The organism is Nonomuraea roseola, from assembly GCF_039535395.1.
GTDB classification, from domain to species: Bacteria; Actinomycetota; Actinomycetes; order Streptosporangiales; family Streptosporangiaceae; genus Nonomuraea; species Nonomuraea roseola.
The window spans coordinates 4024742-4081686 of record NZ_BAAAXC010000015.1 but is presented as its reverse complement, the minus strand read 5'-3'; the positions used below and the strand labels follow the sequence as shown (position 1 = coordinate 4081686).

Here is a 56945-nt window from a genome sequence, read left to right as displayed (position 1 = left end):
GTCGACGGGCTCGGCGACGTGGTGCGGGCGTTGGGCGAGTGGCAGTACGACGGAGCGCCCGTGCAGTTGCATCCGGGGGATGTGGGGTGGTTCTGGCGGTTCGGTGCGGAGCGGACGGCGGAGGCTACCCGGACCTGGAGTCGGGCGGGGGAGGTTCTGGCGGTCGGGCTGCTGGATGGTGCGGAGTTGCTGCGGTTGGCGTTCGCGCCGGAGGCGTTGCGGGACGAGGAGTTGGCGCAACAGGTGGTCGAGGACGTGTCGACACCTGAGCGTGGCGTGCTGCTCGAGGGCAAGGCGTACGTCGAGTCGCCGATGGGTGCGCTCGTCCAGGACCTGCTGTTCAAGGACGGCTGGGAGAGCGACGAGCCGTGGACACCACTTCGGCGCGACCTCGGCGCGCCCGTGCCGGATCCCGGCGTACGCGTCGAGGTGATCGGGCCGGAACAGGCGCACGAGTGGGCGGCGGTCCTGCGGGCGTCGTTCGACGGGTCCACGTTCACCGACGAGCTCTGGCACGCGATGGCGGCAGGTGTGCCGTACGTCGACGCACGGTGCCTGCTCGCTCGCAACGAGCAGGGCGAGGCGGTGGCGGCCGTGACGGTGTGGTCGGCGGGTGAAGGCAAGCCCGGGCTGATCGAGCCGATGGGCGTGCACCGGGCACACCGCCGTCACGGTTACGGCAAAGCGATCACAGTCGCCGCGGCGCGCGCGCTCCAGGAGCTGGGTTCGTCCAGCGTGGACGTGGTCACGCCGAGCTCCAACGTCGGCGCCGTCGCCACCTACCAGTCGGCCGGCCTCGAGCAGTTGCCCGAGAGACGGGACCTGTACCGCAGCGCTTCCTGAGGCTTTTCGGCGTGCGGTCGGGGTGTGGCCAGTGATCGCGGGGCCGGTCTCGGCGAGGCAACCGTCGATCATCGGCCAGCGCCTCCCGTTCGATCCTCTCCTCGCGCAGGTGCTCGAGCAGTTCCTCCCGGACCCGCTCAGGCCGCTGTCCAGGCTCGCAAAACCACTCTCGCCCCCGACCGCGCGTGTAGGTGGGTTCCGAAACCCCCGAAACCTCCGGCTGCCTGAGCCCACTCCTTGCCTCCGGCTTCTCGGCTGTCGTGGCGGGCGGTGCATGTGCTATTCAAGATCCGTCATCGTGGTGCTCAGGTGGTTTTGAGGTGGCGATGGAAGTCGGGTTCAACGAGTTGTACGCGGCCTGCCAGCCGATCGTCTACGGGGACATGGCGCGGGGACGGCAGGCGTTGACGGCGCTGCTGCCGGAGGCGTGGCGGCGGGGGCCGCGCTGGGGGCTCGCGATGATCCACGCGATGCTCGCCGACCTCCACGGCAGGCTCGGCGACGTGCCGGGCGGGATAGAGCACTTCCGAGCCGCGGTCGACCTGGGCTGGAACGACTGCCTGTCCATCTGGTCCGATCCCGGCTTCGCCAGCCTGGCCCGCAGCCCGCACTTCGCCGATATCTACGGTCGCGTGTGGATCTCGCCCGCCGATCTGGAGGAACTGGGGTGGCTGCGCGCCGAGGCCACCGCGATCTCCCAGGAGCTCAGCTGGATCGCCGCCGAGAACGTCGGCCGCCCGGACCACGGCACCACCGACGTCTTCCACTGCCCCTTGCCCACCCGCACCCCCGACGGCGCGGGCGTGCTCGGCGCCCGCATGTCCCTGGCCATCCTCCAGCGCGTCGGCCTCGACCTCGTCGCCTCCTCGGACATCAGCCGTATCAGTGGCCTGATAGCCTCCGACGCCATCGGCGGGCCCTCCTACAGCCCATGGGAGGTCTGGCGCTCCGCGGGCCTCGCCGATTCCCGCGCCGCCGCCCGCCGCGCCTCCGCCCAGGCCCGCGCCTTCCGGCCCACCCAGGGCCTGTCCACCGTGCCGGTCCCCGCCAGCACCCTCCCCCGAAGCAGCAGGTGAACCACGGCCGACGATCACCTCGCGGGTGATCTTGGGTAGCCGACCTCTTCTCCCAGGTCAAGAGAAATGATCTTGAGCGCGCATCCAGGGCATGAGAAACGGCCGGGTGCTGGTGCACCCGGCCGTTCTATCGAAGGTCAGACCGTGAGATCCTCCGCCGGCGGCAGGATCTCAGGACCTATCCCTGGGAGAGGAGCGCCCGGCGGAGCCGGTCGTTGGCTCGCTGGACGTCGCGCCGAGCGCGCTGTACGCGCCTCAGGCGGGACACCATGCGATACTCCTCCGCCTCCCGATGGAAGGTTTGTATTCGGTCGTTAACCAGTTCTTGGTGCATAAACGGCATCTCGAAGCTCCTACCAGTGCTGAAGTTCATGTGCTTGCTCGTCTTTCTGTCCGTGCGGTGGGTGTGAGAGTCAGGCAGCGACCGGGTGCTTGCGGGGACGCCCGCGAGGCCTCTTACGGGGAACGACGGTCCCCCTGAGGATCAGTTCGCCGCCCCAGACGCCCCACGGCTCCTCGCGCTCGAGCGCGCGGGCCAGGCAGGCCTTCTGGATCGGGCAGCCACCACAGAGCGTCTTGGCGAACTCGACGTCCTCGGGCGACTCGGCGAACCACAGGTCGGGATCGGTACGACAGGGGATTTCGGCTTCGTCGATCAGGTCCATGATCGTCTTGGCCCCCATCTGCTTCTCCTTCTGGTTGATCTTGTTCTTGATACCTCGTGGGTGTCTGGGGGATCACGGACAAACAAGAAGGCCGCGGATCCTGTCTGCGGATCCGCGGCCTGGAGGCTGATTGTGCCGGTCAGGTTATGACCGGTTCATCCCTCCAGGGTTGCGGACCGCGCAGTCCACCCTTGGTGATCTGCTGGGTCGGCACGTCGACGCCCGCGCCATAGACGGGGGCGCCCTGGGCAGCGGCTGCGCCGAAGCCTGCGTGCAAGCCGACGCGAGTGCGCGAGGCGAGCAGGCTGCGGGCAGACTTCTCCTGCCGAAGCTTGGCCGGCCCATCGACGAGCCTGACCGAGTTACGGCATGCGGAAGCGAGCCACTGCGTGGCCGACATTTCCGTCAGGTTCCTCACTGGGCTCACCTCCATCCTGAGATCGTCGGACAGGACCGTCCGACTTGCTTGACCATGACCCTAAACCGGGAAGCCGGGAAGGGGCAACATATTTTCTACCTGCAGTTTTACGACTTCGCCACGCGGATCATGCACTCCTGAACCACGGACACCGCCAGCTCACCCGACGGGGTGAACATCTGCCCGCGGGCCAGACCGCGCGCGCCCCCCGACCAGGGCGACTCCTGAGCATAGAGCAACCAGTCGTCGGCCCTGAAGGGGCGGTGGAACCACATGGCGTGGTCGAGCGAGGCTCCGGTGACGTTCGAGGCGCCCCATGCGAGTCCGTGGGCGAGCAGCACGGTGTCGACGAGGGTGTAGTCAGAGGCGTAGGCGGCCAGCACGACGTGGAGGAGACGGTCGTCGGGCAGCTCGGCGTCGTAGCGGAACCAGACGTTGTTCTCGGCCGTGCGCAGCGACGGGTCCTTGTAGGCCTCCCACGTCAGAGGGGAGACGTAACGGGCGTCGACCGGACGGGGGCGCGAGAGCCAGTCCTTCCAGTCGGAGTCGTCGCCCACCAGCTCGAGCATCCGTGACTGGAAGGTCGGCAGCGTCTCGGGGGCCGCCACCTGCGGCATGACCGCGGCCTGGTGGTGGACGCCCTCCTCGAAGATGTGGAAGGAGGCCGACATCGTGAATATCGCCTTGCCGTGCTGCACGGCGACCACCCTGCGGGTGGTGAAGGAGCGTCCGTCCCTGAGCCGCTCGACGTTGTAGACGATCGGGATGGTCGGGTCTCCTGGGCGGATGAAGTAGGCGTGCAGGGAGTGCACGTCACGTCCCTCTGGGACGGTACGGCCCGCGGCGACGAGCGCCTGGGCGGCGACCTGGCCGCCGAAGACCCGTTGGATGCGCTCTTCGGGGCTGCGCCCGCGGAAGATGTCGAGCTCGATCTGCTCCAGGTCGAGCAGGTCGAGCAGCTCCTTGAGCGCTTCGTTCACGGCGGGGTCCCCTTCTACGGCGAAAGCCATCCAAACCTAGTGTGACGGGCCCCGTGCCCGAACCATCACCGGGGCGGCGCTTCCGCCTTCTGGCGTGCGGATTGTGGTGACGGGCGTTGCCGGCACGGCCGAGACGCGAGATATCGAGGGCGAGCGCGAACACGGGGGCGGGTGGACCCGGGTGGTGGGCCCTTGGCTCAGTGGCTGGCGCTCGCGTGGGTGGCGGGCCGGTGAGTGGGGTGATCGGGGCGGAGGGAATGGGTTGTCGGTGGTGCGGTGGCGTGACGGCGGGGACCGGAGTCCCGCTGGGCGGGCGCCTTCGGTGGGCGGGAACCGGTGACTGCGGAGGCGCCAGACCGGCTTGCCGTACAGGAGAGAGAGGAGGCCCGCCGGACGGGAGAGAGAACGCCTGCCGGACGGGAGAGAGAAGGTTGGCCGGACGGGAGGAGGCTTGCCGGACAAGGGAGAAGACCGCGCGCCGGCAAGGAGACGGGAGGAGGGTGTCAGGTGGCGCGGCAGAGGGCGAGGACGGCGGAGCCGTAGCGGTCGAGTTTGACCTTGCCGATGCCCGCGATCGACAGCAGCTCCTGCTCGCTCTGCGGCGCGCGCTCCGCGATCGCCTGCAGCGTGACGTCCGTGAACACCACGTAAGGCGGCACCTTCGCCTCCTTCGCCGTGGCGGCCCTCCAGACCTTCAGCGCCTCCAGCAGCGCCTCGTCGTAGTCGGCAGGGCAGGTCGAGCAGCGGCCCAGCTTCTGCTCCGCCGCCGCGGCCAGCGTCTTACCGCACACCCTGCAGTGGACGGGGGTCGCGACGGGCCTGCGGGAGGACGCGCTCTGCGCCGAGGGCGAGGCGATCGACCTGGCCGGGCGTCCCGTGAGGCCGTCGAGGAAGCGGGAGGGGCGGCGGCCCTTGCGTCCGCCGGGCGCGCGCGCCAGCGCCCACGAGAGGCCGAGGTGCTCCCTCGCGCGGGTGATGCCGACGTAGAGCAGGCGACGCTCCTCCTCGACCTGCTCGGGCGTCTCGGCGTAGATGATCGGCATCATGCCGTCGGTGAGTCCGACGAGGAAGACGGCGTCCCACTCCAGGCCCTTGGCGGCGTGGAGCGAGGCGAGCGTGACGCCCTCGACAGGAGGGGCGTGCTGCTCACTGGCGCGGCGCTCCAGCTCCGCCACGAACGCGGGCAGGTCGGCGCCCTCGATCGCCATGTCCTCGGCGAGGTCGCCCAGCGCCTTGAGCGACTCCCACGTCTCGCGGGCCTTGCCGCCGCCCGGAGGGACGGGGGTGAGGCCGATACCGCCGAGGACGTTGTGAACCTCCTGCGCCAGCGGTTCGCCCGAGGCGGAGCGGGCCGCGCCGCGCAGCAGGACGACCGCGCGCCGCACCTCCGGGCGCTCGAAGAAGCGGTCGGCGCCGCGCACCAGGTAGGGGATCTCGGCCTTGGCGAGGGCCTCCTCGTAGGCCTCGGACTGGGCGTTGACCCTGAACAGGACGGCGATCTCGCGAGGGGCGACGCCCTTGTCCATCAGCTTCCTGATCGCGCGGGCGACCCCCGCGGCCTCGGCCGGCTCGTCGTCGTACTCAGCGAAGACGGGCGCGGGGCCCTCGGGGCGCTGGGCGAGGAGTTCGAGGCGGTGCGGGCTCCTGCCCTTGGCGATGACGAGGTTGGCCAGGCTGACGACCTCGGGGGTGGAGCGGTAGTCGCGGACCAGCTTGATCACCGAGGCGTTCGGGTACTCGACGGAGAAGCCGGTGAGGTAGCGGGGAGTGGCACCGGTGAAGGAGTAGATCGTCTGGTTGGGGTCGCCGACCACGCACAGGTCGTCGCGCCCCCCGAGCCAGGTGTCGAGCAGCAGCTTCTGCAGCGGGTTGACGTCCTGGTACTCGTCCACGACGAAGTAGCGGTACTGCTGGCGGATCTGCGTGGCCACGTCGGGGTGCTCGGTCATCACGGCGGCGGTCAGCTCGAGGATCGTCTCGAAGTCGACCAGGTGACGCTCGCGGCGCAGCTGCTCGTAGGCCTCGTAGAGGCGGGCGACCTCCTCGGCGGGCACGGGCGGCGCGCGGTGGGCCTTGGCGGCGGCGGCGATGTAGTCCTCGTGACCGATCTGGGTGACCTTGGCCCACTCGATCTCGGCGGCGATGTCGCGCAGCTCGGACCTGTCGGGGTTCTTCCTGATCAGGCGGCACGCCTCGATCAGCAGCGGCAGCTTCGACTCGATCACCGAGGGCGCCGATCCGCCGATCACCTTGGGCCAGAAGTAGGTCAGCTGGCGCAGGGCGGCGGCGTGGAAGGTACGCGCCTGCACGCCGGGTGTGCCGAGCTGACGCAGCCGCTGCCGCAGCTCTCCCGCCGCGCGTGTGGTGAAGGTCACGGCGAGCACGCCCTGGGCGTCGACCACGCCCGTGCGGACGGCGTGGGCGATGCGATGGGTGATCGCTCTGGTCTTGCCCGTGCCCGCGCCCGCCAGCACGCAGACCGGGCCGCGCACGGCCTCGGCCACCGCGCGCTGCTCCGGGTCGAGCCCGTCCAGAACGTCATCGCCTGTCATCACATCAACATCCTCGCAGCAGGTGGCGGGGGGCAGGTCCATTCTGGCAACATGCCGCCGACACCTGTTTCATCATCGCCGAGATGCGAAAAGTAGGTCATTCCCCCACAATGGGGCCCGACCGAAACATGGGGGGAAAGGAAGGCCCGTGCGAGCTGCGGTAATTGCGGGTGTTCTCGCTGCCGTCTCGTTAGTTCCGGGTACGGCGCTCGCGTCCAAGGACCCGGCACCCTCCTACGGCGACGCGCTGGGCAACACCGCGATGGAGACCATCTCCTACGGCCCCAGTCGCAGCCAGGCCATGGACGTCTGGTGGACGCCCGACTACAGCAAGCACCCCGCCGTCTTCCTCATCCACGGCGGCTGGTGGTCCAGCGGCGACAAGAAGTACATGACCGAGGTCACCAAAAGCTACGTCGAGCTCGGCTACACGGTCTTCAACCTCAACTACCGCCTGTCAGGCGAGGCGGCCTGGCCCGCGCAGCGCACCGACGCCTTCGACGCCATCGCCACCGCCCGCAGGCACGCCGACCGCTGGAACTTCGACCCCACCAACTACGTCGTCGTCGGCTTCTCGGCGGGCGGCCACATCGCCGCCGCCGTCGGCACGTACGGCGACGGCGCGCTGCCGGGGCTCAAGGGCGTCGTGGGCGTCTCGCCCGTGATCTCACCGCTGCGCGCCTACACCGACGGGGCGGCCTCCACCGACCCCAACCGCGTCAAGCTGCGCGACGCCGCGATCAAGCTGGCGGGCGGGTGCGAGCCCAAGGGCAAGTGCTCGCGCGTGTGGGCGAGCATGGAGGTGCCGTGGCACGCCAGCAAGAGGGACGCGCCGATGCTGACGGTGCACTCCGACGACGAGTTCGTACCCGTCACGCAGAGCCTGCTGCTGAAGGACATGCTGGGTCAGGTCGGGGTGAAGATGACGGTCTTCACCGAGCCCGGCATCTCGCACAGCGCGCCGCTGTATCGCCAGCTCGGGGTGGCCGATCGGGTGCAGAGCTGGATCCAGGAGCAGCTCTCCTGACGACGGGATTACCGGAGCGGGGCCGGTTGTTGCACCAACCGGCCCTCCTCTGAACCCGGAAGGATTCCCCTATGGCGCTCACTGTCTACTCCACCACCTGGTGCGGCCCCTGCAAGCGGCTCAAGAGCCAGCTCACTCGCGAGGGCATCTCCTACGACGAGGTCGACATCGAGCGGAACCCCGCGGCCGCGGAGTTCGTGATGAGCGTCAACAACGGCAACCAGACCGTGCCCACGGTGCTCTTCCCCGACGGCACCGCGGTGACCAACCCTTCTGTGCGTGAGGTCAAGGCCCGCCTCGCCGCCGGCGTGTGAGCCGACGGGCGTGTGAGCCGACGGCGTCGGGACCCCTCCCTCCGGAGGGGTCCTTTCTCACTGCCGGGTGAGCGGCGTGGGATAGCCCCGCACCGGGGTGGGCAGCCGCCAGGGCTCGTGCACGAGCCCGCCGGGTAGCCCCGCCAGCTCGGGAACGTACCGGCGGACGTACTCGCCGTCCGGGTCGAAGCGTCTGGCCTGCCGCAGCGGGTTGAACGACCTGTTGGGCCTGGTGTCGTTGCCCGTGCCTGCGATCCACTGCCAGTTGCCGCTGTTGTTGGCCACGTCGCCGTCGAGCAGCAGCTCGAAGAAGTGGGCGGCGCCCACGCGCCAGTCCACGCGCAGCTGCCTGACCAGGTAGGACGCCGTGATCATCCGGGCCCTGTTGTGCATCCAGCCCTCGGCCAGGAGCTGGCGCATGCCCGCGTCGACGATCGGCACCCCCGTCATGCCCTCGCGCCACGCCTGCGCGGCGTCCTCGTCCTCGCGCCAGGTGATCTCCCTCGGCCGGTAGTCGCGCCGGTTGAGTGCGGGGAAGGCGAAGGCGACCTGGTAGTGGAAGTCGCGCCAGCACAGCTGCCTGACGTAGTCGTCGTTGCCGCAGCCCGCCAGCTCCAGCGGCGACAGGCAGCCGAACCGCAGGTAGGGGCTGAGCCTGGAGGTACGGTCGCCCGCCAGGTCGTCGTGGCCTTCGGCGTAGCCGTCCAGGCAGAGCCGCATCCAGCCGCTCATCCGCTCCCTCGCCGCGCTCTCTCCACCCCGCGTGCCGTACGGCTCGTGCGGCGGGATGACGCCCGGGTCCAGGCCGCGCGGGGTGGGGACGACGGGTGGGGGCTCCTCCATCTGGCGGCGGGGCGCGAAGGACCACGCTCGCCAGTAGGGCGTGAACACGCGGTAGTGGTCGCCGCCTCCGGCGGGACGCAGCAGGTCGGGCGGGATGACCGTCAGGCCGGGGAAGCGGCGGAACTCGATCCGCTCGGCTCCGAAGCGCTCCTGGCGCCTCCTGGCCAGCGAGCTGACGTCGGCGCTGGCGTAGACGGCCGTCGCGGAGGTCTCGGAGGCCAGGCGCATGGTCTCCTCGACCACGTCGCCCCGCCGGACCAGCAGGTCGCCGCCGCGGGCCCGGAGAGAGGCGCGCAGGTCCTCCAGGCAGTCGAGCAGGAAGGGCCCGCGCCGCCCCGCGGGCACCGCGGGGTCGAGCACGAACAGCGGCAGCACCTGGCGGGCCCGCGCGCAGGCGGCCGCGAGGGCCGGGTGGTCGTGGACGCGAAGGTCCCTGGTGAAGAGCACGATGACGGTGTCCATCACCTGCATATTCGCGACCCGGGCCGCCTGCGGTTGCGGCGACGCGCGGTCGATGGGAAAACCGTTCGGCGGGTCTACCAGTCGCCGGTGAGGTGGTCGCCGTACCAGGTCTCGATCAGGCGGCGGGCGATGGAGACGGGCGGCGGCAGCCGTACCTCGCCGCTGCGGAGAGCGGCCAGCAGCTCGGCGCGGGTGAACCAGCGGGCCTCGGCGATCTCCTCGGGATCACGGGTGATCTCGGTCGAGGTGGCCTCGGCGAAGAAGCCGAGCATGAGGCTGCGCGGAAAGGGCCACGGCTGGCTGCCGAGGTAGCGGGGGTTGATGACGTTCACGCCCACCTCCTCGGCCACCTCGCGGATCACGGCGTGCTCCAGCGACTCCCCCGGCTCCACGAACCCGGCCAGGATCGACAGCCGCCCCTCGGGCCACTGAGGGCCTCTGGCGAGCAGGCAGCGGTCGCGCTCGTCGCGCACCAGCATGATGACCGCGGGGTCCACCCTCGGGAAGTGCTGGCTGTTGTCCTCGGGGCAGACGCGAATGTGGCCACCGGCCTCGACCTTCGTACGGCTGCCGCAGCGCGGGCAGTATTCGTGCGTGGTGTGCCAGGCCTCCAGTGCGACGGCGTAGACCAGCAGGCCCGCGTCGCGGTCTCCCAGGAGCGCTCCAACTTCGCGCAGTCCTGCGGGGAACGGCTCGCCCTCGGGGGTGTCGCGCAGGCCGAGCGGCGCGACGACCCTGCCGTTGACGTCGGCGTCGGCGAAGCCGGGAAGGGGCGCGGCGACCGCGAAGTAGGCGACGTCGTCCTCGACGCCGAGCAGGAAGCGCTCGCCCTCGGGGGCGTCGGCCGTGGTGGAGAGGACCGCGTCGACCTGTTCGCCTGTGCGCCTGACCAGCGTGCGCCCCTGGTGGACGAGCAGGACTCTGCTGGAGGGGTTCGCCCATGCGCGGGCCAGCCATCCGGAGTCGCCTCGCAGCAGGGCCGATCTGTCGATCGTTCCTCGCGCGAGGAGCAGGGGCCCCAGGAGTTGCTCTTCCGCCGTCGTCTCCACGCGCACTTTCCTCCCCGAAACAGGATGTCATCCTATGACGCTCCCTTACCCCTAACGAGACACAGGGGCCCCTGGTGAGTGATCACCAGGGGCCCCTGCGGTCAGGAGGCGAAGATCACGAGGTTGTCGCGATAGCTTCGCCGCTTCTGGTCGTAGGTGCCCGCGCAGGTGATGAGCCGGAGCTCGGGGCGGCCGGTCGAGCCGTACACCTGCTTGTGGGGGATGCGGGACTTGGGGTAGCCGGCGAGCCTGCGCACCTGGAAGGTGACCGTGCTGCCGTCCTTCCTGTCCACGTGGATCCTCGCGCCGGGCTTCAGGCCGCGCAGGCCGTGGAAGACGGCGGGGCCGGTGCGGGAGTCGACGTGACCGGCGATCACGGCCGCGCCGCGCTCGCCTGGCTCGGGTCCCGCGACGTTCCATCCGGTGAGGTCGTAGCGCTTGGGGGCGATGAGCTTGCCCGAGCGGTCCAGCTCGAGACCGATGATCTTGGTGGTCAGGCCGATCGAGGGGATGCGCAGCCTGACAGGGTCCGCGGCCTGCGTGGTGTTCCGCTGTGCCGACGTGCCACCGGCTCCGGTGTCGACCCCGCCGCTGGGGTGGTCGTCATCGTCGTCGTCCTGAAGGGCGCCCTCGCCGGTCTCGACGCCGCCCCGAGGGACGCGGTCGTCGTCACCGCGAGAGCCGCGGTCACCCCTGTCGTCGCGGTCGTCGTCCCTGTCGTCCCGGTCGTCGTCGTCCCAGTCGTCGTCCCCGTCGTCGTCCCCGTCGTCGTCGGCGGCCGTGACGGCGGTGGGGGCGGCGCCGGGAACGGCCTGGGCGGGAGCGGCGTTCAGTGCCGCTCCCCCGGCGCCGAGCCCGCACGTCACAGTGATGGCGAGGAGGATCCGCCTGAGGTCCATGTCCAACTCCTGGTGTCCTGTTCCGCGTCTCCTGCGCGGCTGACTCCAGCTTCCGAACCCCCGGTGGCCCCTCCATGAGCCGGCCGTTAGAGCGCTCTCATCCCGCCCGCAGGCGGTACCCCGCACCGCGCAGCGTCTCGATGTGCTCGGCGCCGATCTTGCGACGGAGGTAGCGGACGTAGACGTCGACGACGTTGGAACCGGGGTCGAAGTCGAACCCCCACACGTGGCTGAGCAGCTGCTGCCGGGTCAGCACCTGGTCGGGGTGGCGGAAGAAGACCTCCGCGAGGGCGAACTCCTTGGCCGACAGCTCCACGGGCTCCCCCGCGACGTAGGCCCTGCGGCTGCGCAGGTCGAGGGAGAGCTGTCCCGCCCTCAGCACGGTCACCTCGGGCACCCTGTCGGCGCGCAGCCGCAGCCGCACCCTGGCCAGCAGTTCCTCGAAAGCGAAGGGCTTGCGGATGTAGTCGTCGGCGCCGCCCTCCAGCCCCGCCACGGTGTCGGCGACGCTGTCGCGGGCGGTCAGGATGATGACGGGCAGCGAGACCCTGGCCTCGCGAAGGCGTCGCAGCACGGTGAACCCGTCGCTGAGCGGCAGCCCGATGTCGAGCACCATCAGGTCGAAGGAGCCGCTGCGGGCGTGGTCGTAGGCGCTCTCGCCGTCGGCCACCACCGTCGTGACGAACCCGTGGACCCGCAGGCCCTTCTCCAGGAACGCGGCGATGCGGTGCTCGTCCTCGGCGATCAGGATGCGGTTCATGCGGGCGCCTCCCGGAAGGGGAGTTCGATCAGGAAACGGGAGCCGTCCTCGGCCCATGCGCGGCCGCCGTGTGCCTCGGCGATGGAGCGGACGATCGCGAGGCCGAGCCCGGCCCCCTCGTGGGAGCGGCTGCCCGCGCGGACGAACCGCTGGAAGATCCGCTCCCTGTCCTCAGGCCGCACGCCCGGTCCTCCGTCGCGCACCCAGAGCCTGATCGCGCCGTCCACGACCGCCGAGCCCGAGGCGACCAGGTCGCCTTCCCCTGTGTGCCGTACGGCGTTGGCGGCCAGCTGCATGAGCGCCTGCGTCAGCCGCTGGCGGTCGGCGACGACGCGCGCGTCGGCGACCTCCTCCACCCGCCACGCGCGCTCGCCGAGCGCCCTGGCCTTGGCGATCACGCTGACGGTCAGGTCGGCTATCTCGACCTCCCCGAGGGCGAGGAATCCGGGCTGCTCCGCCTTGGCCAGGGTGAGCAGGTCGTCGACGATCCTGTTCATGCGGGCCAGCTCGTCGGTGACCAGGGCGAGGGTCTCCGCCCTGTCGTCGGGGTCGTCGCCCATGAGGTCGAGGTGGCCGCGGATGACGGTGATCGGGGTGCGCAGCTCGTGCCCCGCGTCGTCGACGAACTCCCGCTGGACGGCGAAGGCCCGTTCGAGGCGGTCGAGCATGTGGTTGAAGGTCCGGGCGAGGGCGGCCACGTCGTCGTTGCCCGTCACGTCGAGCCGCCTCGTGAGGTCGGAGGAGTCGCCGATGCGCTCGGCGGCCTGCCGTACCAGCCTGACGGGGGCGAGCACCCGGCCTGCGACCACCCAGCCGGCGGCGCCCGCGATCGCGAGGGCGGCCAGCGAGGCCGCGCCGAGCACGCCGACGGCGTCGGCCACCTCCTCGCGGTGGCGGTCGTAGAAGATGGCGGCGACGAAGTGTCCGCGCGAACGGTCGCCTTCGACGCGGACGGGGATGACGGCGTAGCGGACGGTGCCCGCCGAGGTCTCCGCCCAGTCGACGGTCGGTTCGGTGGCCGCGGCGAGCCGTCCGACCAGCTTGTCGTCGGTGTCGATGATCGGGCGGACCAGGCCGGTGCGCAGGTCGGCGCGGCCGTCGACGATGGTGAAGAACGTCTCCCACCTGTCGGGGACGCTGACCTCCAGGTACCTGGTGAGCAGGGCGGCGACGTCGCGCTCGGGGCGGCCCTTGACGTACTGGCGCAGCTTGTCGGCCTCGTTGTCGAGCTCGGCGTGGACCCTGTCGTCCACCCTGGCCTGGAGCACCGTCCAGACCGAGAAGAGGGAGACCCCCAGGGCCAGGCCGACCACCACCAGCATCCAGCCCACGATGCGGGCTCGTGCGCTCATTCCACCTGCTCAGTCGTCGTCATCGTCTTCATTGTCGTCGTCCCCGCCTCTGCTCGGAGGAGGTGGTTTGACGGGTTCCGCGCGCTCTGTCCGCGTCATCACCGGGGACGAGGCGGGCGAGGGTGTCGGACTGGCCGAGGGTGTCGGTGTGGAGCGCGGGGTGACCACGATCGCGTCGCCCAGGTCGGGCTCGGCGTTGCTGACGGCGCCGACCACGAGGGCGGCCAGCACGGCGAGGGCGAGCGCGACGAGGGCCAGGGCGAGCGAGGTCTTACGGCTCATGGCCGCCAGCCTGACGGTCGGCAGGGAGCCCACGATGAGGGGAAGATGAGAAGACTCTCATTCAGGGTGATTACGCTGTCCGTGCCGCATGATGATCTCTACCACGCTAGGATCTGCCGAGTTAGGTTAGCCTTACCTGATCCGGGGGTGTCACGCGTTGCGGCTCTACCTGACCGCTGCCAAGCCGACCGACTCGGTGACCGACGGTTTCCTGCCCGCTGCCCGGGCGCTGGGCTGTGAGGTCACCATCCTGAGCGACCGGCCCGAGCAGCACCCCGACGCCATCGGGTGCGACGTGTGGGATCCGCGCGCGGTCATCGACACGATCGCCCACCACCAGAGGCCCGACGCGATCTTCTCCAACTCCGACCACCTGCAGGTCGAGACCGCGCTGGCGGCGGAGTACTTCGGGCTGCCCGGCAAGGACTGGCGGGCCTGCCTCGCGGCCAAGAACAAGTCCCTGACCCGCAGGAGGCTGGCGGAGGCGGGCGTCGAGCGGGTCTGGTCGGTACGGCTGGCCCCCGGCGACCCCGTGCCCGCCGACGTGCCGTACCCGGTGGTGGTCAAGCCGCGCGAAGGGGTGGCCAGCGAGAACGTGACGCTGGTCGAGCGCGACCTGGAGCGGGCGGTCGCGGGGATGCGCGACCTGCCGCTCGTCGTGGAGGAGTACCTGGAGGGCCCGCTGCGCACCATGGAGACGCTTGGCGACGGCGAGACGACACGCGTGCTCGGCGGTTTCGCGACCACGCTCGGGCCGCTGCCGCACTTCGTGGAGGAGCGCCTCGACTGGGCGCCGAGCGCGGACGAGCACGTCCTGCGCGCACTGGAGGCGCTGGGTGTGGGGTTCGGCGCCTGCCACACCGAGTACGTGGTCACGGACAAGGGGCCGAGGATCATCGAGGTGAACTACCGGGCGATCGGCGATCACTGCGACTTCCTGCTCGCCGACATCCTGGGAGTGCCGCTGTTCGAGTGGATCCTCAGGGTCCACATGGGCGAGCCCGTGCCCGAGCCACCCGCCACGTCGGGGCACGGGTGCGCGGTGAGCGTCGTCGCCGACCGCTCAGGCGTGATCACCGAGGCGCCGCCCCAGGTCGAGGGCGACGGGTTGTGGCACAGGCCGCTCAGGAAGGTGGGTGACAGGGTGGAGCTGACTCACACCAACCGCGACTATCTCGGCGTGATCAGAGCCGTCGGGCCCTCAGCCGAGGGCGTCCGGCGGGCCGTGACCGCCTTCCAGGCGCGGCATCCGTGGGTGATCGCATGAGGCCGCGCGAGCCGTACCTCGCCAAGAGGGTCCTCGACGCGCTGCTGAGGGAGGACTACGGAGACCTGTCCAAGCGGGTGACCAGGAGCAAGGAGGGCGTGGCCCTGCTGCTGGCCGACGGCAGGCGGGTACGGCTGGCACCGGGCCAGCTCTTCCAGGACTTCGTGGTGGCCGAGGGCGAGCTGCTCGGCCTGGAGCAGGCGCTCAACACCCTGCAGGAGATCGCCGACCCCGAGGACTCCGACGGCGTGGCCGCCTTCTTCGACGAGTGCGTCGAGGCGCTGCACGCCCTCGAACTGCTCGACGAGCACAGGCCGCTGATCAGGGGCCGCGAGCTGGCCGACTACGAGTCGCTGGCCGCCCTCGTCGACCATCCGATCTATCCCACGGCCAGGGCCCGCGCCGGGCTGTCGGACGAGGAGCTGCTCGCCTACGCGCCCGAGTTCGCGCCCTCCTTCGACCTGCGGTGGGTCCGTGTCCCCGCCGAGCGGGTGCGGGGGGCGGCCACGCACTGGGGGCCCGAGGGTCTCTTCCCCGTGCATCCGCTGACGCTGCCGCAGCTCGAAGGGGTCCAGGTCGAGCAGGGGCCGCGGCTGACGGTCAGGCCGACGCTCTCGATGCGCACGGTGCAGCTCGACGCGCGCACCCAGCTGAAGCTGCCGCTGCCCACCAGCACGCTCGGGCGCCGCAACCGCCGCTCGATCAAACCCGCCACGCTCGCCGACGGCGCCGCCGCCGAGCTGCTGCTGCGCAGGCTGGCCGACCCCGACATCCTGCTCGCCGACGAGCAGACCTACGCGCACGCCGGGGACGAGTACCTCGGCTGGATGCTGCGCCGCCTGCCCGAGGGACGGATCATCCCCGTCGCGGCGCTGAGCGTCCCCGAGGTGCGGGCCGAGCTGGGCGACGTGGAGGGCCTGGTCACCCGCTACCTGCGGACGCTGCTGCGCTGGAACGTGCGGCTGTTCGTCAGGTACGGCGTGGCGCTGGAGGCCCACCAGCAGAACCTCGCGCTCGTCCTGACCGGACGCGACCAGCTGAAGCTCCTGGTCAAGGACAACGACGGCCTGCTGGCCTCGCCCGCCAGGCTGGCCGCCGCGGGGATCGAGCCGCCCGCCTTCGCCGACGAGCGGATGCTGACCGACGACCCGCACGCCCTGGCCGACGTGTTCGTCACGATCACCCTCCACCTGGCCGCCGCCTCGATCGCCTTCGGCGCGCTGCCCGCCGAGCGCGCCGCCGCGCTGGTGCGCTCCTGCCTGGAGGCGGCGCTGGACGAGCACGGTGACGACCCGATGGCCAGACTGCTGCGCGCCCGCACGCTGGAGGCCGCCAGGCTGACCGGCAAGTCGATGATCACCGCGGGGACGCTCGTGGCCAAGGAGCGGTCGGGCGCGCGTGACATCAACAAGTTCTACGGCACCAGCGGCCCCAACTACCTGAGGGTCCCTTACCTAACGGGAAACCTGCTCGTTGGCCTGCCACCCCACTGTCGTGCCGGGTCAGGACCGTAGTGGCAGTCCACTTGGCACCTTTCCCATTAGTCCCTGCTGAGGAGCGCTTGATGCGAAGCCTTGTCCTCGATCCGCCCGCCGCGATCGCCGAGGAGGCCACCCTTTCCGCCCTGCTGCGCTGCTGCGTGCGGGAGGTGGCGGGGCCTCGGGGGCACGTGTGGCCCGCCTCGCCGTACCTGCTGCTGACGGTGGCGGACACGCTCATCAGGGCGCGCACGGGCGGCGGTGCGGCGCTGAGGTTCGAGGGGCAGGTCGAGCGCCTGGAGTTCGGCGCGTGGGTGCCGCTGACCGCCGACGAGCTGGTACGGCTGGCAGAGGCCGAGCTCGACGGGGACAACCCGGAGTTCGCCGGTCAGGTGGCGGCCAGCAGGCAGGCGCTGGCGGCCATCCTGCGGGCGCGGGCCTCGGCCACGCCGCCCAACGACCCGTGGCTGGCCTCGGAGCAGGCGCTCGTCCTCGGCCATCCCTTCCACCCCTCGCCCAAGGCGCGCGGCGGCGAGCAGTGGCTGCGTTACGCGCCCGAGGCGCACGCCACCTTCCCCCTGCGGCTGCTCGGCGTGCGGCGGGACGTGCTGGCTCAGGAGGGGGACGCCTCGGCGCTCGACCTGGCGGGCGTCGCGCCGCAGGGGTACGCGCTGCTGCCCGCCCACCCGTGGCAGCTCGACCTGCTGCGCCCCCACCTCGACGACCGGCTGATCGACCTGGGTGAGGGGCCCGTCGTCTGGCCGACCTCGTCGGTCAGGACGGTCTACGACCCCTCGAGCGGCAGCTGCCTGAAGTTCAGCCTGGACGTGCGCATCACCAACTGCGTCCGCAAGAACGCGTGGTACGAGCTGGCAGGCGCGGTCGCGCTGACCGAGCGGCTGGCGCCGGTCTTCGAGGCGGTCTCGGCGAGGTTCCCCGGCACCCGGTGGCTGCCCGAGCCCGGCTACCGCTCGGCGGCGCTCGACACCAGGCTCCTCGAGGGGCTGGGCGTCATCGTGCGGGCGAGCCCGTGGTCGGTGTGCTCGCCTGGTCTCACGCCCGTGCTGGCGGGGGCGCTGGCCTGCGCGGCCACCCCCGCCGACCCCGTCTCGTGGTGGGCCGCGTACGTGCGGGCCGTCGCGCTGCCGGTGCTCGACGCCTACCTCACCCACGGCGTCGTCCTGGAACCCCACCTGCAGAACGTGCTCATCTGCCTCGACTCGGCCGGGCGGCCCGTCGAGGCGATCTTCCGCGACCTCGAGGGCACCAAGCTGGTCGGCCACGACCTGTCGGAGCTGCACCCCAGGGTCGCCGAGGCGCTCACCTACGACGCCTCGCGCGGCTGGGCCAGGGTGGTCTACTGCCTGATGGTCAACCACCTCACCGAGATCGCCGCCACGCTCGCGCTGTCGGACGCCGCGCTGCGCGAGCTCTGGACGGTGGCCAGGGAGATCTTCGAGGAGTACGGCGCGGCGACCGGCCGGCCGCTGCCGCTGTCGGACCTGCTGGCGGGAGCTCCGCTGCCGGCCAAGGCCAACCTGAGCGTCCGATGGGCCCGCGGCGCCGACAGGAGCGCGGGCTACGTGCCGATCGCCAACCCGTTCGCATGATCGCCGAGATCGCCCCCCGCCTGGAGGCTCCCGCCTTCGTCTACGACCTGGCGGCGCTGGACGCGCACGCCGCCGCCGTACGCGCGGCGCTGCCTGGCGTCGAGCTCTACTACGCGGTGAAGGCCAACCCCGACCCCGAGCTCCTGCGGGTGCTCGCGGCCCACGTGGACGGCTTCGAGGTGTCGTCGGCGGGCGAGCACGCGCACGTCCGCGCGGTCCTGCCGGGGGCGCGACTGGCCGTGGGAGGGCCGGGCAAGACGGACGCCGAGCTGTGCCTGCCCGCGCACCGTCTGCACGTCGAGTCCCCCCACGAACTGCGGCGCCTGCTCGCTCTGCGGTCGCGGGCCGACGTGCTCCTGCGGCTGAACCTCCCGCTGGAGACCGCGGGCGCCGCCCTGACCATGAGCGGCCCCTTCGGCATGGACGCCCATGGCCTGGCCGAGTGCCTGCCACTGTTCACCGAGCGGGTACGGCTGCGCGGCGTGCACGCCCACCTGGCCAGCGGACTGGAGGCGCCCGCGCTGCTCGACCTCGCCTCCGTGCTCCTCGCCCAGCACGACGAGGAGGTCAACGTCGGCGGCGGCATGGCCGTCTCCTACGCCTCTCCTGAGCGCCGCTTCGACTGGAGCGCCTACGGCAGGGGGCTGACCGCGCTACGCCGTCCTGGCCAGGTGGTCCGCATCGAGCCGGGCCGCGCGCTGACCGTCTACTGCGGCTTCTACGTGACCAGGGTGATCGACGTACGGCGGGTGCACGGCGCGGCCTTCGCGATCGTCCACGGCGGCACCCACCACCTGCGCACGCCCGCCACCAAGGGTCACTCGCAACCGTTCACCGTGCTGCCGACGGGGTCGGGCCCCGGCGTCGAGGACACCCCCGTGACGATCGTGGGCCAGCTCTGCACGCCCAAGGACGTGCTGGCCGGCGAGGTCAGGACCTCGATCAGGGTGGGCGACACCATCGTGTTCGCCATGGCGGGCGCCTACGCGTGGAACATCTCCCACCACGACTTCCTCATGCACCCGAAGCCCGGTTTCCACTACCTGACCTAGGAATCGACTCGATCAACGCGACCAGCCCCTCCTCGTCGAGCAGGTCGACGGGCCTGACGGTCTGGTTGAACCGCACGTAGTGGAAGGCGGCGCCGACCCGCTCCAGCGGCACCCCCGCCAGGTGCGACCAGGCCAGCCGGTAGGCGGCCAGCTGGACGGCCGCGCCTCTGGCGGCCTTGCCGGTGGGCGGACGCCCCGTCTTCCAGTCGACCACCTCGTAGGAGCCGTCCTCACGCTCGAAGACGGCGTCCATCCTGCCCCGCACGAGCCGGTCGGCGATCATCGTCTCGAACGGGACCTCGAGGTCGAGCGGCTCGCGCCCCGACCACTCGCTCTCGTCGAAGCGCTCCTGGAGCTCGGCGAGGCGGGCGTCGAGCTCCTCGGGCTCGTCGAAGGCGCCTGGCAGCTCGAAGTCGTCGATGAGCCGCTGCTGGCCCCACCGCGACTCCAGCCACTTGTGGAAGGAGGTGCCGCGCCGGGCGAGCGGCGCGGGCTGGGTGGGGACGGGCCTGCGGATCCTGCGGGCCAGCGCGCCCGGGTCGGTCGCCAGCGTGACCAGGGACGAGACGGTCAGCTTGGTGGGCAGCTCGACCGTGGTCCTCGACCTGCCGCGGCCGGTGGCGCGCTCGCGCAGCAGCAGGTCGGTGTCGCGCTCCCATGCGCGCAGCCGCTCCTCGTCGCTCTCGCTGAGCGGCTCGTCCTCTCCCGCGCTCTCCGCCCCCGTCAGGGCCGCCTCCACCAGGCGGGCGCCGTCCTCGATCCCCTGCTGGCGGACGCCTCCAGGGGTGAGGGGCCACCGCGCCTCGGCCGGCTCGGCGAGCAGCGGGTTGGTGGCGCCCTCGTCAGGTTCGGCGGCCCACACCGCGGCCGTGCCGCACGTGTCGCGGATCTCCAGCAGGAAGTCGGAGGGGTCGAGCGGCTTGGAGGCGGTGCCCCAGCGGTAGCCGGAGGCGATGAGGTGGTAGTGGGCGCGGGTGACGGCGACGTAGGCCAGGCGGCGCTCCTCCGTCAGGTCGCGCTCGCGGCAGCGCTCGTCGAAGTCGGCCAGCTCGTCCTTGGTGAGCCCGGTCAGGCGGGGCAGGTCGGCGGCGTCGCCGCGCAGCGCGTAGGGCAGCTTGCGCGGGTTGTCGGTCCATCGGCTGTTGGTCACGGGCGTGGCGGGGAAGATGCTGCCCTTGGTGATGCCGTTCCTGCTCAGCAGCTGCGACAGCCCCGGCACGACGACGATCGGCCACTCCAGGCCCTTGGAGGCGTGCACGGTCATCAGTTTCACGCTGTTGCTCTCGCCGACCCTGCCCGCCTCGAGGCCGAACTCCTCGCTCTCGGCCGCCTCCAGGTAGGCCAGGAAGGCGCCGAGCGTCGGGTCCTCCGAGTCGCCGGCGAAGCGGGAGGCGGCGTCGAGGAAGGCGTCGAGGTCGGCGCGGGCCGCCACCGCGCCCGCCGTACCCGATCTGGCCGCCACCTCGATGTCGAGGCCCATACGACGCTCGGCCTCGCTGATCAGGTCGGGCAGCGGCTGGTGCGTGTGGGCGCGCAGGTGGCGCAGCTCCTGGGCGAGCGCGACCATCCTGGTCCTGGCCAGCGGGGAGAAGGCGTCGAGCCACTCCTCCCTGTCCGGCAGCTCGTCCAGGGCGTCCACGAGGCTGCCGCGCTCCTCCGCCAGGTCGGAGACGGCCTGGTCCAGCGGGTCGGAGGAACGCTCCGCGCCCTCGCGCAGCTCGCGGTTGAGCTCCCTGGCGAACTCCCCCAGCTGCCGCAGGTCGGCGGGGCCGATCCGCCAGCGCGGCCCGGCCAGCAGCCTGGCGAGGGCGTCGCCCGCGCCGGCGTCGTAGAGCACCCTGAGCGTGGCCACGAGGTCGCTGACCTCCGGCACGGTCAGCAGGCCGCCCAGACCCACCACCTCGACCGGGATGTCGCGCTCTTCGAGCGCTCTGCGCAGCGCGGGGAACTGCGACCGCTTGCGCGCGAGCACCGCGACATCCTGCGGCTGGACGGCGAGCGTCTTCTTGCGCTCACCTTCGCCCCACGGCATGCCGTCAGGAGCCAGCTCTTGTCCGAGGGCCCGCTTGACCTGGTCGGCGACCCACCTGGCCTCGTCCTCGGCGGTCTCGTGGAAGGCGCAGGTGATGCGGCCCCTGTCGACGCGGTTGGCCCCAGGCACGAGGACGGGCACCTCGCGGGCCTCCATGCGCAGCGGGAGCTGGATGCGCGCGGCCACATCGAGGACGCGGTCGCCGTTGCGGAAGCTGACGCTGAGCTGCCTGACGGGGGCCTGGTCGCCCTTCGCGGTGCGGAAGTCGGTGACGAAGCGCCGCAGGTTGCCCGAGGAGGCGCCGCGCCAGCCGTAGATCGACTGGCAGGGGTCGCCGACGGCGGTGACGGGGTGGCCGTTGCCGTACAGGCTGCGCAGCAGCACCAACTGGGCGTGGCTGGTGTCCTGGTACTCGTCGAGCAGCACCACCGAGAAACGGGAGCGCTCGACGCGGCCCACGTCAGGGTGGTTGGCCGCGATGCGGGCGGCCAGCGACATCTGGTCGCCGTAGTCGATGACCTCGCGGGCGCGCTTGAGCCGCTCATAGGCCTCCACCAGCGGAAGCAGCTGCTCGCGGGCGTCCTGGACGGCCAGCGGCTTGCGCTGCCGCACCGTGGCCGCCTCGGCCGCCTTGCCGCGCAGCCACTCGCCCAGCCTCCTGACGTCCTGCGCCGAGCGCAGGTGCTCCGACAGCTCGCCCGCCAGCTCGAGGACGGCGGCCGTGACCGAGGGAGGGCCCAGCTCGATCCTGTCCATCGGCCCGTCGTACATCGCCACCACCCTGCTCGCCAGCTGCCAGGCCACGGCAGGGGTGACCAGGCGCATGGTCGGCTCGAGCGCCTCGCGGACGGCGTGGTCGGTGACCAGGCGGGCGGCGTAGGCGTGGTAGGTGGAGACCGTCGGCTCGTTGTCGAGGAGCTGAGAGGGGACCAGCCCCGCCTCCGCCAGGCCGTTCAGCCGCTCTCTCACTCGGTGGGACAGCTCGGCGGCGGCCTTGCGGGTGAAGGTGAGGCCGAGGATGCGTTCGGGCTTGGCCAGGCCGTTGGCCACCAGCCACACGACCCTGCCCGCCATCGTCTCGCTCTTGCCCGAGCCCGCGCCCGCCATGACGACCATGGGCTCCAGCGGGGCCTCGATGACCACGGCCTGCTCGGGGGTGGGCGGCCTGATGCCGAGCTTGCCGGCCAGCTCGACGGGGGTCAGCACACCTGACCCCCGTTGTCGTTGACAGGGCAGCTCGCCCTGGCCGCGCAGGTGCGGCAGCCGTCGTTGACCTTCGCCTGGAAGAACGGCCCCGACATGCCGACGGCGACGGTGTCGACCATGTCCCTGGCCCAGTTGTCGGCCTGGTCGAGCGGCGGCTGGGCCTGCTCCTTGGCGTCCTTGCCCGCCGCCTTGCCGACCTGGACCAGCGCGGCGCCTCCCGGCTCGCTGAGGCCGTGCCGCTTGAAGGCGTCGAGCAGCACGGCGAGCTGGTAGACGCCCAGCTGCGGATGGCGGTCGAGCTCGTCGGGCCTGGGCTTGGAGGTGCCGGTCTTGAGGTCGATGATGAACGCCCTGCCGTCCTCGTCGCGTTCCACCCTGTCGACGCGGCCCTTGATCTGCACCCCCTCCGAGACCGTCGCGACGAACGACTCCTCGGTGGCGACCAGGGTGCGGCCGTTGTCCTCCTGCCACCTCATGAACCTGGCGATCATCTGCTCGGCGACCCTGCGCTGCTTGCGGTTGAACCACACGCCGCCGAAGTCGAGCTCGGTCCAGATGTCGTCGAGGCGCTTGCCGAGCAGCTCCTCGCTGGCCAGGTCCTCGGTGGCCAGGACGGCGAGGGCGTGGACGACCGTGCCGAGCCCCTGCGCCGAGCTCGTGCCCGCCGCGCCGACCGCGGTCTCCAGCAGCCAGCGCAGGCCGCACTTGGTGAAGCTCTCCACCGACGAGGGCGAGATGCGGACGATGCCGTCGGGCCAGCTCAGCGGACGGTCGTCGGACAGCTCCGTGAGGGCGTACCACTCGCTCGGGTGCGCGCCCCTCACGCCCTGCCGCGCCAGGCGGGCCAGGTGCTCGGCCGCCTTCTTCCGCATGGTCTCGGGCTGCGAGGCGTCGGTGACCACGCTGCGCAGATCGGCGACCAGCGCCGACAGGTTCAGCCACCTGGCGTGGTCGTCGACCGTCGCCTCCTCCACCGCGCCCGGCATCAGCTCCGAGAGGAACCGCGAAGGACGCTCGTCGGCGTCCTCCCCTCCCACGGCGGTGACGACCAGCCGCTTCCTCGCCCTGGTGGCGGCCACGTAGAACAGGCGGCGCTCCTCGGCCAGCTGCTTGGCGGCCAGCGCGGCGGCGGTCGCGTCGGTGAAGTCGAGCGGCGCGCCCTCGGCCAGCTCGACCAGCTCGTCGATGCCCAGCAGGGAGCCCTTCAGCCTGATGTCAGGCCACACGCCTTCCTGCACCCCTGCGACGATCACCAGATCCCACTCCAGGCCCTTGGCGCGGTGGGCGGTGAGCACCCGCACGGCGTCGCCGTCGGGGGCCCGCTCGGCCAGCGTGTCGCCGGGGATCTCCTGCGAGGACAGATCCTCCAGGAACACCTCGGGACCCGCCTTCGGCATCCTGTCCACGAACCTGGCCGCGTAGTCGAACAGCGCCACGACCGCGTCGAGATCCCTGTCGGCCTGCGCTCCCCTGGCGCCGCCCGCGAGGCTGAGGTCGGTCCAGCGCTCGGCCAGGCCGCTGGCCTGCCACACCGCCCAGATGACGTCCTCGGCGGTGCCACCGGCCCGGACGGCTTCGCGGGCGGTGGCGATGAGCTTGGCCACGCGTTCGGCAGGGACGGCGATGTGCGGCTCGATCCTGACCAGTTCCCTGGCGTCCCTGAGCGCGGCGATCAGCAACTCTCCCGAGGAACGCGGCAACTCCGCCCGATACCCGTGACCGCCCTCCTCCTCGTGCCGAACCGCCTCACCGTTCGTCTCGCCGCCAGGGGAGATCGCCTCACCCGCGGAGGCCGTCGCCACGCCGCCCGCGGAGGGTGTCGTCTCGTCCCGTGCCTCTCCGAAGGGGGACGCCTCGGTTCTGGACGTCTCGTCGGTTCTGGAAGTCTCCTCGCCCGCGAGATCCGCAAGAGTGTCCGCGCCCTCAGGACCCGAGGGAGCCTTCTCGCTACCCGAGACAGTCTCCTCGCCCTGCAGTTCCGAGAGACTCTCCGCGCCCTCAGGACCCGAGAGAATCTCCTCGCCCTGCAGTTCCGAGAGACTCCCATCGCCCTCGACATCCGCTGGGTGGGGGCCGGGGTTCTGGGTGGCCTCGTTTTCCGCGATCTTGAGGGCGCGCCTGAGACGGCGGACCCCGAGCATGTCGGTGCCGCCGAACGGGCCGGTCAGCAGTTCCTCCGCCACCGCCTCGTCGAGCGCCGCCGGGGTCAGGGCGACGCGCAGGGTGGTGAGCAGGGGACGGACGCCGGGCTCCTGCGCCAGCGGCACCTCGTCACCGGCCACCATCGTCGGGACGCCCGCGCTCACCAGAGCCCGCCGCAGCAGCGGTACCTGCCGCTCGGCCGACCGCACCAGGACCGCCATCCGGTGCCACGGCAGGCCCTCGATGAGGTGCGCCCTCCGCAGGGTGTCGGCCACCACGGCCGCCTCCTGGCTGACGCTGTCGGCCAGCAGGACCCGCACCTCTCCCTGGTCGATGCCGGGAGCGGGCACGAGGTCCCTGTGCCCGCGCGCCTTCAGCCTGTCGGGACGCTCCCACGTCCGCTGAGCCGCCGGAGTCCCCGAAGCAGAGGACCCGGGAGAGGCCGCCGGAGTGTCCGAAGGGGATGACCCGGGGGAGGCGGTCGGGGGGTTCGGGGGTGGGGTGGGTCCGGTGGGGACGGTCCAGGGGTCTGGAGAGGCCGCGGGTGGCTGGGGGGCGGGGGCGGCGGGGAGGCGGGCGGCCACGCGGCGGGAGGCCGCGAGGAGGTCCTCGCCGCTGCGGCGGGAGACGCGCAGCGCCACGACGGGCGCCGGACGGCCCGCGCGGTCGCGGAAGCGCTCCGGGAAGCGGAGGATGCCGTGGACGTCGGCCCCGCGGAAGCCGTAGATCGACTGGTCGGGGTCGCCGACCGCGATGAGGTCGCGGCCGTCGCCCGCCAGATGCCTGAGCAGGTGCTCCTGGGCCGGGTCGGTGTCCTGGTACTCGTCGACGAACACCACGTCGTACGCCGAGCGCTCGCGGTGCCGTACCGAGGGGTCGGCCAGCAGGGCGGCGGCCGCCCTGATCAGCTCGGCGTAGTCGAGCGACAGCTCGGGGTCGAGGTCGAAGCGTTCCTGGTAGCGCTGGGAGAAGCGTCCGGCGGCGACCCAGTCGGCCCTGCCGTACTGCCTGCCGAGCTCGACCAGCCGCTCGGCCTCCAGCCCTCGCTCGCCCGCGCGGGCCAGGAAGTCGCGCAGCTCCTCGGCGAAGCCGCGCGTCTTGAGCGCCTCGCGCAGCGACTCGGGCCAGAACGGGGCGCCCTCCTCCAGCTCGCCGTGCAGGAGGCGGCGGATCTCGAGGAGCTGCTCGGGTCCGGTGAGCAGGCGCGGCGGCTGCCTGCCCTCCATGACGGCCTCGCGGCGCAGCAGCGCGTAGGCGTAGCTGTGGAAGGTGAGCGCGAGCGGCGTGCGGGTGGTGCGGCGCATCCTGGCCGTCACCCGCTGGCGGAGGTCTTCGGCGGCCTTGCGGCTGAAGGTGAGGATGAGGACCCGCTCGGGGTCGACGCCGCGCCGCTCGATGCGATCGACGACGGCCTCGACGATCGTGGTGGTCTTACCGGCGCCGGGGCCGGCGAGGACGAGGAGCGGACCGCCCTGGTGTTCGAGCACGGCACGCTGGTCACGGTCGAGCACAGGGGCCGCAGCGGCTCCCCCGCCCCCACGTCGCACCAACCGCCAGGTCTGACCACTCACAGCTCTAGATTCCACCAGACCACAGGGGTAGATCGTGCCGAGTTGACCGGTCTCCTCACGCGATCCGCCCACGGTACCGGCGGAAATCTCCCGATCCGTCCCGCGACACGCGGGGCATTTCATGCACATCCGTTACGGCAAGCGCTGGTCACGGCCACCGTGGTCACCGGTGGCCGTCCGTCCATCACGCGTGCTCCCGCAGGACTTCGGCCGCCGCCGTCACGTCGCCCGCTTCACGTGACGGCGGGACGGCGTGACTGCGGGAACCGGAGTCCTGCTGGAGTGGCGTGCTCGGACGGGGCTCAGCCGGTGACCACGGTGGGGCTGAGTCCGCCTTGCCGTAGCGGATCTAGAGGGAGGAGAGCGCCGAGCGGAGGCCGGACAGGCCGATCGGGCCGAGGTCGAGCGCGGCGGTGTGCCACTGCTTGAGGTCGAAGCCGGGCTTGCTCGCGGCCTCGGCGCGGGCCTCCAGCCATGCGCGCTCGCCGAGCTTGTAGGAGATCGCCTGCGCCGGCCAGCCGAAGTACCTGACGATCTCGGGGTGCACGGTGTGCTCCACCGCGCGCCCGCGCTCCCTCAGCACCTCGCACGCCTTCTCGAAGTTCCAGCGGGAGCCGTCGGGCAGCGGCAGGTCCAGGTGGACACCGATGTCGATCACCACGCGGGCGGCGCGCAGCGCGGAGTCGGTCAGCATGCCGAGACGGGTGCCAGGCTCGGTGTGCCAGCCCAGCTCGTCGGCCAGCCGCTCGGCGTACAGCGCCCAGCCCTCGCCGTGCCCGCTCACCCAGGAGAACTTCGCGTACCTCGACAGGCTGTCGCCCGCCACGGTGACCGCGCCGAGCTGCAGGTGGTGGCCGGGCACGCCCTCGTGGAAGACGGTGGACAGCTCGCTCCACGTGGCGAACTTCTCCCTGCCGCCGACGGGCCACCAGGTGCGTCCAGGACGCGACAGGTCCTCGCTCGGCGCGGTGTAGTAGGCCGCGCCGGACGTCGAGCCCGGCGCCAGCGTCACGTCGATCGTGCGCAGCGGCTCGGCGATGTCGAAGTGGGTGCCGTGCAGCGCGGCGATGGCCCCGTCGTGCTTGTCCTTGAGCCAGGCGAGGAAGGCGTCGGCGCCGACCACGTACTGGGTCGCGTTGAGGTGGGCGATCACCTCGTCGACGCTCGCGCCGGGCAGGATCGCGTGAGCCTCCTGCCGCATCTCCTCCTCGATCCGCGCCAGCTCGGCCCAGCCCCACTCGTAGGCGTCGACCAGGTCGAGGTCCGCGCCGAGGTTCCGCCTGGCGGCCACCGCGTAGCGCTCGGCGCCCACGCCATCGCGCTCGGCGGCCCTGGGCGCGTACTCCTCACGTAGGTAGCGAGCCGCGTCCGCGTAGCCCTGGTGGGCGAGGGCGGCGGCCTTGGCGAGCTCGCCTGCGAGGGGCCCGTCACCGTAGGAGGCGACGAGGGCGTCGTGGGTGCCGGCGTACTTGTCCGCCGCGCCCGCGCCCTCCACCGCCTGCCGCCGGGCGGCCAGAAGGCCACGCCTGATGCCCTCGTCCAGCGAGCTCCGCCAGCTCGCCAGCATCCCGGGCACCGCGGCGAGGTGCGCGGCCACCTTGCGCCAGTGCTCTTCTCCGTCGGTGGGCAGCAGGTCGATGCTGTCCCTGACCGTGGACAGCAGCCCGAACGGGCTGCTCAGGTCGGCGTACTGCTCGCCCGTCTCGTACCAGGCGGCGTCGGCCTCGAGGCGCTCGCGCAGGTGGCTCGCGGCCCTGCGGTCGTTGTCGTTCTCGGGCTCAAGGGTGTCGAGTGCGGCGAGCGTGGACTTCAGCAGTTCGTGCCTGGCCGCGTGGCCGTCGGGGCTGTAGTCGGTGGAAACACCGAAGTCTCCCGAGATGCCCATGTAGACGGCGTCCACGGGGTCGAGCTCGGCGGACCTGGTGATGTGCTCATCGCACAGCCGGAAAATCGGTGTCATTCCGGCAAAGGTACAGAGCGACCTCTTCCAGGTCATTTCCATTACGACGTCGCGGGCCTCGAGCCTTACCTGACCACGAACCCCCGCCAGACGACGCGCCGCCTGTTCTGCACGGGCCACTCACCGGTCCTGACGCCTGAGTGCACCAGCGCCACCAGCGCGATCCCCATCCCACCGACCACCAGCACGCCCATGACCAGCATGAGGATGTGTCCCAGATCCATGACGAGTCCCTTTAGTTGAATATTTAACTAGATGCCCACAACCATCCCGTCTCGCCCGGCATTCCCTGGCGGGCGTCCCTTGCCCCGCCTCGCACCGCCCGATACCGTACGTCCGTTGATCACGCACGAAGGAGGTGAGGAGCCGCATGTTCCCCGTTACGCTTTCGCGCTCCCACAGGACCCAGGTGTCCGCCTGACGGGAGCGCTCCTTCCACAGGAGATCCCTTGACCGAACTGGTCTTCCGCGCACTCGCCGACGAGAGCGAGTTCGCCCTTTTCGACAGCATCACCACCCTGCCCACGTCCGGTGTCGGACAGCGTATGCGCCCCTTCCGGGAACTGGCCGCCGAAGGCGAGTACCGGCCGGAGTGGGTCTGGATCGCCCAGCGAGACGAGCGGGTCGTCGCCAGGGCCGCCTTCAGCGCCCCACACCGCGCGGAGCACCCGTGGGGCCTCGACTACTTCGACTTCGACACCGTCGAGAACGGCGCCGCCCTGCTCAAGGCCGCCTACGCCGCACTCGTCACTCCCGACTACCACTCACCGATCGGCCCGCGGCCGGAGTACAACCTCCTGCTGCCCCCGGACTGGCGCGAGCGTCCCGACGCCTTCGCCGAGGCCGACGCCCGTATCCAGGCCGCGGAGAAGGCGGGACTGACCTTCCACGTCGAGCGGCTCAACCTGCGCTGGATCCCCGAGTACGGCCTGCCGCCCCGCTCGACCAGGCTCGCCTTCACCCCTGTCACGGACGAACAGGTCCTGCTGGATCTGATGGTCCACATCGTCACCGGCAGCCTGGACGCGGGGGACCAGGCGGACCTGCGCAGCATGTCGCCCAAGGAGGTCGCGGCTCACCTCATGGCCATGGTCGGCGACATGCCCGGCGGACGCGACAGGTGGCGGCTGGCCTACAACGCGGCGGGCGAGCTGGTCGGCATGGTGATGCCCACCCGCAACGACCGTTCCGCGACGACCGGCTACATCGGCGTCGACCACCGGCACAGGGGCCACGGATACGCGTACGACCTGCTGGCGGAGGCGGTGCACATCTTCGCGGCGGAGGGCGAGCCCCTGATCATCGACAACACCGACGTCGGCAACCATCCGATGGCGGCGACGTTCGAACGGATCGGCTACCGGGTCACGGGCCGGCGCATTCTGATGGCGTGAGGCTGATCAGGTCCGCGTGATCGCACGTTCCACCGCCCTTCGGGGTGCGCTCGCGTGGAACGGCGCCGCCACACGCCGTCTGGTCGGTGCGACGGCCTGTCGAGGCGGCCGAGCTCTGGCCGTCTCGACAGGGACGGCTCCTGTCGCCATGCTTCGGCGATCGCCGACACGTCCGGCATCTAGGTTGAGCCGCGGGTCGGCCAGGTGGACCGTGAGGCCCGGACGCGACCTTCCCGCAGAGCGCACCGAGATGGAGACGGACAATGACCGACGAGATTCCGATCACCGACGACCGCTCCCCCGCGCTGGTCGTGACGGCGATGGTCGATCACGTCCTGGGCCTGGCGGCCACATGGACGGCGTGGGACGGTCGGCCGTTCCAGACCGATCAGCGGATCTACACCCCGCACAAGGCGATCCGCAGGGTGGCCGACCACCTCGTCGACCACCTCGCCGAGCTGGAGGCACGGCTGGCGGGACACGAGACCGTCCCTGATCGTTGGCACGCGTCGGCGATCACCACCCCTGCGGATCTGGCGCCCTTCACCGAGCAGGACCTGGAGGAGGCGTCGAGCAGGCTCCTCCGTCTCGCCCGGATCTGGTCCGCCCGGCTGAACGCTCTCACCTCCGACGAACTGGACCGCTCATCCGGCGAGGGCTGGACCTTCCGGCAGATCGCGTTCCATCTGGCCGGATCGGTCTACTACGCCGATGCTGTCGGAGATCTGTCGACGGGTCACTGACCCACGACCTCGTCCTTCCTGGCAGGCAGGTGGCGGCATCTGCTGCCGTGCCAGTACTGGGCTTGGATCGGTAGTGTCGCGGTATGCCCGAACTGGTCGCGCCCACCGCCCGCCTGCACGCCGCCTGGCTCGAGGCGCGTGACGACTGGGGCCCCGGCGTCCACGAGGACGGTTTCGGGCTGCTGCCGTCCGACGAGGTCGACTCGCCGGACGGGTTCGCGGCCTGGGTGGCGCGGCTGGCTGACGAGTCGGATCCGGCGAAGGCGGTGGGGGCAGGCCAGGTGCGGTGCACGTACCGGTGGATCGTCGAGGGCGACCTGGTGCTCGGCGGGATCGCGCTGCGCCACGGGTTCAACGACTTCGTGCTGCGGGCGGGCCACATCGGCTACGGCGTCCGGCCGTCCGCGCGCCGGCGCGGGCTGGCCACCTGGGCGCTGGGCCGGATGCTCGACGAGGCGTGGGCGCTCGGCCTGGACCGGGTGCTGATTGTCTGCGAGGTCGACAACGTGGCCTCGGCGAAGACGATCGAGCGCCACGGCGGCACCCTCGAGGACACCCGGGACACCGGGAACGGCGACGTGCGGCGTTACTGGATCAAGATCGGTGAGCCGGGCGCGTGATTGCTCGGCGGGCAGCAGGTGCGTTAAGCCCGCTCGCCGGCGGGGAGACCGCCTCCCACCCCGAGTCCTCCATACGACAGCGGGGTGGGGTTGCGCGGTCAGGCCCGTCAGGCCCTTGGGCGAGCCCTACGAGAAGATGTGGTCGACGACCCTGGCCGTCGCCTTGCCGTCGTCGCGAGGCGCGTACGTGGCTCTGAACGCCTCGTAGCGGTCCGCGTGCGCGGCCGCCACCGTGTCGATCGACCGCAGGGCCTCCACGACCTCCGCCGACTTCGACAGCAGCGGCCCGGGAGCCTGCGAGGCCAGGTCCAGGTACAGCCCCCGCCTCGACGAGTACTTCTCCAGGTCGTAGGTGAAGAAGACGATCGGCCGTCCCGTCGCCATGAAGTCGAACATCGACGACGAGTAGTCCGTGACCAGCACGTCCGCCACCAGCAGGAGGTCGGACATGTCGGGATAGGTGGTGACGTCGTGCGCCACCTCCCCCGGCACGAGCGGCATCGCCTGCATCGGGTGCGCCCGCACCAGCAGTTCGTGGTCGGCGCCGAGCTCGGCCCTGGCCAGCGACAGGTCCAGCTTGATCGTGCTGTTCTTCCTGTCGTAGTCGCGCCACGTCGGCGCGTAGAGCACGACCTTCTTGCCCTCGATCAGCCCCAGCCGCCGCCGTACGGCAGCCGCCAGTTCCTCCCTGTCGGGTGAGCTGAGCACGTCGTTGCGCGGCAGCCCGCTCTCCAGCACCTCGCCCTTGTACCCGAACGCCTCGCGCAGCACGGGGGTCGCCCACGGGGACTGGGACAGCAGCACGTCCCAGCCCCGCACCTCCGCCGCCTGCCGGTACCAGACAGGCGGGCGGGGGTCTCGGGACATGTGCGGCAGGTCGTTGCCGATGCGCTTGGCGGGCGTGCCGTGCCAGGCCTGGACGACGACCTGGTCCTCGCGCGCCCTGAACCAGGCGGGCAGGAAGGAGTTGGTCACGATGTGCCGGGAACGTGCCAGCGCCGCGTGGTGCTCGCGGCTGCCCGCGCGGACCACGGTGGCGGGCCCCGGCGGCACGAACGCGCCGTCCTTGACGATCCAGATGTGCTCGCGGTCGTCTCCGCGCCGCAGCCGCTCCTCGTAGATCGCGCGGACGCTGTCGGCGTAGTGGCGGCCGTCGTTGACCACATAGACGGTCGAGTCGTTCAGCGGCTCGCCGCGCTGGGCCGGGTAGAAGACGCGGCGCAGCACGTGGGTGCCCGCGACGCCCTTCTCGTCGGCGGGACGCGACTCCTCCGCCATGAGGACGGGCACGTCGAAGCGGGTGGACACGAACCGGTAGCCACGTCCCGCGAAGGAGTGGCGGGTCTCGTCGAGCGCGGGCAGCGCCGCGTGCGAGACGCGCACGGGCACGATCTCGCCCGTGGGGTGACGCACCGACAGGTTCCAGGTGCCCGACGGCATGGGGACGAGCTCCCCGAACCGCTCCATCTCGGACGGCTTCAGCCGTACGGTGAAGGCGTCGCCGGAGCGTGCCATGTCCGCGTGGTACATCAGCCCCGAGCGGTGCCTGAGCGACATCCGTCGCGCGCCCTCGGCGTCGGGGTACTCGCCGCGCAGTTCGAGCACGGGTCCGTCCCACGAGACGGAGGTGATCACCGGCCTGATCCTGTGCGCGGAGACGACGACGCGGTCACGCCTGTCGCCGAGCACCGTGATCTCGCGGTCGCCGACCTGCGCCCTGGTCTCCTCCAGCGCGTCGCCGAGCATGACGGAGGCCGCGGGGTCGCCCTTGGGCTCGACCCACAGCCGCCGCCCGTCCTTCTCCTGAAGCAGAGCGGGTACGGCCAGCGTCACGAGCACGTTGGTGCCGCCCTCGACGGGCTGGAAGTCGGCGTGCATGCGGTGGCCGCCGAGCCTGGCATGGCCCTTGGTGCAGGTGCGGCCGGGCAGGAAGACGGTCAGCTCGAGCCGCTCGCCGTCGAGCTTCACCCCTGTCAGCTCGGCCCTGTTCGGCTGGAGCACGACCTGGAGCGCCCGGTCGGAGGTCCAGACGGGACGCACCCACCAGCGCGGCTTGACCCGCAGCCCCGCGGGCCGCTCGGTCCTGCCGAGGGAGGCCCCGCGCAGCAGGCCGGTGGCCCTGGCACCGCGGGACCAGAAGACGATCTCCGCGCGCCAGGTGGTGGTGTCCTGGACGGCGGGCCTGTGGCGCATCTTGCGCCGCACCGCCGAGACCGCGGCGCGCAGCGACGAGCGCCAGCGCAGCGGCCACGGGCTCAGGGTGGCGGTGAAGCCCGACCAGTCGTAGTTGCAGCCCGGCTCACGCGCGGCGTGGGTGGCCTCGGGCGCGAGCGTGCGGCGGGTGCGCATCCGCACCGGCGGCAGCCAGCGGGGGCCGCGCAGCACGACGGTCGCCCTGTTGAAGCGGCGGCTGCGCACCGACAGGCCCGCCAGGTAGGCGTAGCCGTCGACCCGGAGCCTGCCGTTCTCCCAGACGATGTCGTCGATCTGCGTGACGGGCACCAGGTCGGAGCGGCGCAGCCGGTAGAGGTCGTGCGGAAGTTCGTCGGCGAAGGGCAGGTCGGCATACCAGCGCAGGCCCTTGCGGATGCGCTTGGACGGCTCGGCCGCGGCCGCGATGACCTTGGTGAGCGCGTCGCCGTCGATCAACTCGTCGTCGGAGCGGTGCTCGACCAGGTGGTAGGCGAGCCTGCGCGCGACGGGCAGGTCACGCTTGACGCCCTGGTCGACCTCTGCCAGGTAGGGCCTGAACAGGGTGACCAGTTCGCGCCTGCGGGCGGCGCCGCGCTTGGCGGCCTGGTCGAAACGCTGGCCGAGCGAGCCGCTCAGCACTTCGGCGTCGAACGCGCGCCGCTCGTCGGGGGGCAGCCCCGCTGACCGGACGGTCCGCATGATCACATCCAGCGGCTCCCCCCGGTCACAGAGGTCCTGGACAACCCTCAGGCGCTCGGCGACGACGTCGCCGGTCGGGGTGGCCATGAAGGGGCACCGCCTTTCGGACCCGGGAACAGGTGGGCACGGTCCTTCGCTATGGTAATGCGCGTCACATGCCACAAATCCGCAAAAAGCGTGTCATGCCAGGTCAGTTGGTTCCTGAAAGTCCCCTGAAGGCAACCATCGGGCGCGCCGCATGTCGACTTTCTCGCCACGCAGCGGTGTGTCCTCCTCACGCCAGTGCGCCAGCGCCCTGTCGAGAAGCCCCGCCGCCGCCGTTCCGTCGGCGTGCACGACGCGCCACCACGGCACGCCTCCGCCCCAGGTGGACATGACCGTGCCCACCTGCCTGGGCCCGCCCTCCCCGAGGTATTCGGCGATGTCGCCGTAGGCCATGACCTGGCCGGGCGGGATCCGCTCGACGACGTCGAGCACCCGCTCGCCGTAGGGGCTCACCATGCGGCGGGGCCCTCCCCGAGGATCTGGTCGATCTTGCCGATCGGGTCCCCGTCGACCTCGATGACGCCGTCGCGCAGGTAGTAGTGCTCGCCGTCCTCGCCGAGCAGACGGCCGCCGAGCACCGCGGCGAGCCGGACGAGCTGGGCCACGTCCCAGTCGGATGAGGGGCGGCCGACCACGCGCTCGCGCCACTGCGCGACGGGACGGGGCTCGTCGCCGACGAGGATCTCTCCCTGGCCGCGCAGCGAGAACCCGGCGGGCGCCATCGCTTTCGCGAGCTCGGCGAAGGCGAGCGGAGACTCACGCTCCACGTGCAGCTCGTAACTCATGAGGCGGGACCATAGCCGAAAAAGCCACGATCGTGATCAGTTTCGGCGGGTTCGCTGGCTCAGCAGCGTGACGGCGCCGCCGAACGCTACCAACGCCAGCAGCACGCCACCGCCGAACAGCCACATCCGCCACGGGCTCGGCCCAGGGGGCGAGGGCAGCGGCGCCTTCTCCCCCTCGCCGAAGTGCTGGCCGTCGGGGACGGCGACGCCGCGCTGCTGACCGACCAGCTCGCCCGCCCTGGCGAGAGCGGCGGCCGCGTCCACCACTCCGAACCCGACCTTCTCGTCGTAGCCGGTGGAGGGACGGGCGCGGGCGCTGCCCGAGATGGCCTGGGCCACCTGCTCGGGAGGCAGGTTCGGATGGCGCGACTTGATCAGGGCGGCGACCCCTGAGACCAGCGCGGCCGCGGCGCTGGTGCCCTTGCTGGTGCCGAGCTCGCCGTCCGCGTTCACGACGGGCACGTCGACGCCGGGCGCGGCGATCATGACAGAGAGGTTGTCGCTGCTGAAGGCGGCCCGCTTGCCCTGCCTGTCGATCGCCGACACACCGATCACGCCCGGGTAGCCGGCGGGGAAGCTCCAGTAGGAGGTGCCGTTGGAGGTGGCGTAGCGCCCCTGGCCGTCGTTGCCGACGGCGGCGACGAGCACCACACCCCTGCCGAGGGCGTAGGTGACGGCCTCGCGTTCGGATTTGCGCACGCCGTACGTGCCGATCGACATGCTGATGACCTTGGCGCCGCGGTCGGTGGCGTAGCGGATCGCCCTGGCCAGCGGGCTCTCCCTCATCGACTCCGCGTCCTGCTCAGGCGGGACGGCGCCGCCGCCGAGCGGCTCGTCCACAGTGATCGGCACCGACAGGATGCGGGAGCGCGGGGCGACGCCGACGAAGCCGCCCTTCTCCCCCGAGGCGGCGATGAGCCCGGCCATCGCGGTGCCGTGGTCGCCGGGGGCGACGCTCTCCCTGTCGATGCTCGAGGTGGTCATGTCAGGGGCGACCGTCACCTTGCCCTTGAGCCCAGGGGCCTGCGGCGCCACGGCGCTGTCGACCACCGCGACCGTGACGCCCTCGCCCTTGCTGACCGTCCAGGCCTGCTCGGCGTTTATCGCGGTCAGCACCCACTCCTGCTGCTCGCGGTCGGGCGGCGCGGCTGTGCCGTACAGCAGCACGGCGGCCGCCAGCATCGACCTGACGGCGGTCAGCACGCGTTCCCCTGGGTGCAACGCGGCGCCTTGGGCGGCTCCGCGAGGAAGAAGGCGATCTGGCCGCCGACGGACCTGGCGGCCGGCCACAGCTCGCTGTGCAGGATCTCCTCGGCCGGCACGGCGGCGCGGGTGCGGCCGTCGGTGTAGCCCGCGGCGGAGAAGACGATGTAGGGCCCCGCGCCCACCCAGCCGTTGCGCTGGCGCTGGTCGAGGCCGAAGCGCTCGGTCACGGTGCCGGGGAAGGCGACGGGCAGCACCCCCACCCTGTCGTCGACCGACAGGGCCTCGGTGGCCGCCACCCTGGACTCCTCGTCCTTGAGCACCGCCACACCCACGGTGAACATGAACATCGCGCTCTGGTCGATGTAGGTGGCGCGCAGCATCGTCAGGCAGCCGTGCTCCTCGAGGACCTGCCCCACCGCGTTGTCGACCGCCGCCGCGCACGTGCTCTCAGGGGCGATGCCGACCCTCCTGGCGTACTGCTGGGCCTCGTCGAGCCCCTGGTAGGCGACCTCCTCGGGGAAGACTCCCGTGGTCGGCCACGCCTGCCACCGCCTGGCGATCTCCTCCTGCTTGTAGCGGGTCTGCTCGGCGACCGTGAGGGGCCTGGACCTGGTCTCGGCGATGAGACCGACCGTGCCGAGGAGCACCACGACCGCGGACAGCGTCACGATCGCGCCGAGAATGGTGAGGAAGACGGTGCGAAACCGGACGCCCTGCTCGAGTGCCGCCCGCTCGGCGCGCTCCCTTGCCGCCTGGAGGTTCGTGCGTCCCGAGGCCGCCGGCCAGGAGCGCACGCGGGAGCGCCGGGTCACAGGGGCGCCGAGCGGGGATCCGCCCTTCGCCACCTGCCCGGTTCGGGGCAGCCCGGACACCGGCCGCCTGCGAGCCCGCCCTGACGTGTCCCCCACCGCTCCTCACTCACTCGGTCGGCGACGCGTTCCGGGACACTGATGTCCCGTTTCGCGCGTTTCTCCTACGTAATTCGTCCCCCTAAGGGCGCGGATCATGCGTCCTGGGGATTGTCCGCCCTGCGTGCCCGCCTGACCAGGGCGGCCAGAACCAGCACGGCGGTGAGCGCGGCGACGGCCGCGGCGGCGGCGATGGAGCCGTAGACCGCCACGCGCCGGTGGTCGCGGTGGATGACCTGCACGGGTCCCGCCGCCACGCCGAGCGAACGGGCGGGGTCGTGGCTGTCGTCCCCCTTGGCGGTGAGCGTGTGCCTGGACAGTTTCGCCGCCTCGGCGAGCGCTCCCTCCGCGTTGACGACGCCGAACCCGGTGCCCGTGTCGTACCCGCCCGAGGGCCGTTGTGAGGCGCCCCTGGTGAGGGCCTGGGACACCATCGCGGGCGACATGCGGGGGTACTTGGCCTTGATGAGCGCGGCGACCCCCGACACCAGCGCGCTGGCCTGCGAGGTGCCCCTGCCGACCCAGTACTCGTCGCCGGGGCCCGCTCCCAGGATGTCGACGCCCGGCGCGGCCAGCAGCACCGACGGATTCCAGTTGGAGAAGGAGGCACGGCGCAGCCCGCTGTCGGTGGCGGCCACCGAGACCACCCCTGGGAAGGCGGCGGGATAGGAATAGGGCGCGAAGCCGCTGGCCGCGGGTTTGCGGGCGCCGTCGTTCCCCGCGGCGGCCACCAGCACGACCCCCTTGGAGATCGCGTAACGGACGGCCTCGCGCTCCTCCTGGGTGGCCAGCTCCTTGGAGATCGACATGTTGACCACCTGTGCGCCCTGGTCGACGGCGTACCTGAGGCCCTTGGCCACCACGTCCTCATAGCGCTTGGCGGTGTTGAACTGGCCGAACCCGGGCTCCTCCTCCTCGAGGATCACCCTGACGGACAGGATCCTGGCGCGGGGCGCGACCCCGATGACGCCGTCGTCGTTCCCCGGTCCGTGGCCGTGGCCGGCGATGAGGGAGGCCATGTAGGTGCCGTGCAGCCGCAGCGGCGCCACGCCCGCGGGGTTGGCGCCCTGGGTGTAGTCGGTGCCGACGCTCACCGAGCCCACCAGGTCACGGTGGCCTGGGTCGACCCCCGAGTCGAGGACGGCGACCGTCACGCCCTCGCCCATGGTCGTCTTCCACGCCTGCGGCAGTCGCAGGGTCTTGATCACCTGCTGCTGGCTGGCGCGCACCTCGTCGGCGTGCGCGGGCGGCGTCACCAGCAGCACCACCGCCGTCGCGAGAGCCGCCCGCCTCAGCACTGCCACCCCTTGACGCCGCATTCGGGCATGCGCGGGGTGCTCAGCTCGGTCAGAACGTGCTCGCCGAGGTCGGCGGCGAAGGAGAACACCGCGGGCCGCTGCTCGCCGACCGCTCGCGCGGGGCGTCCGTCCACCTGTCCCGCGGTCGTCAGCACGAGGTAGGGCCCCGCCTGCCGTACCGACCCCGCCTGGCGGCCCGCCGCGGTGAACCGGTCGGTGACCGTGCCGGCGAAGGCCATCGGGCGAATGCCGGGCACGGGCTTGCCCGAGGCGGAGAAGACCTTCTTGGCCCGTACGGCCCGCAGCTCGTCAGGCAGCGCGACCACGCCAACGGTCACGACCACGCCCTGCAGCGCGTCGAGGTAGGTGGCCCTGAGCACGGCCCTGCACCCCGCCCTGCGCAGTGCGGTCCCGGCCTTCTTGTCCACCGCGCCCGCGCAGTCGGTCGTCGTGGAGATGCCCACCCGGCGCGCCCGCTCCTCGCCACCCTGCTCCGCGTAGTAGGCCAGGGTGGCGGGGAAGATCCGTCCGGCGGGCCAGCTGCGCCAGCGGTCGGCGACCTCCCGTTTCGCCGCCCGCTCCAGCTCCGCCTGCGTCGGGCCCCGAGTGAGCTCGGCGCCCGCCGCACTGGCCGCGATGCCCGCGGTGATCGCGCAGATCAGCGCCAACGCGGACGTCACGACCACGGCGGGCCATGCGCGTCTTTTGCTCACCACTCGACCCTAATGCGGAAGGCCGGGTGGCAGCCCCCTATCCGACAGGAGTGGGGTGTGAAGCTTTGCCTGGTGAGGTCGCGCTTCCTGAAGTACACACTGGTCGCCCGGTGGCCACGGCCCCTGACGAGGAAGGGTTCCCGGCCGTCGCCGCGCGACTTGTCGAGGCGACACGACAGGGCACCGCGCCGCGGTGCCCTGTCGTGTGTGGCCTTCGATGTCGTCAGTAGCTGGGCAGGCTGGGGTCGACGGTCTTGACCCAGCTGAGCACGCCTCCGCCCACGTGGACGGCGTCGGAGAAGCCGGCGTTCTTCACGATCGCCAGCGCCTCGGCCGAGCGGGCGCCCGACTTGCAGTGGAGCACGATGCGCCTGTCCTGGGGCAGCTTCTCCAGGGCCGAGCCGTTCAGGAACTCGCCCTTGGGGATCAGCGTCGCGCCCGGGATCGAGACGATCTCGTACTCGTTCTGCTCGCGGACGTCGATGAGGAAGATGTCCTCGCCGCTGTCCTGCATCGCCTTGAGCTCCTGGGCCGTGATCGTCGAGCCGGAGGCGGCCTCGGCGGCCTCGTCGGAGATCGTGCCGCAGAACGCCTCGTAGTCCTCGAGCAGCTCGGTGACCGTCGGGTTCTTGCCGCAGAGCACGCACTCGGGGTCCTTGCGGACCTTGACGTCGCGGTACTTCATCTCGAGGGCGTCGTAGATCATCAGACGGCCGACGAGCGGGTCACCGATGCCGGTGAGCAGCTTGATGGCCTCGTTGACCTGGATGGAGCCGATCGAGGCGCACAGGACGCCCAGGACGCCGCCCTCGGCGCACGAGGGCACCATGCCGGGAGGCGGGGGCTCGGGGTAGAGGCAGCGGTAGCAGGGGCCGTGCTCGGCCCAGAAGACGCTCGCCTGGCCGTCGAAGCGGTAGATGGAGCCCCAGACGTACGGCTTGCCGAGCAGCACGGCCGCGTCGTTGACCATGTACCGCGTGGCGAAGTTGTCGGTGCCGTCGACGATGAGGTCGTAGCCGGAGAAGATCTCCATCACGTTCTCTGTCGTCAGCGCCGTGTTGTGGATGACGACGTCGACCAGCGGGTTGATCTCCCTGACTGTCGCCGCGGCGCTCTCGGCCTTGGGCCTGCCCACGTCCGACTGGCCGTGGATGATCTGGCGCTGGAGGTTGGACTCGTCAACGACGTCGAAGTCGATGATGCCCAGCGTGCCCACGCCCGCCGCCGCGAGGTACATCAGCGCGGGCGAACCCAGGCCGCCCGCGCCGACACACAGCACCTTGGCGTTCTTCAGCCGCTTCTGCCCGGCCATGCCCACGTCGGGAATGATCAGGTGACGCGAGTAGCGGCGCACTTCATCGACGGTCAGCTCGGCGGCCGGCTCGACCAGAGGTGGCAACGACACAGTTCTACGCTCCCGATTAGGGGTCCTATCTCCCTTGAAACCTAGCCGGGCAGTGAGGCATTCCCCAATCGCGTCTCAAGGATCAGACGGCGGGCCTCGGCGGCCACGGCGGCTGGCACCTCCATCTGGGCGACATGTCCGGCATTTCGCAGCAGAACCAGCCTGACCTGCGGGAAGGTCCGCAGGGCGCGGCGCGCGGTGGCGGGTCTGACGAGGCGGTCCCTGCGGCCGTGGATGACCAGCGTGGGCACGGTGACCCTGGCGGCCTGACGCCACAGGTTCTGCTCGCCCAGCCTGAGGTACTCCGCCACGATCCCCCGCGCCGAGCCGATCAGCGCCCTCCCCGCGTACGGCAGGCCGTCCCGCCTGCGCAGTTCCTCGACCGCTTCGCGGAGCCTTGAGGGGTGGACGAGGGAGGCGTCGGCGTAGCACATGGCGAACGAGGCGTTGATGCGCTGCTCGGGGGGCAGGAAGCGCAGCCGGTCGGCCACCCACTCCCCCAGCCTGGGCGTGGCGGCGGCGGCCACGCGGGCGGGGCCGTACCTGGGGAGGAGGTCGGGCAGCGCGGGCGAGATGAGCGTGAGCGAGCGCACCAGGTCGGGCCGGGTGGCCGCGACGGAGACGGCGACCGCGCCGCCCAGCGAGTTGCCGAACAGGTGGGCGGAGCCCGTGTGCTCCATCAGCGCGATGACCGCGCGGGCGTGCGCGGACAGGGAGTAGTCGCCGTCCTCCGGAGCCGGGGAGTAGCCCGCGCCGGGCAGGTCGATGGCATGGCCCGTGACCAGGTCGCGCAGCTCGCCCATGAGGTCGGTCCAGTTGGTCGCCGAGCCCGCCAGGCCGTGCACGAAGACCGCCTGCTCGGCCGCCGTTCCTTCAGGCGTCGAGCGCACGTGCACATCGCCGAGCATGCGTCCTGGCCAGTGCTCGATGGGTTCGGTCACCGTTCGTCCCCCTTCCGTTTCCTTGACGATAACGCGCTGCTCGGCATGGATCCGCCCCCTAACACCCCCTTCTCCTATTTCGGACATATGCCGCCAACTATCACATACTTCGCGAATAACTATTTAATCAATGCAATGAAGGCATAGGCATCCGGTAAAACCGGGCATTCGTCGTTTGTGTCATCAATGGCCAGGAAACCATCACAACCAGGATGGCTTTGCGGCCAACCGAGATATTTCGCCCGAAACGGCGAGTATCAAAGAAGGCACACCAAATGCCTCAGGGGGAAAAGACAATGCCTAACATCAAGAAGCTCGCGGCTGCGATCGCACTCAGCACCGCACTCACCGGTGGCGTCGTCGGCGTCGGCGCCATGACCTCGGCCGCCGCCGCCGGCACCACCGTCGCTGCCGGCACCAGCACCTTCGCGAACGGCGGGGGGCACTGGGGGTGGGGCCACCGCCGCTGCGCGCCGTGGGAGCACCGCCTGAATCGCACCAAGATCCGGATCAACAACCACACCGGGCACGTGAGGTACCGCAGGGTGAATGGCTGTGCCAAGATCCGCCACGCGGAGAGCTTCCTGCACGGCGGACACCACGGCAACTGGTGAGCCGCCGACAGTGAGCGATCGACCGGGTAATTGACGGGCGACGAGAAGTACCCGCGATTACCCGAGGGCGGGGGCCGGACCGGCGAAGAAGCCGAGCCGGCCCCCGCTTTTCCCTGTCCCCGGCTTTTCCTCAGGCCGTTTTGCGCGCCTTCTTCTTCGGCTCCTTCTTGGCCGAGGTGCCGCGCTCCTTCTTGGCGGCCTCGACGCTCGCCCGAAGGGCGGCCATGAGGTCGACGGCGGGACCCGCCTCCTCCTCACCGGCGGGGGCGGCGATGACCTCCTTGCCGGCCACCTTCGCCTCGATCACCTGCTGCAGGGCCTCGCGGTAGGCGTCGTGGTACTCGGCGGGATCGAAGTCGGCGACCATCGTGGTGATCAGCGACTCGGCCATCTTCAGCTCCTGCGTCCTCACCTCGATGTCCTCTTCGAGGAAGCCGAACTCGGGGGCGCGGATCTCGTCGGGCCAGAGCATCGTCTCCAGGACGAAGATTCCTTCGCGGACGCGCAGCGTGGCCAGCGACTCGCGCTGCCTCAGCGCGACCTTGACCACCGCGACCTGACCCGAGCTCTCCAGCGCGTCGCGCAGCAGCACGTACGGCTTGGCGCCCTGCGCGTCGGGCTCCAGGTAGTAGGTCTTGTTGAAGTAGATGGGGTCGATCTGGTCGGCCGGCGTGAACTGCAGCACGTCGATCCTGCGCGAGGTGGTCAGCGGCAGGTCCTCGAAGTCCTCGTCGGTGAGCACCACGATCTCACCCGTGGCCAGCTCGTATCCCTTGGCGATGTCGGAGTACGGCACTTCCTCGCCGTCGATCGTGCACACCCGCTTGTAGCGGATCCGCCCGCCGTCCTCGCGGTGCACCTGGTGGAAAGTGACGTCCTTCTGCTCGGTGGCCGAATAGAGCTTCACCGGGATCGTTACCAGCCCGAAGGAGATCGCACCCTTCCAGATGCTGCGCATGGGCACTCCAAAGAGAAATAGCGGCTCACCTCATGGGCACATACCCGGCATGGGCGATCCGATGCCATATCCGGTCGAACCGATGCTGGCCGTACCTGGGGAGTTACCGGCAGATCGCGAGGAGTACGGGCTGGAGGTGAAGTGGGACGGCATCAGAGCGCTCGTCCACCTCGAAGGCGGCGCCTGCAGGGTCAACGGCAGGCACGGCGCCGACTACACCAGGCGCTATCCCGAGGTCTGCGAGAGCGCTGCGGGCTTCGGCCTCGACCGCGCGATCGTCGACGGCGAGCTCGTGGTGCTCGGGCCCGGCGGACGGCCCAGCTTCCAGGGGCTGCAGCGGCGGATGCACCTGCCCGACCCCTCCCCCGCCATGATGCGCCGCTTCCCGATCACCTTCTTACCGTTCGACCTGCTGCACCTCGGTGGGATCGCCCTGTTCGACCTGCCGTACAGGGACAGGAGGGCGCTGCTCGACGACCTCGACATCGGCGCGCCCCCGGTCTTCCCCTGCGACACCGACCTGCTGGCCGCCACGCTCGACCAGGGGCTGGAGGGGGTGATCGCCAAGCGGCTCGACTCGCCGTACCGGCCGGGGGTGCGCACGCCCTGGTGGATCAAGGTGAAGCACCACGACACCCGCGAGGTGGTGATCGGCGGGTGGAAGCCGGGCAAGGGACGCCGCGAGGGAGGGATCGGCTCCCTGCTGGCGGGGGTGTTCACCGAGGAGGGGTTCGTCCACGTCGGGCACATCGGCACCGGGTTCACCGACGCGGCGCTCGCTCACCTGCTCGGCGTGCTCGAGCCGTTGACGATCCCGCGCAGCCCCTTCACCAACGAGGTGGGAGGCCGCAACAGGTGGGTTAGACCCGAGCTGGTCGGGGAGGTGGCCTACACCATGTGGACACACGACCGCAGGCTGCGGCACCCGGTATGGCGCGGCCTCAGGGCGGACAAGGTACCGGCAGAGGTGACGCTGTGAAGGTTCCCGTCAAGGTGGACGGACGCGAGCTGACGCTCAGCAACCTGGACAAGGTCCTCTATCCGGAGTACGGGTTCACCAAGGCGGAGGTCATCGACTACTACAGCCGCGTCGCCCCCCGTGCTGCTCCCTCACCTCCAGGGCAGGCCGCTGACCGTCAAGCGCTACCCCAACGGCGTAGACGGCGCGTTCTTCTTCGAGAAGAACGCCCCTCAGCACACGCCCTCGTGGGTGCGCCGCGTGACGCTTCCCGTGCCGGGCAGCACCAAGAACCGCGAGACCATCGAGTTCGCGATCGTCGAGGACCTGGCCACCCTGGCCTACTACGCCAACCTCGCCGCGCTGGAGCTCCACGTGCCGCAGTGGCGGGTCTCCAAGGACGGCGAGGCGCTGCCGCCCGATCTGCTCGTGCTCGACCTCGACCCGGGCGCGCCCGCCACGATCGTCGACTGCTGCAGGGTGGCCGTGCACATCCGCGAGGTGCTGGCCGAGGACGGCCTGACCGTCACGCCGAAGACCAGCGGCAACAAGGGCATGCAGCTCTACGCGCCGTGGGACAACAGGGTCGAGCCCTCCGACTACGCCCGCTCGCTCGCCCAGCGGCTGGAGAAGGAGCATCCGCGCCAGATCATCAGCGTGATGACCAAGAAGCTCAGACCCGGCAAGGTGTTCATCGACTGGAGCCAGAACAACCCGGCCAAGACCACCGTCGCCCCCTACTCCCTGCGCGCCAGGTCCCGCCCCACGGTCTCGACTCCGCTGCTCTGGGAGGAGGTCGAGGCGTGCGAGAGCCCCGACGAGCTGGTGTTCACCGCGGCCGACGTGCTGGCCAGGGTGGATGACCATGGAGACCTGTTCGCTCAGGCGTAAGGTGGGAGCACGTTCGGCTAAGGGAGGGGACAGGAATGTCGGAGATGGAGGACATCGTGTTCGAGCCAGAGGAGCTCTCGATCGAGGCGCCCGAGGCCGACGCGGCCGAGCAGCAGCGCCTGCTGCGTGAAGAGGGCGGCGTGCGGCGCGAGCTCCCTATCGACGTCGATCCGGCCGACGCTTTCGAGCAGGACCGCACCGTGGGCGACGATGATGACGATGACTACCGCTGACCTGGTTACCCACGCGTAGGATGGGCCCGCAAGAGCTGCTGTTGACCAGGCAGCGTGACCTGTCTTCGGCGCTGTGAAGGAGCGATCATGACCGCGACCCCGGACGCCAAGCCCCGGGGCACCCGGCTGCCCAGGCTCGCCCGCAGGCGTCAGCTCCTCAGCGCCGCGCAGGAAGTGTTCGTCGAGAACGGCTACCACGCCGCCGCCATGGACGAGATCGCCGACCGTGCGGGCGTCAGCAAGCCGGTGCTCTACCAGCACTTCCCCGGCAAGCTCGAGCTCTACCTGGCGCTGCTCGACCTGCACGTCGACGACATGGTCAGCAGGGTGCGCGACGCGCTGGCCTCCACCCACGAGAACAAGCTCAGGGTGCAGGCCACCTTCCGCGCCTTCTTCGACTTCGTCTCCAGCCAGGGTGAGGCGTTCAGGCTCGTCTTCGAGTCCGACCTGCGCAACGTCGCCCCTGTGCGGCAGCGCGTCGAGCGGTCGCTGCGCGAGTGCGCCGAGATGGTCAGCCAGGTCATCCAGGAGGACACCGGCTGCTCCAGCGAGGAGGCGCACCTGCTGGGTGTCGGGCTGGTCGGCATGGCCGAGGTCAGCGCCCGCTACTGGATCACCCAGCACGGCTCCATCCCGAAGGACGCCGCCGAGCAGCTCATGGCCAGGCTGGCCTGGCGCGGCATCAGCGGTTTTCCGCGTACGGCATAACCGCGTTCGCTGGGCGCGATCAATGTCCTCCTTCTGCCCATGAGCGGCGACGATGGGGAGAGCTGGCCCGTCGAAAGGGAGCACGATGGAAATCAAGATCGGTGTGCGCTCCGTGCACCGCGAGCTCGTTGTGGAGACCGACCTCTCGGCCGATCAGGTCGAGGAGGAGATCAGAAACGCGCTGGCCGCCGACCGGGGTGTCTTCGCCATCACCGACGTCAAGGGCAGGCGCGTCATCGTGCCGGTCGCCTCGCTGGGCTTCATCGAGATGGGTGAGGACGAGTCGAGGCCCGTCGGTTTCGGCGGCACCATGTAGCTCTCGCTCGCCGGGGGGTGCGGCCGCCTGCCGTACCCCCTTGGAGCGCGGATCAGCCGCAGGCGCGTCGCCGGCCGAGCGAGCAGCCGAGAGGGCGGCGCTCGCCGGGGCTCTCGGCTCTGCTCGCTTCGATGGTCGGACAACCCGCGCTGCCCCTTCGCAGCGCGGCACGCGGTGTCCAGCGGTTCGGCCCACATCTGCTCAAGGAACTGCCGTTGCGGCGCGAGGCCCTCATGCCTGGCACGCTACAACCGATTCGCCTCTCGCGCCGTCAGATGCCCAAGGCGGCCATGCGTTTGCCGTGCTCCTCCGTCAGTCTCGCGAACAGGCGGGAGATCTCGGCCTGGTCGTCGGGCACCGCCTCCACGAGCAACTGGGCCAGCTCGGGGCGGACGGCGGCCACCCGCTGACCCTGGCTGAGCGCCTCACCCACCAGCCGCCTGGCCCACAGCGCCAGCCGGCCCGTGAGCGTGGGGTCGGCCTCGACAGCCGCGCGCACCCGCTCCACGGCGAAGGCGGAGCGCCCCTCGTCCATCAGCACCTCGTCGACCAGGTCGGCGATGGCGGGGTCGAGGTGCCTGGCGGCCTCCCTGTAGAAGTCGAGCGCGATCCCCGTGCCGACGTACGCCTTGACCAGAGCCTCCAGCCAGTCGCCTGGCGTAGTCTTCAGATGCCACTCGTCGAGCGCCTCGACGAACGGCGACATCGCCTTGTCGGGGTCGGCGCCGAGCGAGAGCAGCCTGTCACGCAGGAGTTCGAAGTGCGCGTACTCCGCCACCGCCAGCTCGCCGAGCACGGCTCTGTCGGTCAGCGTGGGGGCCAGATGCGCGGCGTCCTCCGCCAGCCTGAGGAACGCGCTGAGCTCGGCATAGGCCAGAACGCCGAGGAGGTCGACGACGCCAGGGGATTCTGTCATGGTGGCAGCGTACTTCGGGAACATAATGAAACTCGGTCCGCGTTGTGGTATCGAGTACACTGCTCTGTGAAAGTGCGACCGCACAGTGTTAATCCGGGAGATTCGCTCCCGCTAACCCCCACTCCGGGCCTGCGGTCGCTGATGACGCGCGAGGGCTGGCTCTACCGCGAGGACCCAGGCACGGGATGATTCCGCCCGATGGTCCCGGCAGGCCCGCCTTCATTTGAGACTGAGGCAGGCCACGCTGACGACTTTCCGAGACCTCGGAGTCACACCAGAGATCGCCGATGCCCTCGAGACCGAGGGCATCACCACGCCGTTCCCGATTCAGGAGATGGCGCTCCCGCTCGCCCTCTCGGGCCAGGACCTCATCGGTCAGGCCCGCACAGGAACGGGCAAGACCTACGCGTTCGGCATCGCGATGCTGCAGAGCATCGGCAAGCCACGCAAGAACCGCAAGAAGCCACGCGGCCTCGTCGTCGTGCCCACCCGCGAGCTGGCAGTACAGGTCTCCGAGGACCTCGTCACCGCCGCGGGCAAGCTCGGCTCGAGGGTCCTGACCGTCTACGGCGGTCGCGCCTACGAGCCGCAGGTCCAGGCTCTCAAGGCGGGCGTCGACGTCATCGTCGGCACGCCAGGGCGCCTGCTCGACCTGGTCAAGCAGAAGCACCTCGACCTCTCGCAGGTCACCATGCTCGTCCTCGACGAGGCCGACCGCATGATGGACCTCGGCTTCCTGCCCGACATCGAGCGCATCTTCAAGCTCATCCCCGATGAGCGGCAGACGATGCTGTTCTCCGCGACCATGCCAGGCGAGATCGTCTCGCTGTCGCGCAAGTACCTCAACCGCCCCACCCACGTGCGCGCCGAGATGGACAACGGCGAGGGCGAGACCACCCCGCAGGTGCGTCAGCTCGTCTGGCGCGTGCACAGGATGGACAAGATCGAGATTCTCGGTCGCCTGCTGCAGGCCGACGGCCGCGGGCTCACGATGGTCTTCTGCGAGACCAAGCGGGCCTGCGACATGGTCGCCGAGCAGCTCGACACCCGCGGCTTCGCGGTCGCGGCCGTCCACGGCGACCTGGGCCAGGGCCAGCGTGAGCAGGCACTGCGCGCCTTCCGCAACGGCAAGATCGACGTGCTCGTCGCCACCGACGTCGCGGCTCGCGGCATCGACATCGACGACGTCACCCACGTGGTCAACTACGACGCTCCCACCGACGACAAGACCTATGTCCACCGCGTCGGCCGTACGGGCCGGGCAGGCAAGACGGGCATCTCGGTCACCTTCGTCGAGTGGGAGGAGCTGACCCGCTGGAAGATGATCAACAACATGCTCGGGCTCGACTTCGCGGAGCCGGAGGAGACCTACTCCACCTCGCCGCACGTCTACGCCGAGCTGAGCATCCCCGCGGGCACCAAGGGCGTGCTGCCGCGCGCGGCCCGTTCCAGGGCGGGCCTGGACGCCGAGGAGATCGAGGACCTCGGAGAGACCGGCAGGTCGCGTTCGCGTGGCCGCAAGGACAAGGAGGAGCGCGAGCGCGAGCCGCGTCCCGCCCGCGCCCCGCGCCAGCGCCGTCGCACCCGCGGCGGCCGCGCCGAGGACGAGCTCGTGGCGGAGCCCGTCGCGAACGACCCGGTTTCGGTGGAGCCGGTTTCGGTGGAGCCGGTTTCGGACGCTCCCCTCGCGGTAGAGGCTGTGACGACGGGGCCCGTCTCGACGGAGCCCATCTCGTCCGAGCCCCTTGCGACGGAGCCCGCCTCCACGCCGCCGGTTTCGGACGAGGCCACCTCGCGGAAGCCCGCCTCCGACCGTTCCACCTCGCGCAGGACCACCACGCGCCGGGTGGTCGCGAGGCAGGACGTGGCGACCGAGCCCGCAGAGGACACCACATCGACCATCGCGCCGGAGGAGGAGCCCATGCGCAGGCGCTCCCGCAGGACCGACGACACACCCGCCATCATCTCCCCCGAGGAGATCGAGGCGGCCGCCGAGCAGCCGTCCAGGCGGACCCGCACCCGTAGGGGCGCGTCCTCCGAGGCACTGGAAGGGGCGCTCTCCTCCGTGAGCGACGAGCAGACCATCACCAGGAACAACCACCGCGCCGAGGCGCCCGCCGAGGAGCCTGGTTTCCTGGCCAGCCCCCCGCCCCCTGTCCGCAGGGAGCCTGAGCGGATCGTCCCGCCGAACGCGTTCACGGTGATCTTCCAGTCGCCCGACCTCGCGACCGACGACGACGAGATCGCCCCTTCGGCCGCGACCGAGCGGCAGCAGCAGCGCCGCCGTCCGCGCACCGGCGGCGGCAACGGCGGACACGGCGGTGGCCAGAGCAACGGCTACGGCGGCGGCAACGGCGGCGGCAACCGCCGCCGCTGAGTCTCCGCAGGTGAGGCGCGGGTCCCGTTCTCGGGGCCCGCGCCTTGCTCGTTCCGCATGCGGGTGTTCCCACCCTGACCTCTGGGTATTGTTGCCTTACGTGAGTACGCCGCGATTCCTGTCCCTGCCACCTGGCGTCGTCGAGGTTCAGATCGAGACGCACCAGGGCTCTTTCGCGGCCCTCGAGGCCAGTCCGCTCAGCGGTGTCATCGAGCGACTGCCCGCCCTGCTGGTCCCTGGCCTCACCGGCAGCAAGGAAGACTTCCTCGCCATCATGCAGACCCTGGCCGCGGCCAACCGCAAGGTCACCGCCATCGACATGCGCGGCCAGTACGAGACGCAGGGACCTGACGACCCGACCGCCTACACCTGCCCCGCGCTGGGCAACGACGTCGACGCGATCGCGATGGCCATCGGCGAGGGTGGCCCCGTCCACCTGGTCGGGCACTCCTTCGGCGGGCTCGTCACGCGCGAGGCGGTCATCGACGGCCGCACCAAGTTCGCCTCCTTCACGCTGATGAGCTCGGGCCCCTCGGGCATCGTGGGCCGCCGCGAGCAGGCGGGCAGAGCCATCATGCTCGAACTGCCCGAGCTCGGCCTCGAACACGTGTGGATCACCCGCTACGAGCCCGAGGCGCTGTCGGGCGGCGTGCCCGACGAGATCGTGTCCTTCCTGCGCAAGCGGCTGTTCGCCAACAACCCCACGGGCCTGGCGACGATGGCCGAGCAGGTGCTCGACCAGCCCGACCGCACCGACGAGCTCAGGCAGATCGAGGTGCCCACCCTGGTGCTGTACGGCGAGCACGACGACGGCTGGCCCCCCGAGGTGCAGGCGGAGATGGCCGAGCGCCTGGGCGCCGAGGCCGTGGTGGTCCCCGGCGCGGTCCACTCGCCGGCCGTCGAGGCGCCCGAGACGACGGCCGCCGCGCTGACCAGGTTCTGGAACGCCGCGGAGACCAGGAAGCCCACCTTTTAGACAACTGGTCCAATGCCATGTAATGATTCACTTACTGCCGGCCCCCGGACCCCCAGACCGGAGTAGCTCGAGCGGCTCGAGTGGGAGATCATCATGGCGAGCATCGAAGAGATCGTCGTCCAGCCGCCCCAGACCGTCACCTGGCTGGTCCACCTCGACCGCGCCATGTGGGTGGGCGGCGTGCGGGGTCTCATGCTGCAGGCGCTGCACCCGCTGGCGATGCTGGGCGTCTGGCAGAACTCCACCTTCCAGGACGACCCGTTCGGGCGGCTGCGCCGTACCGCGGACTTCGTGGGCAGGGTCACGTTCGGCAGCCCGCAGGAGGCCGACGAGATCGGACGCAGGGTCCGCGGCATCCACCGCAGCCTGCGCATCACCGACGGCGGCAGGACGCACCGCGTGGACGATCCCGAACTGCTGCTCTGGGTGCACTGCGCCGAGGTGTCGTCCTACCTGGAGGTGGCCAGGCGCGGCGGGCTCGGCCTGAGCGACAGGCAGGCCGACCGGTACCTGCGCGAGCAGCGCAGGAGCGCGACCTACGTCGGTCTGCACCTCGAGGACGTGCCTGGCTCGCGGGCCGAGATGGACGCCTACTTCGAGCACATGCGGCCCAGGCTCAGGGTCATCGACGAGTCTGCGGCCACCGTGCGCTTCCTGCTGTGGCCGAGGCTCCCACCCGAGCTGCGCAGGCTCTCCCCCGGCAAACCCGCCTACTTCCCCTTCGGCGCGCTGTGCTACTACTCGCTTCCCGACTGGGCCAGAGACCTGTACGGCACGCTGCCCGAGGTGCCGCGCTCGACGGTCACCGCGGCCCTGAGAGCCTTCAGGCTGGGTTGCAACGCGCTGCCCGAGCCCGTGCACGACCTGGCCTTCGCCCAGCCCACCAGGGACATGCTGGCCGCTTCCAGGAGGCGTCTGACGGCGGCGGGCTACGACCTGAGCAAGGGGCTCAAGGGGCTGACCGACCCGAGGCGGTGGCCGTCGACCGTCGAGGGGCGCCGCGCCGCCTGACGCGTGGAGCGTACGGCCCGTCCTGGAGCCGTCCACGGGTCAGCTCGGGTCGGAGAGGGCGTCCCAAGGGAGCTTGTCGGGCGCGGCCGTACGGCCCTCGGGGCAGTGCCGCCTGAAGTCGCACCACGAGCAGAGCGGGCCGGGGCTCGGCGGGAAGGGCGTCTCGGTGTCGCCCGCCCTGTAACGCTCGTCGGCCTCGCCGGCCTCGAGCGCGACCTCCTCGGCCCTGCCCAGATGGCGGCCGAGCGACTCGTCGGTGTGCTCCCACTCGACGACCTCGCCGGTCGGCAGGTGGTGCAGCTCGACGGTGTGGCAGGGCGTGCGCAGCACCCGCGAGGCGGCGATCGCGTAGATGGCCAGCGCCAGGGAGCCGCGGGCGTCGTCCTGGGTCAGCGGGCGGCGGCCCGTCTTGTAGTCGACCACGACCAGCTCGTCCCCACGCCGGTCGAGACGGTCGATGCGCCCCGACACCGCGATGGTCTTGGTGCGCGTGGCCACCGTGCGCTCGACGCCGACGGGCTCGTCGGCGGGGTCGAGGGTCTCGACGTAGCCGGACACCAGCCCGCGGGCGTGGTCACGCCAGCGCGTGGACTGCTCGGCGTCCCTGAACCCCTCGGAGATCCACCCGTTGGTGAGCAGGATGCTCGCCATCGCGGGGGTCCTGCGGTTGTACGGCTCGCGCCACCAGGCCGCCAGCGCGTTGTGCACGCTCGCGCCCATGCTGTTGTGGGCCCAGGCGGGCCCCTTCTGCGGCTGCGGCCTGTCGAGGTAGGAGAAGCGGTAGCGCCTTCGGCAGTCGAGCCATGAGTTGAGCCGCGACGGCGTGCACGAATAGAGCCGTCGCGGCATGCCCTCGAGCGGGAGCTGCTCCAGCACCTACTGGTCGCCCAGGTTCAGCCGGATGCCGGCCGCGCCCGTGCCGTCGGTCAGCGGCGACTCGGGAGGCGCCTCGCGGGTCAGCGAGCCCGACACCCAGTCGTCGAAGTGCGGCTCGAGGTCGCCGACCGTGGTCTCCTCGCCCTGGTTGGGCAGCACCCTCGTGGCGCCTGGCAGCGTGAACAGCCTGCCGCCGATGGAGGTCAGCTGGTCGGCGAGGGCGGGGTACTCACCGCCGAGCTTGCCGGGACCGTCGGCCTGCAGCGACTTGCCGGTGAAGACCGCCTCCAGCTCCTCGGAGTAGAGGCTGACGCCGCCCATCGTGATGCCGGGAGTCTCGAGGACCTCGAGGCGGACGTCGGCGACGCCGAAGACGCCCTCGTCCTCCATCTCGATGTCGGGCCAGGTCTCCGACCACGTCTCGCGCCAGATCGGCTTGTCCTTGGGGTGCAGGGCGACCACCGACTCGTCCCTGCTGGCCACCTCGATGGCCGCGCCGACGTGGTCGGGCAGGCCGTGCGTGCAGATGACGGCGAGCACCTCCCGCTCGCCGACCTGCTCAAGGATCTTCTCGGCGTCACGCGCCGGGTCGATGACGATGACCTCGTCGTCGTCTCCCACGATCCAGGTGTTGTTCTCGACCTTGTGCTCGGTGCCGTCGATGTCGACGGTGCCCTCGGTCACGACTCGCTCGATACGCGCTACCACGTCGCCACCCTATCGCCAACAGGGGGGCGTATTCCCTCTGCTTCCACGCCTCTTTCTCCAGAACGTCACCGGCGCCCCTCCCGTCCACCGGCGGCCGGGCCTCTTTCGGGGGGATCCGAGGACGCGCGGCGGAGCCCGTCTGACGGCAGCCGAGGCCGCACGGGTGGGCCGGCACGTCCGTCTGACGGGGGCTGAGGTTTCTGGGGCGCGGGGTCAGCCCTCGGCGACCAGGGCGCGGATGGCGGTGATGATGAGCTGGACGGCGAGAGCCGCCAGCAGGAGGCCCGCGATGCGGGTGACGAGCTCGACGCCGTTCTCCTTGATGACCCTGATGATGCTCACCGAGAAGCGCATGAACAGCCACAGGACCACGTGCACCGAGGCGATGGCCAGGCCCAGCGCGAGGATGCCGCCGTTCACCGTCTCGGCCTGCTGGGCGAAGACGATGGTGGCGACGATGGCGCCCGGTCCTGCCAGCAGCGGGGTGCCGAGGGGCACCAGTGCCACGTTCACGTTCGACTTGACGCTGCCCGCCTGGGGCTCGGTGGTGCCGCGCAGGAGTTCGAGCGCGACGAGGAGCAGCAGGAGGCCGCCGGCGATCTGCATGGCGGCCACCTCGACGTGCAGGTAGCGCAGGATCGCCTGGCCGAAGACGGCGAAGACCACGATCAGGCAGAACGCCGTGACCGCCGCCTGCCAGGCGATGCGCCTGCGTTCGGCCGGGGTGCGTCCGCCGGTGTAGGCCAGGAACAGCGGGATGACGCCAGGCGGGTCCACGATGACGAACATCGTGACGAAAGCCTCGACGAAGAACCTGACGTCGAACACCTGTCCCCCCAGCTTCGGGTGGGGGGACCGACCACGATGTTAACCCGTGAGTCTGGGAGAGAACGCGCCGTAGGGCAGGTCGAGATCCTGGTCGTTGTCGCGCAGGTCGCGCAGGCTGAGCTCGGTCAGGGCGATCAGGCAGCCCGCCTCCGCGGGCCAGCAGATCGCCCAGATCCAGTTGCCGAGCGCCTCGCCCGCGTAGATCGCGCGATCGGCGGGACCGGCGACGCACCACAGGGCGGTCGGGTGGCCGAGGACGTCGATCTTGGCGTTCGGGGGACCCTCGTCGAAGCCCCCGCCGGGGTCGGGGCCGTCGAGGCCCGCGAAGGACGCGCCCAGGCCGACGCCTGGTTCCTCTGCGATGATCAACAGGTCGGTGGGTCCGAGCGTGACCGAAGGGCCGGCCAGCGCGACCAGGCTCGCTCGTGCGCCGGTGCGATCGTCTCCCGCCTCGCCGAAGCCCGTCACGAGCCAGCCGGATGGCAGCGGCCACGGCAGCCAGACGGGGACGACCGTGCTCTGCCGTACCGAGGTGTAACCCGCGGAGGACGGCGGCAGCGACTGGAAGGGCAGGACATCGCCATGCGCGCCACAGCGCCACGCGCTGGACCACGCACTCGGTGCATGAAGCGGGCCGAAACACCGTGGACAGGTTGGAGCCGCTCTCACAGCTACTCACGGTGCGTCGCGAGGGCCCCATCCGTCAAGGGCACTGGCCGTTATCCGGCCGTAATCTTGGCCATGTGCACGTAAATTGTGTGGGCGCGATCATCCTGGACGGCGCGGGGCGGCTGTTGCTCATCAGGCGGGGGCATCCGCCCGGCGAGGGGCTCTGGTCGGTTCCGGGCGGCAGGGTGGAGGCGGGTGAGAGCGACGCCGCCGCGCTGAGGCGGGAGGTGATGGAGGAGACGGGTCTGGTGGTGACCGTCGGCCCGCTGGTGGGCGCGGTCGAGCGGCCGGGGCCCGCAGGAGCCGTCTACGTCATCCGCGACTACCTGGCCACCGTGGACGCGGGAACGCTCACGCCCGGCGACGACGCCGCCGCCGCGCGCTGGTGCGCCCCCGCGGACCTGGCCGTCCTCCCGCTGACCGACGGCCTGCTCGACGCCCTCACCTCGTGGAACGTCCTGTGAACCGCCGCGTCAACGGTCGGACGACAGCGTGGAGGTCCACAGGATGAGGTGGTCGGAGTTGTAGGTCGTGGAACGCCCCAGCGCCACCACGTCGGCGCCCGTCACGGTCACCGCCCCCAGCCATTGCAGGCCCTCTCCCCCGAGCCTGTCCTTGGTCAGGTCCTGGCGGTTCCAGCTCAGGCCGTCCTCGGAGGTCCATGCGGCGCTGTCGCCGGTTCCCGGGCTCCCGTGCCAGCCCACCGCCACAAGTCCCTGCGCGGCCGAGGCCAGGTCGTGCACCGCCGCGGCCTGCTCGGCCGGCAGCCACGAGTACTGCCACGAGGCCCCTTCGTCGTCGGACACCGCGGCGAAGGCCCGCCGCGCCCCCGGCACCTGGGCGGTGCCGATCGCGACGATGCGCTCGCCGTACCAGGCGACCTGGCGCAGGCCCGCCGAGGTGGCGGAGGGCGGCATGAGGCGCTCTCCCGCCTTCCAGGTGAGGCCGTCGGCGGAGGTCCAGACGACGCCGCTCTCCCGCTCGGCGCCGCCCGAGCCGCCGACCGCGACGTAGGCGCGCCGGCCCGCGGCCACGTCGTGGATGCGCACGCCCGCGCCGCCGCGCGGCAGCTTCTCCACGCGGGTGAACCTGCGCAGGTCGGTGGTGTACCAGAGCGCGGCGGTGGCCGTACCGGAGGCGGCTCTGTCCTCGCCCGCGATCAGGTACCCCTTCTCGCCCGCGGCCACCGCCTGCATGGCGAGGTACGGCTGGCCCTCCGCCCGCGCGGGCCCCTCGATCTTCTTCCAGTCGCGCCCGTCGGAGGAGCCGACGAGCAGCGGCTCGGTGGAGGAGGCGTCGGGCATGGTGGTGCCCACGGCCAGCCACCCCTTGCGCCCGTGGGCGAGGTCGGCGAGCTCCTGCTGGCGCGGCGCGGCCAGGGTGATCGACTTCCAGGTGACGGCGTCCGTGCTGGTCCAGAGACCCGCGTCGCCCGAGGCCGAGCCCGCGGCGACGAAGCGGCCGTCGGCGGCGGCGACCCTGGCCGTCTCGCGGGCGACCCTGGTCAGCCCCTTGATGTCGGCGAGGCGGACCTGAGCGGGCGGCTGACCGTCCTTCGCCGTCATCAGGACGAGCTGGTTGTCGACGTCGGCCGCCGCCTGGTCGCCGCCGGCGACCAGGGTGCCGGAGTCGGACATGGTCAGCCCCCGCACGGTCGCGCCTGGCATGCTGCCGAGGTCGGCGCGCTTGCTCCAGGTGCGGGCGTCCGTGCTGGTGTAGACGGTGTAGCGGTCGAGGCCCGACTGACTGACCGCTGCGAGACCAGCGGTGTGGGTGACGACCGCGTTGACGCCGGTGCTCTGCGCGCCGAGGCCGCCGATGGTGCCGCACTTGGCCCATTCGGCGCCGGTGGGCGAGCAGTAGACGTGCACGTCGCCGGCGGGGTCGCGCTGCTTGGTGGGGATGAGGACGAACCTCGTCGGCAGGACGGCCAGCGTGCCCTGCCTGGGAGCGATGTCGGGAAGCTGTGTGGCGGTGCGGACCCAGGTGCGTCCGCCGTCGGTCGAGCGCATGACGACGGAGCCGCCGCCCTGGGCGGGCTGGGCGAGGACCACGACCTGGTCCTCCCTCGCCACCACGGTCCTGAACTCGCGCACCTTGTCGGGGGTGCCGATGTCCTTGCTGTCGACCCTGGTCCACGCGCGGCCGTCGGGCGAGTGCCAGGCGACGGGGCCAGGCGTGCCGTCCTGCAGGACGGTACGACCGACCGCGACGAAGCCCGAGGTGGTCCTGGCGATGTCGTGGATCAGGTCGCCCTTCCTGAACACCTGGAGCCCGCTCGGCTCGACCGCGGCCCAGGTGAAACCGTCCGTGCTGGTCCACAGGCCGCGCTCGTCGCCCACGCCGTCCTGGCCGAAGGCGAGCCACCTGCCGTTGGCGCCGACGACCCGCTGGACGGTGGTGGTCGTGGAGCCCGTGACGTTGGCCAGCTGCCAGGTCGCGCCGCTGTCGGGCGAGAAGAGGAACAGCGGGCGCGGCAGCGGGCTGGTGGTGTCGCTGCCGACCGCCACGACGCTCGCGCCGACGGCGGCCAGGTCGTTGAGCTTCTGGTTGGAGCCGTCGCCCGCGGCGGGCACGACGAACAGTTCGTCGCCCGAGCGCCCGTCGCCCGCGGCCAGACGCAGGCCCGTGCTGGTGGAGTTCCACCACTGGTAGGCGACCACGCCCGCCGTGACGGTGAGCGCCAGGGTGAGGACGATGACCACGGGGCCGAGGCGGCTGCGCCGCCTGACCGGGCTGGACCTGCGGATCGCCGAGGGAGCGGGGCCTCGGTGGTGCCTGCCGGCCGAGCCGGCAGGTCCTGGCGGGCCCGAGGCCACGAGCAGGTCGGGTCGCGTGGGACGGCCGCCGGGCGGCCTGCCCACCCTGCGGACGGGCTCCTCCCCCTCCTGCTCGTCGGGGTCGTGCCGCTCGTCGTGAACGCGCTCGGGCTCGGCCTCGATCTCAGGGCGCACGGGGATCGGCGGACCCCCCACCCGCTCGCGCACCTCTTCCTCCGGCACGTCGCCGACCGGCTCGGGCCGTTCCACCCGCGGCTCGGGAGCCGGTTCCGGCCTGCGGTACGGCTGGGCGCGGCTCGGCGGCGCACCGGTCCTGATGCCGGGCGGACGCGGGTG

The 56945-nt window shown here is 71.1% G+C and carries 51 protein-coding genes (2 of these 51 running past the window's edge); 21 read left to right on the top strand and 30 right to left on the bottom strand.

What is annotated here, in order from left to right:
* Together ABFX55_RS42785 and ABFX55_RS42780 are read left to right on the top strand one after the other, a co-directional pair.
* On the top strand, positions 1-843 hold the 3' portion of the coding sequence (locus ABFX55_RS42785) for a GNAT family N-acetyltransferase (RefSeq protein ID WP_346129269.1). 27 nt of this gene lie to the left of the window's left edge; 843 of the gene's 870 nt are visible here — the last part of the coding sequence; its start codon lies off the left edge, out of view; the stop codon is at positions 841-843.
* A 326-nt stretch (positions 844-1169) separates the two neighbouring features.
* A complete protein-coding gene (locus ABFX55_RS42780) occupies positions 1170-1919 on the top strand; it encodes a hypothetical protein (RefSeq protein WP_346129268.1) in 750 nt (249 codons plus the stop codon).
* A 413-nt stretch (positions 1920-2332) separates the two neighbouring features.
* On the opposite strand, the gene ABFX55_RS42775 is transcribed toward ABFX55_RS42780, so the two are convergent.
* The 4 genes from ABFX55_RS42775 to ABFX55_RS42760 form a co-directional block, all read right to left on the bottom strand.
* Positions 2333-2602, bottom strand: coding sequence for a WhiB family transcriptional regulator (locus ABFX55_RS42775; protein ID WP_183655721.1), 270 nt, complete (start codon positions 2600-2602; stop codon positions 2333-2335).
* A gap of 121 nt (positions 2603-2723) precedes the next feature.
* Positions 2724-3002 carry a hypothetical protein gene (locus tag ABFX55_RS42770; RefSeq protein WP_346129266.1) on the bottom strand — a complete coding sequence of 93 codons (279 nt, stop codon included), beginning with the start codon at positions 3000-3002 and terminating at the stop codon, positions 2724-2726.
* Positions 3003-3109: 107 nt separating this feature from the next.
* On the bottom strand, positions 3110-3982 hold the full coding sequence (locus ABFX55_RS42765; RefSeq protein ID WP_346129264.1) for an acyl-CoA thioesterase: 873 nt from the start codon (positions 3980-3982) through the stop codon (positions 3110-3112).
* Between the two features lie 503 nt (positions 3983-4485).
* The gene (locus tag ABFX55_RS42760) at positions 4486-6534 is read right to left on the bottom strand and encodes an ATP-dependent DNA helicase UvrD2 (protein WP_346129263.1); all 2049 of its coding nucleotides are present in this window, start codon (positions 6532-6534) and stop codon (positions 4486-4488) included.
* A gap of 148 nt (positions 6535-6682) precedes the next feature.
* Between ABFX55_RS42760 and ABFX55_RS42755 the strand changes: the two genes are divergently transcribed.
* Positions 6683-7561 carry an alpha/beta hydrolase gene (locus tag ABFX55_RS42755; protein ID WP_346129261.1) on the top strand — a complete coding sequence of 293 codons (879 nt, stop codon included), beginning with the start codon at positions 6683-6685 and terminating at the stop codon, positions 7559-7561.
* 71 nt (positions 7562-7632) lie between these two features.
* A complete protein-coding gene (locus ABFX55_RS42750; RefSeq protein ID WP_183655713.1) occupies positions 7633-7875 on the top strand; it encodes a mycoredoxin in 243 nt (80 codons plus the stop codon).
* Positions 7876-7932: 57 nt separating this feature from the next.
* Here ABFX55_RS42750 and ABFX55_RS42745 read toward each other — a convergent pair whose 3' ends face one another.
* From ABFX55_RS42745 to ABFX55_RS42720, 6 genes are all read right to left on the bottom strand, one after another.
* Positions 7933-9180, bottom strand: a complete 1248-nt coding sequence (locus ABFX55_RS42745; RefSeq protein ID WP_346129259.1) for a cryptochrome/photolyase family protein — start codon at positions 9178-9180, stop codon at positions 7933-7935.
* A 74-nt stretch (positions 9181-9254) separates the two neighbouring features.
* Positions 9255-10229: an NAD(+) diphosphatase gene (nudC, locus tag ABFX55_RS42740; RefSeq protein ID WP_346129257.1), complete on the bottom strand. Its 975-nt coding sequence runs from the start codon at positions 10227-10229 to the stop codon at positions 9255-9257.
* Positions 10230-10330: 101 nt separating this feature from the next.
* Positions 10331-11128 (bottom strand): class F sortase, encoded by a 798-nt coding sequence (locus tag ABFX55_RS42735; RefSeq protein ID WP_346129256.1) that lies wholly within the window; start codon positions 11126-11128, stop codon positions 10331-10333.
* A gap of 97 nt (positions 11129-11225) precedes the next feature.
* Complete coding sequence (locus ABFX55_RS42730) at positions 11226-11888, bottom strand: response regulator transcription factor (protein WP_346129254.1); 663 nt, start codon at positions 11886-11888, stop codon at positions 11226-11228.
* Positions 11885-13240 carry a sensor histidine kinase gene (locus ABFX55_RS42725; protein ID WP_346129253.1) on the bottom strand — a complete coding sequence of 452 codons (1356 nt, stop codon included), beginning with the start codon at positions 13238-13240 and terminating at the stop codon, positions 11885-11887. The genes ABFX55_RS42730 and ABFX55_RS42725 overlap by 4 nt, the downstream gene beginning before the upstream one ends.
* Before the next feature lie 9 nt (positions 13241-13249).
* On the bottom strand, positions 13250-13522 hold the full coding sequence (locus tag ABFX55_RS42720; RefSeq protein ID WP_346129252.1) for a hypothetical protein: 273 nt from the start codon (positions 13520-13522) through the stop codon (positions 13250-13252).
* Between the two features lie 157 nt (positions 13523-13679).
* Between ABFX55_RS42720 and ABFX55_RS42715 the strand changes: the two genes are divergently transcribed.
* The 4 genes from ABFX55_RS42715 to ABFX55_RS42700 are packed head-to-tail and all read left to right on the top strand — an operon-like array spanning position 13680 to position 18929.
* On the top strand, positions 13680-14789 hold the full coding sequence (locus ABFX55_RS42715; protein ID WP_346129250.1) for an ATP-grasp domain-containing protein: 1110 nt from the start codon (positions 13680-13682) through the stop codon (positions 14787-14789).
* A complete protein-coding gene (locus tag ABFX55_RS42710; RefSeq protein WP_346129249.1) occupies positions 14786-16303 on the top strand; it encodes an IucA/IucC family protein in 1518 nt (505 codons plus the stop codon). Before ABFX55_RS42715 ends, ABFX55_RS42710 begins: the two co-directional genes overlap by 4 nt.
* A gap of 50 nt (positions 16304-16353) precedes the next feature.
* Positions 16354-17877, top strand: a complete 1524-nt coding sequence (locus ABFX55_RS42705) for an IucA/IucC family protein (protein WP_346129248.1) — start codon at positions 16354-16356, stop codon at positions 17875-17877.
* Positions 17874-18929: an alanine racemase gene (locus ABFX55_RS42700; protein ID WP_346129247.1), complete on the top strand. Its 1056-nt coding sequence runs from the start codon at positions 17874-17876 to the stop codon at positions 18927-18929. Before ABFX55_RS42705 ends, ABFX55_RS42700 begins: the two co-directional genes overlap by 4 nt.
* Here the strand turns inward: ABFX55_RS42700 and ABFX55_RS42695 are convergent.
* The 4 genes from ABFX55_RS42695 to ABFX55_RS42680 all read right to left on the bottom strand — a co-directional run bounded on the left by ABFX55_RS42695 (position 18892) and on the right by ABFX55_RS42680 (position 28064).
* Positions 18892-22167 carry an ATP-dependent helicase gene (locus ABFX55_RS42695; RefSeq protein ID WP_346129245.1) on the bottom strand — a complete coding sequence of 1092 codons (3276 nt, stop codon included), beginning with the start codon at positions 22165-22167 and terminating at the stop codon, positions 18892-18894. The genes ABFX55_RS42700 and ABFX55_RS42695 overlap by 38 nt on opposite strands.
* Positions 22161-25820 carry an ATP-dependent helicase gene (locus ABFX55_RS42690; protein WP_346129244.1) on the bottom strand — a complete coding sequence of 1220 codons (3660 nt, stop codon included), beginning with the start codon at positions 25818-25820 and terminating at the stop codon, positions 22161-22163. Before ABFX55_RS42690 ends, ABFX55_RS42695 begins: the two co-directional genes overlap by 7 nt.
* A 409-nt stretch (positions 25821-26229) precedes the next feature.
* The gene (locus tag ABFX55_RS42685) at positions 26230-27840 is read right to left on the bottom strand and encodes a DUF885 domain-containing protein (protein ID WP_346129242.1); all 1611 of its coding nucleotides are present in this window, start codon (positions 27838-27840) and stop codon (positions 26230-26232) included.
* Positions 27841-27905: 65 nt separating this feature from the next.
* Positions 27906-28064, bottom strand: a complete 159-nt coding sequence (locus ABFX55_RS42680; protein ID WP_346129240.1) for a hypothetical protein — start codon at positions 28062-28064, stop codon at positions 27906-27908.
* A gap of 225 nt (positions 28065-28289) precedes the next feature.
* Here ABFX55_RS42680 and ABFX55_RS42675 point away from each other — a divergent pair, with 225 nt between their 5' ends.
* From ABFX55_RS42675 to ABFX55_RS42665, 3 genes are all read left to right on the top strand, one after another.
* Positions 28290-29234, top strand: coding sequence for a GNAT family N-acetyltransferase (locus ABFX55_RS42675; RefSeq protein WP_346129239.1), 945 nt, complete (start codon positions 28290-28292; stop codon positions 29232-29234).
* A gap of 263 nt (positions 29235-29497) precedes the next feature.
* Entirely contained in the window at positions 29498-29977 is a 480-nt protein-coding gene (locus ABFX55_RS42670) for a hypothetical protein (RefSeq protein ID WP_346129237.1), read from the top strand.
* Between the two features lie 83 nt (positions 29978-30060).
* The gene (locus ABFX55_RS42665; RefSeq protein ID WP_346129235.1) at positions 30061-30597 is read left to right on the top strand and encodes a GNAT family N-acetyltransferase; all 537 of its coding nucleotides are present in this window, start codon (positions 30061-30063) and stop codon (positions 30595-30597) included.
* Positions 30598-30723: 126 nt separating this feature from the next.
* Here ABFX55_RS42665 and ABFX55_RS42660 read toward each other — a convergent pair whose 3' ends face one another.
* The 9 genes from ABFX55_RS42660 to ABFX55_RS42620 form a co-directional block, all read right to left on the bottom strand.
* The gene (locus ABFX55_RS42660) at positions 30724-33576 is read right to left on the bottom strand and encodes a CDP-glycerol glycerophosphotransferase family protein (protein WP_346129234.1); all 2853 of its coding nucleotides are present in this window, start codon (positions 33574-33576) and stop codon (positions 30724-30726) included.
* Between the two features lie 93 nt (positions 33577-33669).
* Complete coding sequence (locus ABFX55_RS42655; RefSeq protein WP_183655684.1) at positions 33670-33990, bottom strand: MGMT family protein; 321 nt, start codon at positions 33988-33990, stop codon at positions 33670-33672.
* Positions 33984-34319, bottom strand: coding sequence for a hypothetical protein (locus ABFX55_RS42650; RefSeq protein ID WP_346129232.1), 336 nt, complete (start codon positions 34317-34319; stop codon positions 33984-33986). Before ABFX55_RS42650 ends, ABFX55_RS42655 begins: the two co-directional genes overlap by 7 nt.
* Before the next feature lie 36 nt (positions 34320-34355).
* The gene (locus ABFX55_RS42645) at positions 34356-35522 is read right to left on the bottom strand and encodes a S8 family serine peptidase (RefSeq protein ID WP_346129231.1); all 1167 of its coding nucleotides are present in this window, start codon (positions 35520-35522) and stop codon (positions 34356-34358) included.
* Complete coding sequence (locus tag ABFX55_RS42640) at positions 35516-36433, bottom strand: hypothetical protein (protein WP_346129229.1); 918 nt, start codon at positions 36431-36433, stop codon at positions 35516-35518. Before ABFX55_RS42640 ends, ABFX55_RS42645 begins: the two co-directional genes overlap by 7 nt.
* A gap of 95 nt (positions 36434-36528) precedes the next feature.
* Complete coding sequence (locus tag ABFX55_RS42635) at positions 36529-37731, bottom strand: S8 family serine peptidase (RefSeq protein WP_346129228.1); 1203 nt, start codon at positions 37729-37731, stop codon at positions 36529-36531.
* On the bottom strand, positions 37725-38444 hold the full coding sequence (locus ABFX55_RS42630) for a hypothetical protein (protein WP_346129226.1): 720 nt from the start codon (positions 38442-38444) through the stop codon (positions 37725-37727). Before ABFX55_RS42630 ends, ABFX55_RS42635 begins: the two co-directional genes overlap by 7 nt.
* Before the next feature lie 223 nt (positions 38445-38667).
* Positions 38668-39849 carry an adenylyltransferase/sulfurtransferase MoeZ gene (moeZ, locus tag ABFX55_RS42625; RefSeq protein WP_346129224.1) on the bottom strand — a complete coding sequence of 394 codons (1182 nt, stop codon included), beginning with the start codon at positions 39847-39849 and terminating at the stop codon, positions 38668-38670.
* Positions 39850-39890: 41 nt separating this feature from the next.
* Positions 39891-40790: an alpha/beta fold hydrolase gene (locus ABFX55_RS42620; RefSeq protein WP_346129222.1), complete on the bottom strand. Its 900-nt coding sequence runs from the start codon at positions 40788-40790 to the stop codon at positions 39891-39893.
* Between the two features lie 296 nt (positions 40791-41086).
* On the opposite strand from ABFX55_RS42620, the gene ABFX55_RS42615 reads away from it, so the two are divergent.
* On the top strand, positions 41087-41404 hold the full coding sequence (locus ABFX55_RS42615) for a hypothetical protein (protein WP_346129220.1): 318 nt from the start codon (positions 41087-41089) through the stop codon (positions 41402-41404).
* Between the two features lie 130 nt (positions 41405-41534).
* On the opposite strand, the gene ku is transcribed toward ABFX55_RS42615, so the two are convergent.
* Positions 41535-42362: a non-homologous end joining protein Ku gene (ku, locus tag ABFX55_RS42610; protein ID WP_346129219.1), complete on the bottom strand. Its 828-nt coding sequence runs from the start codon at positions 42360-42362 to the stop codon at positions 41535-41537.
* 82 nt (positions 42363-42444) lie between these two features.
* On the opposite strand from ku, the gene ligD (ABFX55_RS42605) reads away from it, so the two are divergent.
* From ligD (ABFX55_RS42605) to ABFX55_RS42585, 5 genes are all read left to right on the top strand, one after another.
* Positions 42445-43341 carry a non-homologous end-joining DNA ligase gene (gene ligD, locus ABFX55_RS42605; RefSeq protein ID WP_346129217.1) on the top strand — a complete coding sequence of 299 codons (897 nt, stop codon included), beginning with the start codon at positions 42445-42447 and terminating at the stop codon, positions 43339-43341.
* Positions 43342-43461: 120 nt separating this feature from the next.
* Positions 43462-44211 carry a non-homologous end-joining DNA ligase gene (gene ligD / locus ABFX55_RS42600; RefSeq protein ID WP_346129215.1) on the top strand — a complete coding sequence of 250 codons (750 nt, stop codon included), beginning with the start codon at positions 43462-43464 and terminating at the stop codon, positions 44209-44211.
* Between the two features lie 44 nt (positions 44212-44255).
* Positions 44256-44444 (top strand): hypothetical protein, encoded by a 189-nt coding sequence (locus ABFX55_RS42595; protein WP_246452247.1) that lies wholly within the window; start codon positions 44256-44258, stop codon positions 44442-44444.
* An 87-nt stretch (positions 44445-44531) separates the two neighbouring features.
* Positions 44532-45152 carry a TetR/AcrR family transcriptional regulator gene (locus tag ABFX55_RS42590; RefSeq protein ID WP_183655652.1) on the top strand — a complete coding sequence of 207 codons (621 nt, stop codon included), beginning with the start codon at positions 44532-44534 and terminating at the stop codon, positions 45150-45152.
* 85 nt (positions 45153-45237) lie between these two features.
* Positions 45238-45468 (top strand): DUF3107 domain-containing protein, encoded by a 231-nt coding sequence (locus tag ABFX55_RS42585; RefSeq protein WP_183655650.1) that lies wholly within the window; start codon positions 45238-45240, stop codon positions 45466-45468.
* 271 nt (positions 45469-45739) lie between these two features.
* Here ABFX55_RS42585 and ABFX55_RS42580 read toward each other — a convergent pair whose 3' ends face one another.
* Positions 45740-46384, bottom strand: coding sequence for a ferritin-like fold-containing protein (locus ABFX55_RS42580; RefSeq protein WP_346129213.1), 645 nt, complete (start codon positions 46382-46384; stop codon positions 45740-45742).
* A 334-nt stretch (positions 46385-46718) separates the two neighbouring features.
* Between ABFX55_RS42580 and ABFX55_RS42575 the strand changes: the two genes are divergently transcribed.
* The 3 genes from ABFX55_RS42575 to ABFX55_RS42565 all read left to right on the top strand — a co-directional run bounded on the left by ABFX55_RS42575 (position 46719) and on the right by ABFX55_RS42565 (position 50748).
* Positions 46719-48761 (top strand): DEAD/DEAH box helicase, encoded by a 2043-nt coding sequence (locus tag ABFX55_RS42575; protein WP_346129212.1) that lies wholly within the window; start codon positions 46719-46721, stop codon positions 48759-48761.
* A gap of 100 nt (positions 48762-48861) precedes the next feature.
* Positions 48862-49737, top strand: coding sequence for an alpha/beta fold hydrolase (locus ABFX55_RS42570; RefSeq protein WP_346129211.1), 876 nt, complete (start codon positions 48862-48864; stop codon positions 49735-49737).
* A gap of 93 nt (positions 49738-49830) precedes the next feature.
* Positions 49831-50748: an oxygenase MpaB family protein gene (locus ABFX55_RS42565; RefSeq protein WP_346129209.1), complete on the top strand. Its 918-nt coding sequence runs from the start codon at positions 49831-49833 to the stop codon at positions 50746-50748.
* 39 nt (positions 50749-50787) lie between these two features.
* On the opposite strand, the gene ABFX55_RS42560 is transcribed toward ABFX55_RS42565, so the two are convergent.
* The 4 genes from ABFX55_RS42560 to ABFX55_RS42545 form a co-directional block, all read right to left on the bottom strand.
* On the bottom strand, positions 50788-51621 hold the full coding sequence (locus ABFX55_RS42560; protein WP_379479067.1) for a RecB family exonuclease: 834 nt from the start codon (positions 51619-51621) through the stop codon (positions 50788-50790).
* A 3-nt stretch (positions 51622-51624) separates the two neighbouring features.
* Positions 51625-52308: an MBL fold metallo-hydrolase gene (locus tag ABFX55_RS42555; protein ID WP_344843721.1), complete on the bottom strand. Its 684-nt coding sequence runs from the start codon at positions 52306-52308 to the stop codon at positions 51625-51627.
* Positions 52309-52545: 237 nt separating this feature from the next.
* Positions 52546-53160: a MarC family protein gene (locus ABFX55_RS42550; protein WP_346129205.1), complete on the bottom strand. Its 615-nt coding sequence runs from the start codon at positions 53158-53160 to the stop codon at positions 52546-52548.
* Between the two features lie 39 nt (positions 53161-53199).
* The gene (locus tag ABFX55_RS42545; protein WP_346129204.1) at positions 53200-53829 is read right to left on the bottom strand and encodes a DUF6758 family protein; all 630 of its coding nucleotides are present in this window, start codon (positions 53827-53829) and stop codon (positions 53200-53202) included.
* Positions 53830-53903: 74 nt separating this feature from the next.
* On the opposite strand from ABFX55_RS42545, the gene ABFX55_RS42540 reads away from it, so the two are divergent.
* A complete protein-coding gene (locus ABFX55_RS42540) occupies positions 53904-54293 on the top strand; it encodes an NUDIX hydrolase (RefSeq protein WP_346129202.1) in 390 nt (129 codons plus the stop codon).
* A gap of 9 nt (positions 54294-54302) precedes the next feature.
* Here the strand turns inward: ABFX55_RS42540 and ABFX55_RS42535 are convergent, their stop codons facing one another.
* Positions 54303-56945 carry the 3' portion of a beta propeller repeat protein gene (locus ABFX55_RS42535; protein WP_346129201.1) on the bottom strand. It continues 756 nt past the right edge of the window, so 2643 of the gene's 3399 nt are visible here — the last part of the coding sequence; the start codon falls outside the window, past its right edge; it ends in the stop codon at positions 54303-54305.

Bases quoted from the DNA above. Each gene is read 5' to 3' on its own strand.
- ABFX55_RS42705 (WP_346129248.1), top strand. From the start codon at position 16,354: ATGCGAAGCCTTGTCCTCGATCCGCCCGCCGCGATCGCCGAGGAGGCC.
- ABFX55_RS42575 (WP_346129212.1), top strand. From the start codon at position 46,719: ATGGCGCTCCCGCTCGCCCTCTCGGGCCAGGACCTCATCGGTCAGGCC.
- ABFX55_RS42565 (WP_346129209.1), top strand. From the start codon at position 49,831: ATGGCGAGCATCGAAGAGATCGTCGTCCAGCCGCCCCAGACCGTCACC.
- ABFX55_RS42595 (WP_246452247.1), top strand. From the start codon at position 44,256: ATGGAGGACATCGTGTTCGAGCCAGAGGAGCTCTCGATCGAGGCGCCC.
- ABFX55_RS42710 (WP_346129249.1), top strand. From the start codon at position 14,786: ATGAGGCCGCGCGAGCCGTACCTCGCCAAGAGGGTCCTCGACGCGCTG.
- ABFX55_RS42615 (WP_346129220.1), top strand. From the start codon at position 41,087: ATGCCTAACATCAAGAAGCTCGCGGCTGCGATCGCACTCAGCACCGCA.
- ABFX55_RS42590 (WP_183655652.1), top strand. From the start codon at position 44,532: ATGACCGCGACCCCGGACGCCAAGCCCCGGGGCACCCGGCTGCCCAGG.
- ABFX55_RS42760 (WP_346129263.1), bottom strand. From the start codon at position 6,534: ATGACAGGCGATGACGTTCTGGACGGGCTCGACCCGGAGCAGCGCGCG.
- ABFX55_RS42660 (WP_346129234.1), bottom strand. From the start codon at position 33,576: ATGGCCACCCCGACCGGCGACGTCGTCGCCGAGCGCCTGAGGGTTGTC.
- ABFX55_RS42685 (WP_346129242.1), bottom strand. From the start codon at position 27,840: ATGACACCGATTTTCCGGCTGTGCGATGAGCACATCACCAGGTCCGCC.
- ABFX55_RS42655 (WP_183655684.1), bottom strand. From the start codon at position 33,990: ATGGTGAGCCCCTACGGCGAGCGGGTGCTCGACGTCGTCGAGCGGATC.
- ABFX55_RS42680 (WP_346129240.1), bottom strand. From the start codon at position 28,064: ATGGATCTGGGACACATCCTCATGCTGGTCATGGGCGTGCTGGTGGTC.
- ABFX55_RS42665 (WP_346129235.1), top strand. From the start codon at position 30,061: ATGCCCGAACTGGTCGCGCCCACCGCCCGCCTGCACGCCGCCTGGCTC.
- ABFX55_RS42735 (WP_346129256.1), bottom strand. From the start codon at position 11,128: ATGGACCTCAGGCGGATCCTCCTCGCCATCACTGTGACGTGCGGGCTC.
- ABFX55_RS42650 (WP_346129232.1), bottom strand. From the start codon at position 34,319: ATGAGTTACGAGCTGCACGTGGAGCGTGAGTCTCCGCTCGCCTTCGCC.
- ABFX55_RS42775 (WP_183655721.1), bottom strand. From the start codon at position 2,602: ATGGGGGCCAAGACGATCATGGACCTGATCGACGAAGCCGAAATCCCC.
- ku (WP_346129219.1), bottom strand. From the start codon at position 42,362: ATGCGCAGCATCTGGAAGGGTGCGATCTCCTTCGGGCTGGTAACGATC.
- ABFX55_RS42580 (WP_346129213.1), bottom strand. From the start codon at position 46,384: ATGACAGAATCCCCTGGCGTCGTCGACCTCCTCGGCGTTCTGGCCTAT.
- ABFX55_RS42745 (WP_346129259.1), bottom strand. From the start codon at position 9,180: ATGGACACCGTCATCGTGCTCTTCACCAGGGACCTTCGCGTCCACGAC.
- ABFX55_RS42670 (WP_346129237.1), top strand. From the start codon at position 29,498: ATGACCGACGAGATTCCGATCACCGACGACCGCTCCCCCGCGCTGGTC.
- ABFX55_RS42780 (WP_346129268.1), top strand. From the start codon at position 1,170: ATGGAAGTCGGGTTCAACGAGTTGTACGCGGCCTGCCAGCCGATCGTC.
- ABFX55_RS42750 (WP_183655713.1), top strand. From the start codon at position 7,633: ATGGCGCTCACTGTCTACTCCACCACCTGGTGCGGCCCCTGCAAGCGG.
- ABFX55_RS42585 (WP_183655650.1), top strand. From the start codon at position 45,238: ATGGAAATCAAGATCGGTGTGCGCTCCGTGCACCGCGAGCTCGTTGTG.
- ABFX55_RS42725 (WP_346129253.1), bottom strand. From the start codon at position 13,240: ATGAGCGCACGAGCCCGCATCGTGGGCTGGATGCTGGTGGTGGTCGGC.
- ABFX55_RS42700 (WP_346129247.1), top strand. From the start codon at position 17,874: ATGATCGCCGAGATCGCCCCCCGCCTGGAGGCTCCCGCCTTCGTCTAC.
- ABFX55_RS42730 (WP_346129254.1), bottom strand. From the start codon at position 11,888: ATGAACCGCATCCTGATCGCCGAGGACGAGCACCGCATCGCCGCGTTC.
- ligD (WP_346129217.1), top strand. From the start codon at position 42,445: ATGCTGGCCGTACCTGGGGAGTTACCGGCAGATCGCGAGGAGTACGGG.
- ABFX55_RS42720 (WP_346129252.1), bottom strand. From the start codon at position 13,522: ATGAGCCGTAAGACCTCGCTCGCCCTGGCCCTCGTCGCGCTCGCCCTC.